We start from the raw sequence: 57,671 nt of genomic DNA, 5'->3' as shown, positions 1-57,671 counted from the left end.
GGATCGATCCCAATAAATTAGCGGCTCGTAATCTAACAATGCAAGATGTAACAAGAGCAATTAACGAACAAAACTTGCAAGTTGGAGTAGGAAGAATTGGTCAAGAACCCGCCCCAGAAGGGCAAATGTATCAGATTGATTTGAGTGCAGAAAGTCGTCTCAAAAGCCCCACAGAATTTGAAGACCTAGTTATTAAAAGCGAAGCAAATGGAACTTTAGTTAAGTTAAAAGATGTCGGTAGAGCAGAATTAGGAGCAGAAAATTATAACTCTTTTCTGCGATTTCGAGGGAATGACGCGGTGGGTTTAGGGATTTACCAATTACCCGGAAGTAATGCTCTAAATGTTGCCCAAGCCGTCAAAGCAGAAATGGAGAAATTAGCGAAAAACTTCCCTCCGGGGGTGATACATAGAACCGCACTAGATACGACTCAATTTGTCCAAGAGTCAATGGCAGAAGTAGTCAAAACTCTGTTTGAAGCAGTCTTGCTAGTGGTGATAGTTATTTTTGTTTTCCTGCAAGATTGGCGCACTACGATTATTCCCACCCTCACAATACCCATTTCCTTGATTGGGACATTTGCTTTTATCAAAGCATTCGGATTTACGATTAACAGTTTGTCTCTATTTGGTCTTACCTTAGCAACAGGTTTAGTGGTTGATGACGCTATCATCGTAGTCGAAAATATTGACCGTCTAGTCCGCCAAGGTATGAATGCCCGCCAAGCAGCTTCCGAGTCAATGCGGGAACTTTTTAGTGCTGTAATTGCCACTTCCTTAGTATTGATGGCCGTGTTCGTACCCGTGGCATTTTTCCCTGGGACAACGGGAGCACTCTATAAACAATTTGCCCTGACAATTGCTTTTTCAGTGCTGCTTTCTACCTTTATGGCGGTTACTCTTACTCCCTCACTTGCCGCTATATTACTGCGCCCAGGTAAGAAGTTTGGCGGCCCGTTGGGTTGGGTTTTTAACCGGATTAATATTTTTCTTGATTGGATGCAAAAGAAATATAGAGACTCCTTAATATTCTTAACACGATTTAAAACCCTTGTTACCCTGTTGTTTATTGCTTCTCTGGGATTCACCGCTTGGCTTTATTTAGCAGTACCAACAGCATTTATCCCAGAGGAAGACCAGGGCTATTTTCTGACAATTATTCAAGGGCCTCAAGGCGTTTCGCTGCAATACACCCAGCAGGTGATGGATGGAGTTGAACAAGAAATCCTCAATGTTCCTGAAGTGGTGGGTACTTTTTCGGTAGGTGGCTTTGGTTTTAGTGGTAATAGTTCCAACCAGGGGATTATATTTACTACCCTTAAACCCTGGAAAGAAAGGAAAGGTGAAGCTCAAACCGTACAAGCGATTATTGGTAAATTGCAGGGTAAGTTTTTCGCGATTCCAGAAGCGAGAATTTTCCCGGTGAATCCGCCGGCTATTCAAGGTTTAGGTCAATTTGGCGGCTTCCAATTTCAATTGCAAGACCGCAAAGGGAACAGCGGTTTAGATTCTCTAGTTCAGGCGATGGGCGGGATTTTAAAGCAGGCGAATCAGACGCCCGGATTGCAGGCGGTATTTAGTACGTTTGCTGCGAATACGCCTCAGTTACTTGTGGAAGTTGACCGCAATCGAGCTAAGGCTCTAGATATTCCGATTAATGATGTTTTCAGTACGTTACAAACGGCTCTTGGTTCTCAGTATGTGAATGATTTTAATCTGCAGCAGCGCAATTATCGGGTGTATGTTCAGGCGGATAAACAGTTTCGTGATAACCCTGAAGATATTGGGAAATTGTATGTCCGCTCTGGAAAAAATGAAATGATTTCTTTGAGCAATTTGGTGAAAATAACTCCGGTGGTGGGAGCGCAAACTGTTAACCACTACAATTTATATAGGTCAATTGAAATTAGTGGCTCCCCGGCTCCGGGATCGAGTTCTGGACAGGCGATAAAATTGATGGAAAAGGTGTCGGCTGAAGTTTTGCCGTCGGGTTTTGGATATGAATGGTCGGGGAGTTCTTTAGAAGAAATTGAGTCTGGGGGTCAAGCACCAATTATTTTTGGTTTGGGACTGATTTTTGTGTTCTTGGTTTTGGCGGCTCAGTACGAAAATTATGTCGATCCTTTCATTATTTTGCTATCGGTTCCTCTGGCGATTTTAGGTGCACTTTTAGCTCAGTCGTTGCGGGGGTTGGCGAATGATGTTTATTGCCAGATTGGTTTGGTGATGTTGATTGGATTGGCAAGTAAAAATGCGATTTTAATTGTGGAGTTTGCTAACCAGTTGCGGGAGCAGGGATATTCAATTACTAAGGCAGCAGTTGAGGCTTCTCAAGAGCGTTTACGACCGATTTTGATGACTTCTCTATCATTTATTTTGGGGATTGCTCCCCTAATTAACCCGGAAGGTGCGGGGGCTGCAAGTCGTAGATCGCTAGGGAATGCGATCGCGGGGGGGATGGTTGTTTCTACTTTCTTGAGTTTGTTTATGGTGCCGGTGCTGTATGTGGTCATTGTCTCGACTCGCGATCGCTTTCGGAAGCGCGATCGATTAACAAATCTACCCGGTGATGGTACAACTTTGAACGGCAAAACGACTCCAGGCGAGGAGGTTGAACGCGATAAAGTATCGCCGCTGTAGTGGGTAATTAGTTCCTTTAACTATCCGGTTAGTGGTTATTGTTGCAAAATATCCGACTATCTGTGCCACGGGCTTTTTGATTGTTGCGACGCTGTGCGGTAACTCTCGGAGAAGATTTTTTGTACAGGTAGCGATCGCCCCCCATCGTGCAATAATGATATGACTTGCACAAAAGCTCTATTAGTAGGTAAATCTTGCCTACCTTACCGCTACATATAGCGTCTCAACTGTCAACCCGTGCTAGTTATCAATTAAACCGGCTGTTGCACTACACAAATTTTTTCTAATGGCTGAAGTCCCCCTAAATCCCGCAGAACTTGCAGAAGCCCTCAACGGCTTTACCGATATCAATTTCCAATTGCCAGACCCCGAAGACGAACAAATACCAGACTTTGATTTTGACAATCAGGTTGACAATGCCTGGAAAGTGTGCGATCGCTTCGACTTGCAAACCGACATCTGGCGGGGACGCATTCTCCGAACAGTCCGAGACAGAGAAAAAAAAGGCGGCGAAGGACGCGGTACAGGGTTTTTGAACTGGCTCAAAGAAAGAGAAATTGGCAAAAGTCAAGCCTATTCTTTGATAGAATTAGCTAATAGTGCCGACACTCTGATTCAGCAAGGAGATTTAGACCCAGATTCCATTAGAAACTTCAGCAAAAGAGCCTTTGTAGAAACAGCCAAAGCATCTCCCGAAGTCCAGCAAATGGTAACAGATGCCGCAGCAAATGGCGATCGCATCACCCGCCGCGAAGTCAAACAACTCTCCGACGAATGGATGGCAATGAACTCAGATTTATTGCCAGAAGAAGTCAAAGAAAAAGCATCTACAGGTTCTCTACCTTCCCGCTACCTCGCTCCTTTAGTGAAAGAAATGGAGAAACTCTCTCCATCTCACCAAAGCGAAATTCAAAAAGAAGTAGCAGAAAATCCCGACGTAGATACTGTTAAACAGCTAACATCCGACGCCAAGAACTTATCAAAATATCTCGACGCCGCCGCCCAAGTGCAAGCTCTCAATCAGTCTCACTTAGATATGGAAATGGCCTTAGAAGAATCTTTGCGAGTAGGCTGTTTGGGAACCACCGCCGACGTTGTAAAACAAGCCGCACAGCTAGAACAAGCAGTAGTCAAACTCTACACCATTTGGAAACGCTTAGGCAGTTTGGCAGATAGATTGTACGTGGATACAGGAGCAAGCACACCCAATTTGCGGTTGCTTTTGGGATGCTTGGACAGTCTTTCGGGAGAAAAGATTGAAGTGGATTTCGGAGACGGAGAACGCTCTATTCGCTTGCAAATTTTCAGCGAATAGCTCAACTTTGACCGCAGATAAAAGCCAACATCACGGCTCATTATCTGCGTCGATTCCTGTTCATCTGCGGTTAAAATTTTTGATTTTTTCCAAAGATATCGGGGATGCAAATAACGCCGATATTTGGTAACTACTTCTTTCCCCAACAGCACTACGCTAATCCAAAAACAAACTTCCGCCCCAACAGCCAGAACGAAAGATAAAGTAGTTTTTTGGGTAATGTCCAGCCCCAGGAAGGGCACAACAAATAAGACTGCCAGCCAGGGCAGAAAAGATAGGACAAATAAGAACAAACCGAGCTTTTGCATAGATTCACATAATACAGCTTTGATCTGCCCTTTATCTGTTAGTCCGCTTAAAGTGGACTTCGTTTGTATAGTAGCGATTTCAATCGCCTCCTTCACTACAAACTCACCTCTGGAACCAATGTCAGCAACAGGCTTTCCGGCCTGTTCCACAAGAACATTTAGTATTGGTGGAACAAGCATCTTGCCTGTTCTTGAGAATGGTTCAACCTCTGACTACAAACTTAATTGCCAAGCATTTCCAACTCAATTCTTAATCCCCGTTGCCGCAATCCCTCGAATAAACTGTCGCTGACCGGCCAAAAACAGCAACACCACCGGCACTGTTCCAATTACCACCGCCGCCATCAACAACTGCCAACTGCTAGTAAACTGTTCCTGAAATTCGGCCAGAACCAACTGCACAGTCCGCAACTGGGGCCGCGTCGTAAACACCAGCGGCTTAAACAAATCGTTCCACTCCCCGATAAACGTAAACAAAAACAGCGTCACCAAAGCAGGGCGGGCTAAAGGTAACATCACCTGCCACAAAACCTGCCAGCGGTTAGCCCCATCCAGCATTGCCGCCTCCTCTAACTCCGCGGGAATTGTCATAAAATACTGGCGCAGCAGAAAAATCCCAAAACCGTTAGCCGCCGTCGGCAAAATCAGCGCCCCGTAAGTATTCAGCAGATGGCCCCACTTCAAAACCAAGAAAATCGGAATCACCAAAAGCTGAAACGGAATTACCAGCGTCGCCAAAACCCCCAACACAATCGCCTGTCGCCCGCGAAACTTCAGCCTGGCCAAGGCGTAACCGGCCAAAGCAGAAGTTACAACCTGAAAACCCGTCACTGCGATCGCCACTAGAGTAGAATTAAGGAATGCCAACAAAAAATTGCCCCGTCGCCAAGCCTCCTGATAGTTTGCAAAAGTCAGGCCTGCAGCCTTGACACCGACACCAGATGGTGATAATGAAACCCAAAATACAGCAGCCAGTGGCAGCAGCACCAGCGCAGCACCCGCCAGCAACAAAATAAAACTCAGCAGTTCCAGCGCATGAGACCTGTCAAAGGATTTACCCATAAATTTGTGAATTAACCTAAAATAATAAGCCTGTGACGTTCTCCAACCCGATCGCATCCCCGATTCCCATACAACAACATAATAGTCGTAGAAGGAAAGAAGGAGTACCTAGGGAGGAAGTTGTGATTAGGATATAATGTTATAGATAGAGTTGGTACTGTAAAACCCTGAAAGGTGGAGACATAGACCGTATTTCTATCATCTATTTCCGGGCAAAAGATCGACTAACGACTAATTCAAGTAATTAGTAAATAGATAGCATTCTAGCGATAGTCTTTCTGGAGTGTTCGACGGCAAAAGTCCGGCAAACACGCACGCTTGACGCCAGTTTTTCCCGGAACGTCAAAGAAAAGTTCTTTGTCGAAAGCATCCTCAGCTATAATCTGTGATTTAGATGGGGTGCGTTCAAAATAGGTAAAGTGTACTGTCACTGACCCCCCATTTTAAAGGGGTTTCCCAACATCCCGCAAGCTTATATAAGGAGACTACATATCTATGCCCCAGCTTGAGGCCAGCCCAACAATTGACTTTCAAACCGAAACTTACAAAGATGCTTACAGCCGCATCAACGCCATTGTGATTGAAGGCGAACAAGAAGCTCACGATAATTACCTGACACTGGCCGAACTGTTGGCGGACAAAAAAGCAGAGTTAGTTGGCTTGTCCAAGATGGAGAACCGCCACATGAAAGGCTTCCAAGCTTGTGGCAGGAATCTTAAAGTCACGCCCGACATGGCATTTGCCAAGCAGTTCTTTTCGGAATTGCACAGAAACTTCCAAACGGCAGCGGCCGAAGGTCAGATTGTAACTTGCTTGTTGATTCAATCGCTAATTATCGAGTGTTTTGCGATCGCAGCTTACAACATCTACATCCCCGTCGCCGATGACTTTGCTCGCAAAATCACCGAAGGCGTCGTCAAAGAAGAATACAGCCACCTCAACTTTGGGGAAGTCTGGCTGCAGGCTCACTTTGAGGAATCCAAAGCCGAACTCGAAGCTGCCAACCGCCAAAACCTGCCCATCATCTGGAGACTGCTAAACTCTGTCGCAGACGATGCCCGCGTCTTGGGAATGGAAAAAGACGCTTTAATCGAAGACTTTATGATTGCCTACGGCGAAGCCCTAGGCAACATAGGCTTTAACAACCGCGATATCATGCGGATGTCAGCACAAGGCCTCGCAGCCTAGTTAACTTGGAAATAAGGAATGGGAAAAAAATTAAAAATTAAAAATTAAAAATGGGATAACTCATTTTAAAATATAAATTTTTAATCTTCCCATCTTCCATCTTCCATCTTCCATCTTCCACCTTCCATCTTCCTTCATTTGACAACTTAATGTTTGGTCTAATCGGTCACTTAACCAGCTTAGAACACGCCCAATCAGTAGCTAACGAGCTGGGCTATCCAGAATATGCCGATCAAGGTCTCGATTTTTGGTGCAGCGCACCGCCCCAAATAGTTGATCAGATCACGGTAACAAGCATCACTGGACAAAAAATAGAAGGTCGCTATGTCGAGTCCTGTTTTTTGCCAGAAATGCTAGCAACTCGCCGGATTAAAGCAGCTACTCGCAAAATCCTTAATGCGATGGCACACGCTCAAAAAAACGGGATTAACATCACTGCTTTGGGCGGCTTTTCTTCGATCATTTTTGAGACTTTCAACTTGCAGCAAATTAAGCAAATTCGCAATCTCAAGTTGGAGTTTGAACGCTTCACCACTGGTAACACTCACACAGCTTACATCCTCTGCCGCCAAGTAGAAGAAGCAGCCCCTAAATTGGGGATTGAACTTTCAAAAGCCACGGTAGCGGTTTGTGGTGCTACTGGCGATATTGGCAGTGCTGTGTGTCGCTGGCTCAATGTTAAAACAAATGTAGCAGAATTGTTGCTCATCGCCCGCGACAAAGAACGATTGCAAGATTTGCAATCAGAATTGGGTCGAGGGAAAATTATGGACTTGGAAGAAGCCCTGCCCCAAGCGGATATTGTAGTCTGGGTAGCCAGTATGCCCAAGGGAGTAGAAATTGACCCTAAGACATTGAAGCAACCATGTTTATTGATTGACGGTGGCTATCCGAAAAATTTGGCAACTCAGGTTCAGCATCCCGGAATTTACGTACTCAATGGCGGCATTGTGGAGCATTCCCTCGATATTGAGTGGAAAATCATGAAGATTGTCAATATGGATGTGCCGGGCCGACAGTTGTTTGCCTGTTTTGCTGAATCAATGCTGCTGGAATTTGAAAAAATGTATACCAATTTTTCTTGGGGACGGAATCAAATTACTGTGGAAAAGATGGAGCAAATCGGTCATATTTCTGTCAAGCACGGTTTCAGACCTTTATTAATGTCAGTTTGATGTTAAAAGTCAACTGTTAAATTTGAAAATTTAATAGTTGACTTTTTATTTGGCATCAGAATAATATTTTTCGGAGTGCAGCGCTAGCTTCCGGCTCGCGCTATATGATAATGATGATGTGACCAAATTTGATCTCATACAAAATTTAAAATTCAAAACTTCCAAATTTCCTCTCTTTTTCAGCATCCCCTGACAGGGTAGGATCGGGAAATAGTCGATCGACTTTCACCTTAAAACCTTATAGAAATTATCAGCGTGCCAAACCCAGACCGTAAACCCTTACTCTTAGATTTTGAAAAGCCCCTGGCCGAACTCGAAACCCGAATTCACCAGATTCGCGAACTCGCCGCCGAAAACAGCGTCGATGTCACCGACGAAATTCGCAAACTCGAAGCGCGTTCCGCCCAACTGCGACAAGAAATTTTCAGCAGCTTGTCCCCCATGCAGCGGCTGCAACTGGCCCGTCACCCGCGCCGCCCCAGCACCCTCGATTACATTCAGGCAATTAGCGACGAGTGGCTCGAGCTTCACGGCGATCGGCGCGGCGGAGACGACCCGGCCCTCGTCGGCGGAATTGCCCGCATAGACGGGCGTCCCACAGTCATCATCGGCCATCAAAAAGGGCGCGACACAAAAGACAATATCGCCCGCAACTTCGGCATGGCTGCTCCCGGCGGCTACCGCAAAGCCCTGCGCTTGATGGAACACGCCGATCGCTTCTCCATGCCAATTTTCACCTTTATCGACACTCCGGGGGCTTGGGCGGGCTTAGAAGCAGAACAGCTCGGACAGGGAGAGGCGATCGCCTGTAACCTCCGCGAGATGTTTCGCCTCGACGTTCCCATTATTTGCACCGTCATCGGCGAAGGCGGATCCGGCGGCGCATTGGGTATCGGCGTCGGCGAGCGGCTGTTAATGTTAGAACATTCCGTCTACACCGTCGCCACCCCCGAAGCTTGCGCGGCGATTCTCTGGAAAGACTCCGGTAAAGCTAACTTGGCCGCAGAAGCTCTCAAAATCACTTCCTGGGATTTGAAAAACCTCGGCATTCTCGATCAAATAGTACCAGAGCCGATCGGCGGCGCTCACTCGAATCCCCTCAAAGCTGCCTCCATACTCAAACAAGCTTTGTTAGAAAACTTAGCAGAACTAACCCAGCTTACGGGTCAGCAGCGACGCGAACTCCGGTATCAAAAATTTCGCCACATCGGTGTATTCACTGAAATTGCGGCTTGAGCCGATCGATTCAGAGTTATCAGTTATGAGTTAAAAATTCTTAACTTTAAACTCATAACTCACAGCTCATTATTCTGCGGATCTGTCAGCAGTGTTATAATTTCTCAGGTGACACGGCTTAACAGTTCTTAATGTTTATCTCATAATTAACTGTTATCACCCGCAGCAGACAGTTGTCTAATTTGCCGATGAAGGCTGCAACGCTGTAGGGAGTTGCCGAGGGAAAGTATTAGGACATTGAATGAACCATCCAACAACAAAGCAGGCTCTGATTACCGGAGCCAGCAGCGGTATTGGCAAAGCGACGGCTCTAGCGTTCGCCGCCGAAGGCATAAATCTGGCCTTAGTTAGCCGAGAGTCGGAAAACTTAGAAGCCGTTGCCGCAGCGGCCCGAGCAGTCGGAGTGAAAGCAGAAGCTTATCCCTTAGACTTGGCAAAAATTGAGCAAGTGCAAAGCAGCATCAGCGCGATCGCAGCTCAATTGGGTGCCGTAGATATCCTGGTAAACAGCGCTGGCATGGGCTACACCGGCTCCTTGACGGAAACTTCCCTAACCGACTGGCAAAGCGTTCTAGACCTCAATCTGACTAGCGTTTGGCAGTGCATTTTAGGAGTTTTGCCCTCAATGCGCGATCGCCGATCGGGAATCATCATCAACGTTTCCTCGATCGCCGGCACCCAAACCTTCCCCAACTGGGGAGCCTACTGCGTTAGCAAATTTGGTCTCATGGCTTTGTCTAAAACCTTAGCCGCCGAAGAACGGGCTCACGGAATTCGCGTAACAGCAATCTGTCCGGGTTCTGTCAACACTCCTATGTGGGACACAGACACCGTGGACGCCGACTTCGATCGCAGCGCCATGTTAACCCCAGAAATCGTCGCCCAATCAATTCTGCACGCAGTTCAGTTACCAGCGAGTGCAGTAATTGAAGAAATCACGCTCATGTCCAACGCAGGAGTTTTGTGAACTTGAGATTTTAGACTGCTGGATTTTTCTCGAATTCAACAATCTTTGAATCTCTAGCTATAGCGGTTCTCAGATAAATGAGGTATACAGAAACCCTGTAATGTCAAGCTTTCCAGGTCAAAATTCGTACCTCACATTTTTGAGAAAGGCTATATATCCCCCAATCGAAAATCTAAAATCGAAAATCGAAAATCGATTCACCCTCACACCAACTTGTTATGACAATTGCATCTTCCGCCGATTCCAATGGGTCGAACTCTCTCTCGACTGACAGCATGAAACTGTTACAAACCGCAGACAACAACACCCCGCGCATCCCAACTCGACCCGATCGCAATTCCTCCCACGGTCAAGAATCCAGCGTGCCCAAACCATCAGAAGTAGGCATGGAAGAAATGATGGAGGCTGTTCGCACAATGCTGCTGGGAGTAGGAGAAGATCCTGAACGGGAAGGATTGCTCAAAACCCCAAAACGGGTAGCAGAAGCAATGCGGTTTCTCACCAGCGGTTACAGTCAATCCCTAGAAGAACTCCTCAACGGCGCTATCTTTGACGAAGGCCACAACGAAATGGTACTGGTACGAGACATCAGCGTATTCAGTATGTGCGAACACCATATGCTGCCGTTTATGGGTAGAGTTCATGTCGCTTACATTCCCAACCAAAAAGTAGTGGGATTGAGTAAATTAGCCCGAATTGCTGAAATGTACAGCCGCCGATTGCAGGTGCAAGAACGTTTGACACGCCAGATTGCTGAAGCAGTTCAGACAATATTGGAACCGCAGGGAGTAGCTGTAGTAATGGAAGCCAGCCATATGTGCATGACGATGCGGGGTGTGCAAAAACCTGGTGCTTGGACGGTTACGAGTGCCATGTTGGGCGTGTTTCAAGAGGAACAGAAAACTCGCGAAGAATTCCTGAATTTGATCCGCCACCAACCGGCATTCTTTTAGTCATTAGTTATTAGTCATTAGTCATTAGTCATTAGTCATTCACTTTTTTCTTGGTGGCTAGCGATCGAGCAATTTGGTCACTAGCCCCCAGATTCATCCGCAGTCGCAATCTAAAATCTAAAATCTAAAATCTAAAATCGGATGACGATCGACTGATAAACCCATAAAATAGACGGGTGACTCATGACTTGTGACTAAATGAATCCTCCTATCAAATTCGGTACAGATGGCTGGCGCGGCATCATTGCTGACGATTTTACATTCGATCGCGTAGCGTTAGTCGCTCCCTTAGCGGCACAAGTTCTCGCACAAACCGGCAGCAGCGATGGCAGCAGCGGTACCGTAATTGTCGGTTACGACCGCCGATTTCTGGCTGAAGAATTTGCCTTCACAGCGGCTGTTGCCGTCCAAAACGCAGGATTTGACGTGCTGCTGAGCGAATCCTACGCCCCCACTCCAGCTTTCAGTTTAGCTGCCAAACAATTAAATGCTTTGGGTGCGATCGTCCTGACAGCCAGCCACAATCCCGGTGCATATTTAGGGTTAAAAGTCAAGGGCGGATTTGGCGGTTCAGTTTCGCCCGAAGTTACTCAACAGATAGAAGCAAAACTCGAAAATCCGGCGGCAATTTCAGCAACTCCCGGCAAATTGGATAATTTCAATCCTTGGCCAGCTTACTGCAAAACCTTGCGGGAAATGGTAGATATTGAGGCGATTAAAGAAGCGATCGCCAGCGGCAAAATTACAGTATTTGTAGATGTAATGCACGGGGCCGCAGCAGGAGGACTAGCTCAAATTTTAGAAGAAACAGTACATGAAGTCAACAGCGATCGAGATCCGCTGTTTGGTGGCGGTGCACCGGAACCTTTGCCGCGCTACCTGTCGCAGTTATTTCGGGTGATGCGTACTCACCAGCGAAAAAGTTCTGGTTTGTCCATTGGATTTGTATTTGACGGAGATAGCGATCGAATTGCAGCCGTTGACTCTAGCGGCAACTTCCTCAGTTCACAAATCCTAGTTCCCATCTTAATCGAACATTTAGCTTCACGGCGCGGCTGGACCGGGGAAGTCATCAAAACAGTCAGCGGTTCAGACATAATTCCTAAAATTGCCAAGCTGTACGACTTGCCATTATTTGAAACGCCGATCGGTTACAAGTATATAGCCGATCGAATGTTGACCACCCAAGTCTTAGTCGGCGGCGAAGAATCGGGAGGAATTGGCTACGGTACACACATACCCGAACGAGATGCTTTGCTGTCAGCGCTGTACTTATTAGAAGCAGTTGTCAAATCCGGCGAAGACTTAAGCGAAATTTACAGCCGACTGCAACAAGAAACAAGCTTTACTTCAGCGTATGACAGAATAGACTTGCACCTAGCAAACATGGAAGAAAGGTCGCGTTTGCTGTCCCTGCTGCAAAATCAACCCTTAACAGAAATCGCCGGCAAAGCAGTTGTAGATTGCAACAAAGTGGACGGATATAAATTTCGTTTAGCAGACGGAAGTTGGCTGTTAATTCGGTTTAGCGGAACCGAACCAGTGTTGCGGCTGTATTCAGAAGCAGCGACATTGAAAGAAGTCATGAAAAACTTAAACTGGGCGAAAAATTGGGCGCATAATTAATCGGACTTTTCCACCGCAGATCAACGCAGATGAACGCAGATGACTCGATCTCAAATCTCTCTTTCTCTGCGTCCTCTGCGCCCTCTGCGGTAAAAAAATCTTGTTCAGAAATCAAATAGTATGGCGGCTATATCAGGTTATTTTTAGGATACAAGCAAATGGCATACAGCGATTTCAGCCTTGCGAGAGTCAAAAAAGATTTTGGATTAACCTTAGATGAAACTCGCAATTTATTTGCCGACACAAAACCAGTTTCACCATCAGAAATTTTAACAACAATCCTGATTGATTATGTACCGCTAGCAACTTTTATTTCCACAGAAAAAGCTCGTTCAGAATTTTTGATTGCGCCGATATTAGCAGAAGTCCGGCGATTGTTAAACAAACGAGTTTCTCTTTTTTCCGGTAAGGATTTTACTGTCGATCCAGAAAGAGGTTTGCAAGGATTTTGCGATTATATTATTAGCGGTTCTTCAGAACAATTGTTCATCAGTGCTCCGGTTATAACAATTTTTGAGGCAAAAAAGGAAGATATCATTGGGGGTTTGGGTCAATGCGTAGCGGCAATGGTAGCGGCCCAATGTTTCAATCAAAACCAAGACACTGAGGTCGATCGCATTTACGGCGCGGTGACGACTGGGACTAACTGGAAGTTCTTGATTTTAGAGGAAACTACTCTCTATATCGATCCGACAGAATACTATATTAAAGAGGTTGATAAGATTTTGGGAATTTTGTTGCAACCATTTTCCCCATCTTTTGTTAATATGGAGCCATAAGTTTTAAGAGAAATAATGACCGATCGCAAATTGCTAGTTGTCGCTACGGGCAATCCGGGTAAACTCAAGGAAATGCAAGTTTATCTTCAGGATTTGGGATGGAAATTGGATCTCAAACCGGAAGAGTTGGACATCGAGGAAACAGGCGAAACTTTTATTGCTAATGCTTGCTTGAAGGCGTCTGAAGTCGCAAAAGCAACGGGCAAATGGTCGATCGCCGATGATTCTGGTTTAATGGTAGATGCACTCAACGGCCAACCTGGGATTTACTCCGCGCGCTACGGGAAAACCGATGCTGACAGGATATCTCGACTTCTCAAAGAATTGGGAAGCGAACAAAACCGGGAAGCACAATTTGTTTGCGCGATCGCGATCGCCCGTCCCGACGGTACAATTGCCCTGCAAGTAGAAGGAATTTGCCGAGGCGAAATCCTGCACACTCCTCGCGGTACGGGAGGTTTCGGATATGACCCCATTTTCTACGTACCCGCACAGCAACAGACTTTTGCCGAAATGACACCGGATATCAAGCGATCGCACTCTCACCGCGGCCGAGCCTTCCACGCTCTCATACCACAAATGGCGAACCTTGTCAACCCCTAACGAGTAAAAAAGCCAAAACCGGGGGGAACTGTGGCATTGGATATTGACACTTAGGTATCAGAACTAAACAGGAAATAGGTTTTTCCTGGGCAAAGACCAGTTACCAAAGACCAATGCCCAATGCTCAATGCCCCAGTATCTTAGATAGCCTCCAAGTTCTTTTCTCCAGTCCGAATCCGAATAATTTGTTCTACAGGAGAGATGAAAATCTTGCCGTCGCCAATCTCGCCCGTGCGGGAAGCCGCGATAATTTTATCAACCACCATGTCAACCTGATCGTTTTCCACAACAATCTCGACCTTGAGCTTTTGCAAGAACTCAACGGTGTACTCAGAACCGCGATAGCGTTCTGTCATGCCCTTCTGACGGCCAAAACCTCTAACTTCAGAAACAGTCATCCCCACAATACCAGCATTGACGAGTGCGATTTTCACTTCGTCTAGTTTAAAGGGGCGAATAATAGCTTCAACCTTTTTCAAGTTTTTCACTCCTAACAGTTAGTACCTTCGTTATATTACTTAAATCGCGTGACATCTTTTAATATCACTGCTAGTATTAAGTATTTTGTAAAATATACTACCTTATTTTGTACTCGCGATGAGAGGCACGCCAATCTTTAACAATATTCTCCCATTGGCCCGAGGCGCGGGCTCTCCGCTCCGATAGATCGCGGTAGAGTGAAAAAGACCCAAGCCCTCCGCCACGGATCTGCTAAAACAGAAAAAGAACCCAGGAGACAGGAGTTTTCCGAGTTTCCGCTTTGCTATGTCAGATTTGCACATATTGCTGAAAACTATAATTGCCAGAGGCGGTCAGTTAAACTATTCTTATGCACCCAGCCAGCCCTCCCCCTGACCGCAGCGGGCTTGATGCCCTACTGAGAAATCGCCCCTTCCTCGCCTTGTGGACGGGCCAGTTATTGGCCCAAGTGGCGGATAAAATCTTTTACGTATTGCTGATTATTCTGCTGAAAACCGGCGACTACCGACCCTGGCCGGTTTCTTGGCAACATTCGGAAAATTCTATGCTGTCAGCGGTGATGATCGCCTACACCGTGCCAGCGATCGTCTTTGGTTCCGTAGCCGGTATCGTGGTAGACCGCTTTTCCAAAAAGCAAATGCTGGTCGCCTGCAACGTGATTCGAGCCGGGTTGATTGTAGCTTTGCCGTTTTTGCCCAAAGCTTTTGTGGTTTTGTTGACAATGACGTTTTTAATCTCTACCGTAACGCAATTTTTTGCTCCTGCAGAAGCGGCCGCCGTCCCCCTGGCTGTGGGGCGAGAGGGACTGATGTCGGCAAATGCTCTGTTCGCCTCGTCCACAATGGGCGGGATCATTATTGGGATGACGATCGGCGAACCGCTGTTTAGTTGGGTCAAACACAGCTTCGGATCAGCTTCTCAAGAGTTTTTGCTGGGCGGGTTGTACCTGATATCAGCAGGTTTGATCTATGCCATGCAGATCAAAGAAGGTCATGTCGGCAGCAGTGGCAAAAACGTCCATCCTTGGCAAGACCTCAAGGAAGGTTTGCGGTATGTGAAACACAATCACCTTGTCAGCAACGCGATGGTGCAGTTGACCATTTTGTATTCCGTGTTTGCGGCGCTTCAGGTGCTGGCGATCGCGCTTTCAGGCAAAATAGGTCTCAAAGAAACTCAATTTGGCTTTTTACTCGCTGCAGCGGGAATTGGAATGGTCTTCGGCGCAGCCTTTTTGGGACATTGGGGTCATCGAATGCACCACAAACCTCTGCCTTTAATCGGTTTCTTGATGATGGGTTTTGTATTAGCAATGTTTGCCTTTGCCAGACACCTTTGGGTGGGATTCGGATTGAGCGCTCTGTTCGGTTTTGGTGCTTCCTTAATTAACGGCCCGATGCAGGCTCTGATTCAAGAAAAAACTCCCGAATCTATGCGGGGTAAAGTCTTTGGATTTGAAAACAATGCGATTAATATTGCTCTGAGCCTGCCTTTAGCACTGACTGGCCCGCTAACGGATGCTGTCAGTAATGCCGTCGGCGACGATGACTTGGGCTTGCGGATCGTGTTGCTGGGTTTGGGCTTTTTGGTCTCGGTGATGGGCATGGCAGCTTGGAAACATACTCGCAAAGTCTTGCAGGATGTTCTCTGAACTTTGCCAAGAAGGAAGAAGCAAGAGGGCTTGGTTTTCGCGATCGATCCATAACATAGCAACCGCCCTGATGATTAGGACGTTCTTAATTGCTCAAACGATTAGTTTTTCTTGTCGAATGCCGAATCAAGAATGCTATAGAAGCGTCATATCACGGTAAACCGACATAGAGGCAGCGATTTCCTCTGTGTCTTTCTTCCTCTGCTGTTCCACAATTTATCGCTCGGACACCGCCCGCTCGCCAAACTTTTTGTAAAATATCAGCAGTCAAATTTTCAGAATTTGACTATTGAGATTAAAGTAGTATTATAAAACATCATTAAGATTGTAAACATCAATAGACAATGGTAGTATCATATAGTCAGATGATTAATGCCGATGCTAACGGGTCTTATAATATTTTGAGAAAAGCAATCCCAAATGCGTTTAGCGATGGGATAGGGAGCTGCGTAGTTCAGCCGAGGCGGGTTAATCCGCTTAAAGTAAAAGCGAAAGGGGAGGGACTTCATGCCTCCCACGTCATGTAATATAGCAATCCTCGCATCAGTTGTAAAAATATGTAGGGGTAGTGCTACCCCTACTCCCCGTGCCTACCCCAGCCTGCATCGGTGCAACCGGGCGTGGGGAGATCCCCTACAAGAATTACACAAATCATTTAGGATTGCTATAGATGACTATAGTTTTACAAGCTATAAAAGCTTTCATTAAAAAACATAATTAGTTTAAGGAAGGAAATACTGTGCAACTAAAAACTAAAGTGACAATCAGGCGTGCAACTGGTGGATTTGCTCTGATTGACAGCTTGATCCGCCACGGTGTCAAGCATATTTTTGGTTATCCCGGCGGCGCAATTCTGCCACTTTACGACGAACTCTACCGCGCCGAAGAAACTGGCGCTATCAAACATATTCTGGTGCGCCACGAACAAGGCGCGGCTCACGCGGCTGACGGATACGCCCGCGCTACGGGCAAAGTTGGAGTTTGTTTTGCTACTTCGGGCCCCGGCGCAACTAATTTAGTGACGGGGATTGCGACGGCCCACATGGATTCGATCCCGATGGTAATTATTACCGGTCAGGTGCCCCGTGCGGCGATCGGCACTGATGCGTTTCAGGAAACAGATATTTACGGGATTACCCTGCCAATTGTCAAGCATTCCTATGTAGTACGCGACCCCAGAGATATGGCGCGAATTGTGGCAGAAGCTTTCCACATCGCCAGTACAGGGCGGCCGGGGCCAGTCTTGGTTGATGTACCCAAGGATGTGGGTTTAGAAGAATTTGACTATCTGCCCGTGGAACCCGGATCGGTGAGAATTCCGGGCTACCGCCCGACGGTGAAGGGAAATCCTCGGCAGATTAATCAAGCAATCTATTTGCTGCAGGAAGCAAAGCGTCCTTTGCTGTATGTGGGCGGCGGGGCGATCGCAGCGGGGGCCCACGAGGAAATTAAGGAACTCGCCGAACTTTTCCAATTGCCGGTCACGACAACACTGATGGGCAAAGGTGCCTTTGACGAAAACCATCCTTTGTCGGTGAAAATGCTGGGGATGCACGGCACTGCTTACGCTAATTTTGCCGTTACCGAGTGCGATTTGCTAATTGCTGTCGGGGCGAGGTTTGACGATCGCGTGACGGGCAAATTAGACGAGTTTGCCGCGCGCGCTAAGGTGATTCACATCGATATCGACCCGGCGGAAGTCGGCAAAAATCGCGGCCCTGACGTGCCGATTGTCGGAGATGTCCGCCAAGTTTTGCTCGATTTGCTGCGCCGCTGTCGGGAAACTGGAGTTTCAGGGAAAACCGGACAGACTGCGGAATGGCTGCACAGGATCGATCACTGGAAACAGGACTATCCGTTAGTTGTGCCTCATTACCCAGACATTTTGTCTCCGCAAGAGGTGATTTCCGAGTTGGCTACTCAAGCGCCGGATGCTTACTACACAACAGATGTCGGTCAACATCAAATGTGGTCGGCTCAATTCTTGAACAACGGGCCGCGCCGCTGGATTTCGAGCGCTGGTTTGGGCACGATGGGTTTCGGGGTGCCGGCTGCGATGGGCGCGAAAATGGCGCTACCCAATGAGCAAGTGATTTGTATTGCTGGCGATGCTAGCGTGCAAATGAATATTCAAGAGCTGGGAACACTAACACAATACGGCATTAATGTCAAGATTGTGATTGTAAATAACGGCTGGCAAGGTATGGTACGGCAGTGGCAGCAGGCGTTCTACGGCGAGCGTTATTCCTCGTCGAATATGACCGTGGGGATGCCGGATTTTGTGATGCTGGCTGAAGCTTATGGCGTGAAGGGGATGCTGGTTTCGCAGCCGGAGGAACTCAAAGATGCGATCGCCCAAATGCTCGCTCACGAGGGCCCGGTGCTGATGAACGTGAAGGTGACGAGGGACGAAAACTGCTATCCGATGGTAGTTCCAGGTAAGAGCAACGCTCAAATGGTTGGTTTGCCCGATCGTAGCAAGTTGCAATCTGCGGAGTTGATTTATTGTCCAAGTTGCGGCGCGAAGAATGTTTCGACGAATAAGTTTTGTCCTGAGTGCGGGACAAAAGTTTAACGAGTTTTGAGTGGGGACTTAGGCAGTGCCTATTAGTCTCAACTTAAGGTCAAACGTAGTCATAGACTGCTGTTTATCATCGAGGCCAGATCCCCCCTAGCCCCCCTTAAGAAGGGGGGGACAAGAGTCCGATCAAAGTCAACCCCTACTCCCCTTTTTAAGGGGGATTTAGGGGGATCTGGCCTCGGATAAAAGCGAGAGATATCAAAGGTTTCAGACTTAAGTTGACACGATGAAAGGCAATGCGATGTCCTTACCCGGCTCTGCTGTTTCACGTTTAACACCATATCCGCTGGCATCGCATCGAGAGCTTTAATCTGTAAATCTCTAAGCATATTTTATGAGCCAGTGTCTAAACCCTGATTGCCTATTCCAAAACCCGTCTGGCTATACAAAATTCTGTCAAAAATGCGGCAATAAACTGCTATTGGGCGATCGCTACGGAGCCCAAAAAATTATTGGACAAGGGGGATTTGGGCGCACTTTTCTAGCTATTGACGAGTATAAACCATCAAAACCTTCCTGCGTTATTAAACAATTTTACCCCCAATTTCAAGGCACTTCTAGTATCCAGAAAGCGGCTGAGTTATTTGAGCTTGAAGCAGTCCGCCTAGAACAGTTGGGTAAACATTCTCAAATTCCCGACTTATTAGCATATTTTAGTCAAGATGGACGGCAGTATTTAGTCCAAGAATTCATCGACGGTGAAAATTTAGCCCAAACACTAGAATCTAAGGGATATTTTAGCGAAACGCAGATTCGCGACTTGCTTAATAATTTATTGCCAGTATTAGAGTTCATTCATTCCCGCCAAGTAATTCACCGGGATATCAAGCTAGAAAATATTATTCTCAGACAAGATGGGCAACTGGTTTTAGTTGACTTTGGAGCCGCGAAATATGCGACACAAACGGCTCTAGGGCTAACGGGAACGAGAATCGGGACGGCTGGATATATGGCACCAGAACAAGCCAACGGTAAACCGATTCATGCGAGTGATATTTATAGTCTGGGTGTGACTTGTCTGTGTCTGTTAACTCAGGTTGAACCTATTGATTTATTCGATGATAGCGAGTTTGAGTGGGTGTGGCGAGAACACTTAAAAACATCTGTCAGTTCGGAACTGAGTCAGGTTTTAGATAAAATGATACAACCTGCTCTTAAAAAACGTTATCAATCTGCTACTGAAGTTTTGCAGGATATTGGTACTCAATCACCTCAATTATCAGCTCAAACACCTCCACCGGCATCGCCACCAGACTCGCTTAAATCAGCGCGGGGTGTTGACTATACTCGTCTCCGGGATTTATTAGCAGCAGGAAAGTGGAAAGAGGCGGATCAGGAAACATTCAAAGTGATGTTAAAAGCTGCTAGACGGGAGAAGGAAGGTTGGTTCGATACGAACTCGATCGAGAATTTTCCTGGCGATGATTTGCGGACGATCGACCAGTTGTGGGTAAAATATAGTCAGGGTCGTTTCGGCTTTAGTGTCCAGAAAAAAATCTGGTTAGAAATAGGCGGTAAAGTTGATTATGACACTGAATGCAAGCTAGGCGATCGTGTGGGTTGGCGAAAGAGGAGAAAGGGGAGGAAAGAGTGGTTGAGCTACAATGATTTAACCTTTAATTTGCAAGCACCACGGGGGCACCTCCCGTCGTGTGCGCGTGTGTTTGCGTGGGGGGGAGAAGGATTGGGTTGGGTTGTTGGGGTGTTGGGGTGGTTAGGGTTGGTTGTATGGTTCTCTCTTCTCTCGCATCAAGAGCTGTAAGCTCTAATTTATAGGAATTTCAGCCTTTTTTCAAGTCTTTTTTATCGAATCTTTTTTTACGAAATTATCGATTTTAGTCATTTCATTACGTGCTAATTGGATGGGTTTCACAAAGACACGACTTACCCACTAAGGCCAAAGAAACCGGGTTTTTGGCCTAATCGGTGGGTGACAACGAAAGATTTTCGTAAAAAAACCCGGTTTCTGACCACCCGTGGGTATCAACTAATGCGTTATGCGATTGTCATTGAAAAAACACCGAATAACTATTCAGCTTACGCGGCCAATTTACCCGGATGTGCAGCCACAGGCGCTACCCTTGCGGAAGTACAGCAGCAAATTAAAGAAGCAATAGAATTTCACTTAGAAGGATTGCGAGAGGAAGGTTTACCGATTCCCGAACCAACTAGGCTATGTGAATATGCCGAAGCACGATAATCTCAGAAACCCGGTTTCTTTCTAGATTTCTCGTCACTCAACGCAAAACTCGTAGAAACCGGGTTTCTAGCCCCCATGCTTAAGCCATGAACTTACGCACTAATGCCAAAGAAACCGGGTTTTTTACCTAATCTGTGGGTGACAACGAAAGATTTTCGTAAAAAAACCCGGTTTCTGAGATATAGGAAAATTCGCGGGAGTAACAAATGAATCTTTATTTGGGAATAGATTTCGGCACCACGGGCGCCCGATCGACTGTCATAGACTCCCAGGGTACAATCCATTGCGAGACTGAATATACTTTTGCCAACGCGCAACAGCCGGAATTGCCCTCGGTGTGGCAAAATGCGCTGTGGGCTGTAATTGAGCAAATTCCCCCAGCAATCCGCAATCAGGTAAGGGCGATCGCCCTTGACGGCACATCCTCCACTGTCATGCTGTGCAATACCGACGGTATACCAGTATGCGAGCCGATTTTATACAATGATGCGCGCGGTGCAGCGGTGACAGAGAGGTTGCGGGCGATCGCCCCCGACAACCACACAGTAATAAGCGCTACATCGAGTCTGGCAAAACTCCTGTGGTTGCAGGAGGGCGGGCACGGGGGCACCGCCCCTACATTTTTCCTGCATCAAGCTGACTGGCTGGCCTTTCTGCTGCACGGAAAATTGGGAATTAGCGACTATCACAATGCTTTGAAACTCGGTTTCGATGTTGATACTTTGTGCTATCCGAATTGGCTGATAGAGGGAATTGCGGGCGCTGCAACTCCTGAATTGCCACAAGTTGTCGCACCGGGCACGCCTGTGGGGGAAGTGAGTGCTCAAGTGGGCGATCGCTTCGGTTTTTCCCGCGATTGTATGGTTTGTGCTGGTACAACCGATAGCATTGCCGCATTTTTAGCAAGCGGTGTCAATTTACCAGGGGAAGCAGTAACTTCTCTCGGTTCTACACTAGCAGTCAAACTGTTAAGTCATACCCGCGTAGATGATTCTAGATACGGGATTTACAGCCATAAATTAGGCGATTTGTGGTTAGTTGGAGGTGCTTCTAATACCGGAGGTGCGGTGCTGCGACACTTTTTTACTGATGTTGAGTTGGATAATTATAGCACACAAATTGATCCAGAACAAGAGAGTTTGCTGGATTATTACCCATTGTTGAAAAAGGGCGATCGTTTTCCGATTAACGACCCGAATTTGCCGCCCCGACTCGAACCGCGTCCCACTGATTCAGTGGAATTTCTGCACGGTTTGCTAGAAAGCATAGCGCGGATTGAAGCGCGGGGATATCAATTATTGCAACAATTGGGTGCAACTCCTTTGACAAAAGTTTATACTGCTGGCGGCGGGGCAAAAAATGCGGTTTGGAGTGCGATTAGAAAGCGTTATTTAAAAGTGCCTGTAGTAACGCCAATTCATACTGCTGCTGCTTATGGAAGTGCGTTATTGGCGAAGCATGGAACGCAAATTTAAAGGTGGTAAATTTGGACTGATATCGCTCTCAATTCAAACTAAAATGAGAGGAAGCAAACATTCTGATATATTGTGTTAACTTGTTATCCCTAAAAATTAAGGACAATGGCAAAGCTACCTGATGACATCCTGAACACAATTTTTACCTTGCAGCGGCGGCTAGTGGAAATCCTCAACGAGACAACCGCTACAGAATACATTTTAATGCAGCAGTTTGGCGAGACAGAAGCGACACTCCCCGAACTAGAATCCCTGGATAATATTAAGGAAAGGTTGAGAACCTCTTACAATCGTTTGTACAGGCTTTTGCAGCAGGTGGCAGAATCTCAACCCGCTGCGACTGCGGATACGTTAAACTTTCTGTATGGAACGATAGAAGACGGAGAGGCAATTGTCGATGCCTCAGCAGCAAGCATTCAAGAAATCAAAATGGATTGGAATTTACGATGAATCAACAACCTAGAATCCCCGACGCTGAAACCAGAAAGCGACACGTTGAAAAGATGCGTGAAGTCTGCCGACAGTTGGACGCTTTCAATTTGAAGTTAGATGAAGCGATTGCCATATTTGAAGCTGACAACCGCCGCCAGCGTCGAGAACGTTTGGCGGGTAAATACAGGCGTGTGGAATCTCAGGCAGTCGAATAAGATATGAGATGTGGCATCATTGTTAATAAGTCTTTTATGAACAGACAAGATGCCTGTTCCACAAAGAGTGAATTTTCTCGCTTCACAGGCATCTTGCCTGTTCTTGAGAATGGTGCAAGATGTGAGATAAGATCGATCGAGGGGCGATTCCCTACGGGAGAGTCTTGAATCATTTCTTTTGAGTCCCCTCTGTTCGGACGCAAGGTTGTGTAGTAACGGTTTTAACCGCCGACTCCTATCGGGAGTTTTCAACACTTTTTTATTACACTCGCTGCAACTTAGCTGTTCTCGGATCGATGATTTTTCGACCCAAACCCGAAAACTTAATTGCCAGATTAGTTCTCTCGCCTTCCCCCAAAACATGGGTAATTTCTCCAACTCCAAAAGCATGATGAAAAACCCGATCGCCCGTTTTCCACTCTGCCGATTGAGAATTCCCAGAATTAGCTGCTGAATTATTAGTTTTTCCCTTGGAAACAGCCGTTTTCCCCGCTTTAGTTTTCTTCGCACTTCCCGCCAGCAAATGTGTCGGCAATTCCCCTAAGAATAGCGAAGGGGTGCAGTGTTCCCGGTAGCCTCCCCAGAGGCGGCGTTCGCGAGTGTGGGTGAGAAATAGCAATTCCTGGGCGCGAGTGATGCCCACGTAGCACAAACGGCGTTCTTCTTCGATCGCTTTCGGGTCGTCCAAACTGCGGAAATTCGGGAATAAGCCCTGTTCCATTCCGACTAGAAATACTACGGGAAATTCTAACCCTTTTGCGGAGTGCAGCGTCATTAGCGATACGCGGGAATCTTCTTCCTGCAAGTCATCTAAATCGGATGCTAAAGATGCTTTTGCTAAAAACGATGTCAGCGTCGGTTCTTCGTTTTGTTCTTCAAATTGCAGCACTGCATTGTACAATTCTCTGACGTTTTCTATGCGGTTTTCTGCTTCCTCCGTTCCTTGATTTTTCAAATCTTGAATGTAGCCTGAATCTTCGATAATTCCTTGGACAATTTGCGAAGCGGGCAGGGTTTCAACTTGCGATTGCCAACGACCAATCATTTCGGCAAACTTAATAATAGCTTTTGCCGATCGCCCTGCTAGAGTATTGACAGAAGATTCATCGCTGAGGATTTCCCACAACGGAATGCCCAATTGAGTTGCAGCGTCTTCGATTTTGGAAAATGTGGTATCACCAATGCCGCGACGGGGAGTATTGATGATGCGTTTGAGGCTGACGCTATCGTCGGGATTGGCAAGCGCCCGCAGGTATGCTAGGATATCTTTGATTTCTTTGCGATCGTAAAACTTCAGCCCACCGACAATATTGTAAGGAATGTCTAAACGCATTAACGCTTCTTCAAAGGAGCGAGATTGAGCATTTGTGCGGTAGAGAATCGCAAAGTTACTGCCGTTTTCGTATTCGGAGTTTTGGCGCTTTAAGGAATGAATTTGACCTGCTACAAATTCCGCTTCATCTAATTCGTTGTCGGCGCGCCAGACAACAATCGGAGCTCCCGGTTCGCGAGTCGGGCGCAGAATTTTTTCGATCCGTTCGGTATTGTGTTCTATCAAGTGGTTCGCGACTTGCAGGATGTTTTCGCGCGATCGATAATTTTCCTCTAATTTTACCATCGTCTGAGTTTTCTCGTCAGACAAACCATCTCCAAAATCCTCTTGAAATTCCAGCAATATGGTATAATCTGCCATCCGAAAGCTGTAAATTGATTGATCGACATCGCCCACGACAAAAATCGAGCGGTTTTGCCATTTATCGAAGTTTTTCGGGTCGGCGTTATTTGTCACCAACATCCGAATCAAATCGTATTGAGTGCGGTTGGTATCTTGGTATTCGTCAACTAAAATATGGCAAAACTTTTTATGCCAGTAACTTAATACTTGCTCGTTTTGGCTCAAAAGTTTAACGGGAACGAGGATTAAGTCGTCAAAATCAAGGGCATTGTTGGCTGCTAAAGCGTCTTGATAGCGACTGTAAACATCCGCAATCACCCGACCTCGATAATCCGGTTCTGCTGCTTGGTACTCTTGAGGCGAAAAACCTTTATTTTTAGCGTTGCTGATGATATAGCGGACTTTTCGAGGGTCAAATTTCTTGTCGTCAAGGTTCAGGATTTTGGTGACGATTTGTTTAACGAGACTTTGAGCATCTGACTCGTCAAAAATCGAAAAGTTTTTTTTCCACTGGCGACCTTTTTCGTCTTGATATTTCTCTATGTCGTAGCGGAGAATGCGGCCGCACAAAGAGTGAAAAGTCCCCATCCAAATGTGTTTGGTAATTCTTTGGTAAATTTGCGATCGCAATTTCGTTTGCACATCCGGTGCTAAGTCTACCAAAGGTTTGCCATATTCCGCTTCAGCTTGCTGAGTTGCCAGCAATTTCTCAATTCTTTCTTTCATCTCCCTGGCGGCTTTATTTGTAAATGTCACCGCCAGAATATTTTCGGGATCGACTCGATGGGTGCGAACTAAGTTAGCAACTCGGTAAGTTAGAGCTCTGGTTTTGCCGGAACCAGCGCCCGCTACTACTAACAGCGGCCCGTTATAATGGGCGACTGCTTGGCGCTGAGATGGGTTGAGGTGGCTGAGGAAATCAGTGGTTTGAGTCATAGCTAGAAAGTTAGTTTAATTTTTTAAGGGGTAAATAATACTTGGTATGCGATACCGCGAGTTCTTTTAACCTAATGTGTACCTAGCGCACCCTATATTATAACTAGAATGGTAATTTTTAAAACTTTAAATATTTTTGGAGCCAGCGAGTTGTTTCAGGTAAGGTGCTGGGCGCGCACGCTACACAATAACTAGATAGGTAATTGTTTTTAACGTTTAAATATCCGTGTCAGCCAAATTGCTGCTAATATTCCCAAGCCAATCCAAATGGCAATAATAACAACAGCGGCAGCCCTATTTATCGGTTTCCCTCGATCTATTTCTGCGGCTGCTTTTTCCCGACACTCTGCTAAAACCTGTGGCGGAATCATCTTCAGTACCAGCCAAATTCCCAAGGGTACAATTATCAAATCGTCCAAGTAGCCGAGAATTGGTATGAAATCGGGAATTAAGTCGATCGGGCTAAAAGCATAGGCCACCGTAAGCCCTGCTAAAATTATGGCGTACCAAGGTACTCTCTGGTCTGTACTGGTTAAATAAACCGCGTAAGTCTCTTTTTTTAGTCGGGGGGCAACTTGTTTTAAGCATTGCATATAATGACTAATCACTAATACTTTTTTTAGTTACTAAAAATGTAACAACCCGGATATTTAGCACTTTCAGTGGGAAGGTAAAGTATAGCATCTGTTGTATGTGAGGAGAATCAAGTTTATGAATTCAAATTTGCAACGTGGCGATCGCATTAATTTCCGCAGTCTGGTAACAGCGTTGTGTTTAACCTTAACTCTCGTTAGTTTTGTGAGATTAGATCCGGCGGTGGCTCAAGAACAGCGGATCAGAACGCTGAGTGTTACTGGGCGGGGTGTGGAAGCGATTCCCACAACCCAAACGCAAGTGCGGCTGGGGGTTGAGGTGCAGGGGAAAACGGCTGCCGAGGTGCAGCAGGAAGCGGCGAGGCGATCGTCCGCTGTGGTAGAGTTGCTGCGATCGCGCCAAGTCGAAAAACTCGAAACTGCCGGCATCACCCTCAATCCCATTTATAACTACGACAACAACCAACAGCGCTTGACAGGTTATACGGCGACGAATACCGTCAGTTTTCGGATTAATACTGCATCTGCCGGCACTTTGCTCGACGATGCGGTGAATGCCGGAGCCACACGCATCGACGGCGTGAGTTTTGCCGCCACCGAAAGTGCGATCGAATCTGCTCGAAAACAAGCACTCAAAAAAGCCACTCAAGATGCTCAAGCGCAAGCGGATGCAGTCTTTAGCGCCCTCAACCTGAAGCGGGGAGAGATTCTGGGCATTCAAGTCAACGGTGCGATCGCGCCGCCTCCTATGTATCGGCAATTGGCTGGTGCTCGCATGGCTGCTGCTGACGCTACAACGCCTGTGGTGGGGGGGGAACAGCAGGTAGAAGCTTCTGTGACTTTGCAATTTGGATATTAATAATATAGTTAGGGGTTGAACTGGCCACCTCAGCTTGACCCTAACTATTTCTCGATTTATCAAGCAGCTTTTTCTACAAAAAACTTTAGCCGTTTTAACCACTTCTGCCAGTAGTCTAGAAACGAAATCTCTCCTTCTTCAGGGGGAGAGTTCCTCAATAAATAGACTCTCTGTTAAACCGTAGGCGATCGCATTCCTCATACACAGAAAAGAGTGGACTCTTTTCTCAGATCCACTCTTTGTTAAACTCTCTTAGCCCTAGCTTTAACAAGCTAGAGTTAAGTCCTTACTTTACCTAGTCCTTAATGATTCTCTTGTCATGAATGACCACTTGATCCTTGAGTTTAGGAGTGCCGGAGATGTGAATATCCGTATCCATATTTTCCTCGGTGGATTCGGCTAGATATTGGGCAGATGACTTAAAATCGTGCGCTGCACGTTTAGCAGATTCGGCTGCATTTTGGGCCGATGAGTTAAAACCATGCCCTGCACCTTGAGGAGATGGGGTTGCATTTTGGGCAGAGGACCTAAAATCAGGCACTGGAGGTTTAGCAGATTCGGCTGCATTTTGGGCAGATGATTTAAAATCATGCGCTGCATCTTTAGCAGATTCGGTTGCATTTTGGGCAGATGACTTAACATCCTGCTTAACATCCTGCGCTGCACGTTTAGCAGATTCTGCAGCATTTTGGGCAGATGACTTAACATCCTGCGCTGCAACTTTGGCAGATTCAGCGGCGCTTTGAGCAGATGACTTCATTGATTCCGCTGCACTCTTACCAGATGACTTAAGCGATTCGGCTGCGCTTTTTATAGATGGCTCAACTGCTTTCGCTGTATCTTTTACAGTCGATCTCAGATCCTTAGTTGCCCCCTCAATTTCCTGAGCTACAGCTTTGGCAGAAGGCTTAACTTCATCAGCAGTACTCTTAATAGAATCCGCTGCACTTTGTATAGAAGGCTTGATACCTTCGACTGTCTGCTTGACTGAATCTTTTACTTCTCTAATCGTAGGTTTGACTTCCTCGGATGCGCTCTTGACTGCATCTACTACAGAAGGCTTGGCTTCCTTAACTGTCCGATCGACAGATTCGGCTATACTTTTAATCGAAGGCTTGGTTTCCTCAACAGTCTCCTTGACTGCTTCTGCTGTAGCTTTGATAGATGGTTTAACTTCCTCAGCCGTTTCCTTTACGACTGTCCCTAGGTCTTCTACAGTGTGTGTAATACCGTCTGCTACAGCGTGTGCTGCATCCCCTAAATTATCTACAGCACGGTTAACAGTATCAGCAGTACCTTTACCAATCATAGCGCCAGCAACTGAGCCTGCTACAGCACCAACAATGCCTCCAGAGCGAGCACCGAGTATACCACCGACTGCTGCTCCAGCTATCCTCGCACCAAGGCCTGAGCCTGATGATTGCTCTTCCTTTGATTCTGAATTTTCGTTAGTCTGAGCCTGAAGCTGCGCGTTTTCGCTATTGTCAACATTCTTTTCCTGGAAGTCAGGATTGGCTTCAGGTTGGTTAAAAGGCTGCTTATTATCAGTCATAGATATCCTTGGGTATTACTGTTACATTTACTAGGCTAACTATATACTTCTCAGAAAATCTACTGCCTGAGAACTAGATTTGGACTGTTACTTAAGAAGTAGATTCTTAAAGGTATTGACCGCTAGCGCGGTAGCGGCTCGCAGGGTAAGCTCATCTAATTTGGTATAAATTGTACTTGACAAAAAGGGCAAGATATAAAGGAATATCCTGTCAATAGCGGTTCTTTTTAACTCATTTGAGATATTTTGACGATGGGCAGACAACGAGCGAAAATAACTCATGTATACAGAGTTGTTAAGAGATTAAGTATTGATATGTAAAACTAAGGAAAGTTTATGAAATATCTATTATAATGACAGGTGTAAATGCTTAATAAGTATTGGATTAAAAAGTTGATTGTCGATTATAAATTAACGTTTAAAAAAAATAAAACTATATTTGTTATAAAAAATAATCATAATAAATGATTTAATTAACAGATTTGTTTTGTAGACGTTGCTGATTTACGGTAGGAAAGGCTAAATATGCAAGCCAGAGAAACCAGTATCCACAAAGCTTCGTGATTTTCAACTTATTTTTTTCATACCCTGATTAAGCAAGGCCAGATTTTGGAGTGATCTAACTCACGAGGAGAGCTCTTTGAACAGCAACTTGACCGCTTTAGCCGCCAGAGGCGATCGCACTTACGTGTAATTGGGCAGAAGTTCGATCGCCCCCTAACTTTTAGCGTGACATACGGCACTTTGCCGTATATAATGGATAAATGAGATAAACCGTATTTTGTATGACTAAAACTACTAAATCGGAACCGTCAGCCCGATTGGAGGCTCGTATCAGTCCAGAGATTAAAGCCCTTTGGCAAAAAGCCGCTGACTTAGAAGGACGTACATTAACAGATTTCGTCATCGCCAGCGTTCAAGCAGTCGCTTCCAAAGTTATTGAACAGCACCAAAGACTGAAACTTGACCTTGACGACAGCGAGGCTTTCGTAAATGCCCTCCTGAATCCAACCCAGCCGAATCAAGCTCTCAAAGCAGCAGCCTTGCGCTACAAACAAGTGATGGGCGATGGTACTCACAATTGAACTCTTAGATAGCAGCAGACATCACAGAGAGCTTTTTTGTTGTGGACAAGATAGTTTGGACAACTACATCCGTAAACAAGCTTCTCAGGATCTCAAAAAGAAAGTCGCAATCGTATTCGTTTTAGTGGAGTCTCCAAACACTGATGTGATTGCCTATTATACGCTTTCTGCATACACCATTGAACTCGCAGATTTGAATGAATCTTTTGCAAAAAAGCTGCCCCGCTATCCCCTTCTACCTGCTACATTGCTAGGTCGTTTGGCAGTCGATCGTACTTATCAAGGTCAACATCTCGGCGAGTTGATTCTGATAGATGCTTTGAGAAAAGCACTCTTGGCAACTGCACAAGTTGCATCTCTCGCTGTCATTGCAGAAGCTCTGGATGAGCCAGCAGCCAATTTCTATCAAAAATATGGTTTTCAAAAGTTTAAACAAAACCCGATGAAGCTTTATCTACCAATGAAATCGGTTGAAGAACTTTGTCAAACTTCTAACATTTAGTTGATTTTGTTAAAAACCGATCGCCAATCCCACTCTCCAACCCCGCCACCGCAGACGCGCGATCGCACTTACCTGTAATTGGGCTAAGCTCGATCGCCCCCAACAAACTCAACACAATCCAATTACTACCGGATCAGCGCTCAAAGTACCCGATATCGACTACAGTAAACACAAAATATTATTGGCGGTGATTTGAGTGATTGAGACTTTAGCAACAGGAATCGCAGCAGCCGGTTCGCTGCTAGCATTGGGCGGATTGGGCCTAGAGTTGAACTATCGCCGGACTGGGAGTGCAAATAAACTAGAACTAACAGCCGGAGAATGGCACTTAGCCATCTCCGAACCCAACCGCTATCTTTTAGTCGGGGAAATGGAGTTCCGCAACCTGACACAGCGGTTTGAGATTATGTTGCCGGAAGTGCGGGCACAAGTGAAACTGCTGTCAGACGGAAGTTTGGATGGCGTTACCTCCGAGACAAAGGTGATTCCTTGCCACAAAGACGCAGCAGCCAGAGCAGACGATTACTGGTTCGGCTATATTGTTAAAGCCCAAAAAAACACGAAAATTAAAGTTTCTGTAGACATTCAAGGGCAAGATTTAACCAAATTGCAGTCAGCTTGGGTGCAAGTACATTACGTCACCTACGGCCCGGGCGGCCGCATCCCCAAAGTCCGTAACGTAGTAGTTCCCCTGCAATTTCCCAACTCGGAGACAGTACCTAATGCCCGAAATGTAGGAGTTGCCGAAGTTTTGCCGATTCGCACCCACATCCTGACGGAATTGGACAATCCCGTCGAAATTGTCAAGCGGTACGTGCTGCCACGCGCCCAGAAAGGCGATATTGTCGCCCTCGCAGAGACTCCCTTGGCTTTGATGCAGGGACGCTATCGCCATCCCAGCGAAGTCAAACCCGGATGGGCGGCAAAGCGAGTGTGCTTGTTTTTCTTGCCGATGTCGAGTTTGGCCACGGCTTGCGGGATGCAGACGTTGGTTGATGTAGTAGGCCCTTGGCGCGTAGTCGCAGCATTTGCGATCGGCGCTGTGGCTAAAATATTCGGTAAACCGGGAGTCTTTTACCAACTTGCAGGGGAACAAGCCAGACTGATTGACGACGTTACCGGGACTTTGCCTCCCTTCGACCAATTTATTGTCCTAGGCCCGGACAATCCCCAGCAAGTTGTAGAAGAAATTCAACGAGAAACCGGACTTGCGGCGGCGATCGTAGACGCTAATGACTTGAAAGCAGTTAAGATATTAGCAGCGACCTCCGATTTATCGGTAACATTCTTAGAGCAAGCCTTGCGAAGCAACCCCGCCGGGAATGCTGACGAGCGCACACCAGTCGTTGTAATTCGACCTCTGCCACAAAAATCTTGAGTTGAAAACAGAAAATTAAAAATTCAAAAAGATGATTTGCAATTTTTAATTTTCGATCGAGCAAGAAAGGGAGAAGAATCAAAAGTTATAAGTTTTGAACTCAAAATTTACCCATTCAAAACTCAAAACTTCTCTAACTCTTCCCCTTTCTGAATTTTTATTTTTAAATTTCCATTCTCCACTTTTATGCTATGACTTCATTTCCCTCCCAAAACCAAAACCAGGTTGTGATTCGCCCGTTTCAGTATCGCGACATCGAGGTGATGGAACAACTGTGCGCGGAAACAGCCGAAGAGCCAGAAAACCGCAAGGGCGCAAGCTGCGACGTGGTACTAGGTAGAAAGTTGCAGCAGATACGTCGCTGGTACGGACTACTAAAGATTTTTAGCTTGTTTCCCAACCCCTGTCAGTCCCTGTTCCGGGCCCACGTTGCCGAAGAAGAGGGGAAAGTTAAGGGCATAATTCAGATTTCTCCTTTCAACCGCACCCGCAGCACTTGGCGGATCGATCGCATAGGAGTAGACCCGGAAGCCCGCAGCAAAGGAATTGGTTCCATGCTGCTGCGGTACTGCTTTGAGGCAGTCTGGGAGGCGCGGACGTGGCTGTTGGAAGTGAATGTCGGCGACAAAACTTCCTTGGCTTTGTATCGGCAAAACGGGTTTCAGCCTTTGGCCCAGATGACTTACTGGACGATCGCCCCAGAACGCCTGCAAGAAATGGCTTCCTCGACGCCAGATTTGCCCAACCTGCTGCCGGTGAGCAACGCCGACGCTCAGTTGCTATACCAACTGGATACCGCGTCTATGCCGCCCCTGGTGCGCCAAGTATTCGATCGGCACATTCAAGATTTCAAAACCAGTTTTTTCGGCGCTTTAGTCGAAGGTGTCAGACAGTGGCTGGCCAAAACCGAGGTAGTCAGCGGTTACGTGTTTGAACCGCAGCGCAAAGCCGCGATCGGCTATTTTCAGGTGCAGCTATCCCGCAACGGCCAGCAACCGCACGTCGCCCAGTTGACTGTACACCCGGCCTACACTTGGCTTTACCCGGAACTGCTGTCTCAGATGGCGCGCCTTGTTCAAGATTTCCCGATTCAAAGCCTGCAACTGGCTTCCGCTGACTATCAGCCGGAACGGGAAGCTTATTTAGAGCAATTTGGAGCTGTGCGCGTGGAACACAGTTTGCTGATGTCTCGATCGGTGTGGCACAAATTGCGCGAGTCCAAGTTGGTCTCTCTCGAAGGACTCCAGCTATCAGAAATGCTGCAAAGCTTCCAGCCAACTCGCAAACCCGTACCGGGCCGGATGTCCTGGCTCGGCCCGATGGCTGGGGAAGCAGCAGCAGGGCCCGCATCCTCCGAGATAAAACCCCTCTTGACTGACTCAGGAAACAGCCAAACGAATCAAGTTAACCCCTTGAACTTCCAAAATTCCGAATCCTCGGCAACAGATAGCAGCAGCATTTTGCCTCTAAAATTGCCCGAATTGCCTCTAGACGAAGGCTCCCAAGACAAAAGTTAATACTTAATAGTTAAAAGCAGAAGGTAAAAGGTAGAAGGCAGAAAAAAAGAGAATTAATCATCAAAGAAATTCCTTTTTTCTGTCATAATTCCAAAACCTCCCTTCTGCTTTTAATCTTTTAATTATTAATATCAACCTAAGATTACCTATCTTATTCTTACTTTCTTCACTTCTTCCTTCGCGTCCTTCGCGTCTTCGCGGTTCGTTAAATAAGATTATTTCCGCAAAAAAATAGTAAATCTAAAATCTAAAATCTAAAATCTAAAATCTAAAATTGAATGTCCAACGATAAATTATGGATTTCAGCACTGGGATTAGATATCGGCCTCAAACGAGTCGGCATCGCCGGATGTGACGGCACCGGTTTAATAGCTACGGGAATTACAACACTGGTACGATCGTCCTTCGATCGAGACGTAGCTTATCTCCGAGAACTCGTGCGAGAGCGGAGAGTGCAAATTTTAGTGGCAGGCTTGCCCTACTCCCTGAGCGGAGAATTGGGTGCTCAAGCCCGACAGGTGCAGAAATATGCCAATCGCATCGCCACAGCCTTAGAGCTCCCCCTAGAGTACGTGGACGAGCGCCTGACTTCGGTTGAGGCAGAGGAATTGATGAAAACACAAGGGATTTCGGTGTCGCAAAATAAGGGTGCGATCGATCGCAAAGCAGCAGCCCTGATTTTGCAGCAGTGGCTAGACGAACGGAGGCAAAATATCTCCGCCCTTCCCAATCCTTGATAGCTGGTAACAAAGGCGTGATATCCTGGTTGTGCAAGTTTGCTACGCACACCTGTAACCCTTGACAAACTGGAGAAAATTCTGCTGTACCCTCGGTACTGAAGAAGCACAAAATCGTGATTTGTCCTCAGTGTCGCTTGCTGACTCGACTGAGATTTAAACGCTGCACTCGGAGCCTGTCGAAAAGGCAGCGAGTCTCGCGGTTTAAGCTGGTGGACTGGCGATCGCCCATTTAGCCAGAATATCGCCACGAAAATTCCCAATTGTCAAGCCAACGTTACTGAATTATTGACGGAAAACTAAGATACACGCGATGTCCTCATCCCCATACCGCAAAAAAGAGAATGGCAATTCCAACGAAGAGTCCGTCACCTTGACGGATGAAGTTGGGCGATCGCTAACTTGCAACATAGAATATTCTATGAACCTAGAAGGTCAAGAATACGCTTTGCTGCTTCCAATTGACTCACCCGTAGAAATTTTTACCTGGCAGGGAGACGAGACGGACGAAGCAGCAATTCCTGTAGAAGACGAGACCGAAATTGACAAAATTTTTGAGACTGCTAAAGTTGTCCTGCAAGAGCAGAACTTGACGCTCCGACGCACAGCGGTGACGCTGACTGTAGTTGGCGAATTGCCGGAATTTCCCGAAGAGGATATGGCATCCGATGTCGATCCTGATGAGGAGTCGGAGTTCGAGGAGCTGATGTGGCTGACCAGTTTCTACCACGAAGAACAGGAATATGCGATTTATACGCCTCTAGACCCGTTCTTTATCTTGGCTAGAATGGATGATGACGGCAAGCCAGAATTGCTCTCGGAAGAGGAGTTCCAAAGGCTGGAACCGATGTTACCTATGCTGGAAGACCAGTTTTTTGACGAGCTTGATTAGATATGAATTGCAGGCAAAAAACCTGATGGCAAAAAGCAGAATTTTTTACTATTTTATAAAACAGTAAACTGCTCGCCCGATCGAACTTTTTCGAGGTGGCAGCTTCTGCCTTCGCGATCGGGCTTTTGAATTGGGCCGCGTGGATTGGGTCTTTTAAAGGGCTTGTATTCGTAACTTTTCGGTCATCAATCGCAGGTCATCAGTCATTAGTCGCTAGTTAACCGCCGCTTATCCAGGACAACGGACTATGAATAAAGAACAAATGACAAAAGGCAGCGCGCGCGAGAGCCGAAAAGGTACTCCGCAAGTCTCTAAATGGTTGTTTTATCTGGCTTTGCTGCCGGTAATCTGGGGAGTTTGCGCTTGGCAAGGCTGGGCTTGGTGGAGCTGGGCTTCGGCGCCTCCTAAAATAGCTGAAACGTCAACTTCCACGGCAGAGGAGGATGCTGTTTCTATCCAAATCCCGGAGGGTACTCCCAGTCAAAAAATCGGCCGGGATTTAGAGGCTGCGGGGTTGATTCGATCGAGCTCGGCATGGAATATGTGGGCCCGCTGGATGACTCTGCAAAACCGCGAGGGAGGTTTTCAAGCAGGAACTTACCAACTGTCGCCGACTCAGCCTCTGAGTGCAGTTGCTGACAAAATTTGGAAGGGCGAAGTCGCACAGCAGAGTTTCACGATTCCCGAAGGGTGGTCGCTGCAACAAATGAGCACTTATTTTGAAGCGCAAGGCTTTTTTCCGGCTAAAGAGTTTATGGCGGTCGCGAGTCAAATTCCTTACGCTCAATACCCTTGGCTGCCGAGCGGATTGCCTCATTTGGAAGGTTTTTTGTACCCGGATACTTATCAGCTAGACGGCGATAGAATTACTCCTCAAGCTGCGATCGCACAAATGCTCACCCGTTTCGAGCAGACAGCTTTGCCGGTATATCAAAAAAATCAGAATAATACAACGCTATCTCTCAAAGAATGGGTGACTTTGGCCAGTATTGTAGAAAAAGAAGCTGTGGTTGCTTCCGAGCGGAACCGCATTTCTGGAGTGTTCAACAACCGTCTGAAAAAGGGTATGGCGTTGGGATCTGACCCGACAGTTGAATACGCTCTCGGTATCAGGCAAACTAAGGAAAAGCCTCTGACTTTTAAGCAAGTAGAAACGCCTTCTCCTTACAATACTTATATAAATCCAGGACTACCCCCAACTCCGATCGCATCTCCGGGAATAGCAAGTTTGGAGGCGACTCTGACTCCAGAAAATACAGAATACCTGTATTTTATGGCGCGGTATGACGGCACTCACATTTTCAGTCGCACTCTGGCCGAACACAATGCTGCTGTGGCTCAAGTTGACCAAAAAGTGCGATCGGGTCAATAGATGGGCAATGACTAATAAAAAAGTAAAAAGTCAAAAGTAACCCAGGAAAAGCAATAATTATTCACTTTTGATTTTTTACTTTTTCAATCTTTAACTCCCAATTTCTTATTTCTCAATCTAAAATCTAAAATCTAAAATCTAAAATCATTATGACTTGGGGTAAATTACTACAGCCTGACTTAGTTCTAGGCGATTCAGTCATGAAGTTAACGGCTGATATTCTGCAGAAATATCAGATAAAAGGATTAGTATTGGATGTGGACGAAACTCTGGTTCCCATTACGGCAATGAATGCTTCTCCTGAACTCAGCTTGTGGGTACAAGAAATTAAACCGGTGGTATCCCTATGGTTGGCGAGCAATAATTTAAGTCAAAATCGGATCGGTCGAATTGCTGAGTCTTTGAATTTACCATACATCACTGGTGCGGCTAAACCGTCCCGCCGCAAGTTGCGAACAGCAGTGACGGCGATGAATTTGCCGGTGGAACAGGTGGCGATGGTGGGCGATCGACTTTTTACTGATGTTTTAGCAGGCAATCGTTTGGGTATGTTCACTATTTTAGTGGAACCAATGGTTGATGCTGGGTATGCGCTTCGCAAGTATCCGGTGCGCTCTTTTGAAGTTTGGGTTTCTCAAGCTTTGGGGGCTTCTCTGAAAATTAAAGATTAGTCATTAGTCATTAATGCGGAGGGGGGGTTTATAAATATCCAGGACGTGAATCATAGAAGTTGGTGAACCCGCCCCTACAGTATTTGTTATAATCAACTAGACATTTCCCGAAAAGCCAGCTTTGAACAGGCAGGATGCCTGTTCCACAATAATAATTATTGGAGATGTCTACTGGAAATGATATTATCACTAATAACTAATAACTACTGACTGCTGACTACTGACTATTGACTACTGACTAATGACTAAAACTATTGTTGTTAAAATTGGAACTTCGACTCTGACTCGATCGACTACAGGAAACTTAGCTCTTTCAACTATTGCTGCATTGGTCGAAATTTTAGCTGATTTGCGGCAGCAAGGCCATCGAGTAGTTTTGGTTTCTTCGGGTGCGGTTGGGGTTGGCTGCGCCCGCTTGGGTTTGACGGAACGCCCGCGAAATATTGCTATGAAACAGGCTGTGGCGGCTGTGGGCCAAGGGCGGCTGATGCGGGTGTACGATGACTTGTTTACTACTCTACAACAGCCGATCGCTCAAGTATTGCTCACCAGGGGTGATTTAGTGCAGCGTAATGGTTATGTTAACGCTTGCAATACTTTTCAACAACTGCTCAGATTGGGCGTGATTCCGATCGTCAATGAAAACGATACAGTAGCGGTAGACGAGCTTAAATTTGGCGATAACGACACGCTTTCGGCGCTAGTAGCGAGTTTGGTAGAAGCAGATTGGTTGTTTGTACTCACAGATGTCGATCGGCTGTATTCCGCCGATCCGCGCAGCAATCCCGACGCGCAGCCGATCGCCCTAGTCCAAAGTATGGCACAGCTCACAGAATTTCAGGTGCAAACAGGAGATTCCCGCAGCGGTTGGGGAACCGGCGGTATGGTGACAAAAATTGAAGCAGCCAGAATAGCAACTGCATCGGGAGTACGGACTGTCATCACTGACGGCTGCTTTCCTGGTAATATCGAGAAAATACTTAACGGAGAGTCGATCGGTACTCAATTCGAGCCTCAACCGCGCCCTGTAAACGCTCGCAAACACTGGATAGCTAACGTGCTAATTCCGGCCGGAAAACTATATTTAGATGCGGGTGCTGTCAAAGCAATTTCCCACGGCGGAAAATCGCTTTTAGCTGCGGGTATTGCTCAAGTAGAAGGAGAATTTCAAGCTGATGATTCCGTGCAGTTGTGCGATGCAGCCGGCAAGCAAATTGCTAGAGGACTTGTGAATTATAGCAGTTTAGAACTGAGACAAATCCAAGGCTGCAAGTCAGAGAAAATTGCTGAGATTTTAGGCTATGCAGGCGTCGAAACGGCGGTACACCGAGATAATTTAGTGATTGTTTAAACTAACAAATATCGAGAAAGTCGATCGGGCAATGAGCAAAGGCAGAAATTGAGGATATTTGCAGCACAGTCTTGCAAGAATTTGTTTGGCTGTGTCTGAACAGCTCGTTCATCGCTTCTGTAAACAGTTCAAATACATTTTGTGCTAATTCTAAAGCTGCTTGGCATTCCGCATTAGTAAGTTTAATCTCTGCTAAAACTTCCAACATCTCTGGCGTGTTTAAAAGGTGATAATTTTCTAAACCCCCATAAGATCCTCCAAAATCAACAGATTCTTTTTTGTTAATTTGCTGTAATTCCATTACCACTGCTAGCGCCGCTTCAAAAAAAACTTGGGCCGTTCCTTCGAGGACTTCCACTAACACCAGTTTCTCAATGGGAGAAGCTTTCCAAGCGTAGCGTTCGAGCACTGAACATAGCGATCGAGTTTTTTTAGTTTCTTCACCCCAAAGCATTCTGAAATCGCCGCAACTCATTAATTGGTTTAAGCCCAGCTCATCTAAGTATTCTAGATAGTCGTGCCAGTAATAGTTTTTTTTATACGTATATTTATTAATTAGTTCCTGAACTTGGCTATTACTAGAAGATTCTCGCAATACATATTTATTTAAATCGCTCAATCCTACAGCCAAAGGAGCGAGTACAGGTGCAAAAATTAGTCGTTGATTCGCGTGAATGTGTTTATTGGCTAGAAAGTCAAACAAGGGCAATTTGGCAAACTCTTGCTTTTTGGGTTCAATGAATGCTACAATGGCTTTCATACTTTTTTCGCCTGAATAGTTGCTGTCAAGATAATTTTCATACCTCTGTTAATTATCTATATTTTTGAGCATAAATAATTGTGTTTCTTATCATACATATTTGTATTTGAGATCATAGGTAAGAGTGTTTGCTGTCACAGCAAATTGTGACCGAAAGCATACATGATACAAGCCCCCGGATTCATCCGTGGAAAAATAAAAAACCTGTATCCGATAAAGGAGCCCCGAATTTATCCGTGGGGTCGATGGCTTCAATTCTAAAATCTAAAATCTAAAATCTAAAATCGCGCAATCGATTGACTTGTATCATGTTGTGCCAGAAGTTCGAGCATATTGTTCCCTAGACATAAAATGTTCTAGATTTAAATTGGGTATTTCTGGCGTTGCTCAAAGCCACCCCACAAGAGTTTGATTATTTATTGACCGATAATTTAAAGACTGATTAACTTAATATAGGCAAATGAGCATTCTGCTCAAAGTCCTAAAAAATGCTGTTTACAAAATCGGGATGCTCCCTGCAAATCAGTCCTAGACGCATAGGAGTCTCGAAACCAGGTTTCTTTGCAGATTCATCCCTGCTCAACAAAAATTTATCGTAGAAACCCGGTTTCTTTAACCCTTGCTTTTATTAGACCTCTTGCAAAAATAGCTGGGCCGGAGATCCCGTCCGAAAATTTGCTTAAAAGGACTTTTGCAAAAAGTCTATTGCTTCTTCCCTCTTTTCTCTTCCCTCTTCTTATTCCTTCTTCCTTCTTCCTGCGGCAATAAGCCTCCAAATGACAATTTCCAATTCTCAGAATTGCCTTTAGGTGCGTTGTGAGTTACTCTATCTTTTGGATCAGTTAACACAATTATAGGAGTTAATCTTGGAACGGACTTTTTTAGCGATTAAGCCCGACGGCGTACAACGCGGACTCGTCGGCGAAATTATCGGTCGTTTTGAAGCCAAGGGCTTTAAGCTAGTTGGTATGAAGCTAATGACGGCGAGTCGCGAACTAGCGGAACAACATTATGATGTTCACAAAGAAAAACCCTTCTTTGCTGGATTGGTAAACTTTATCACTTCAGGCCCTGTTGTGGCGATGGTGTGGGAAGGCGACGGCGTTGTGGCATCGGCGAGAAAAATCATTGGTGCTACAAATCCTCTGAATGCAGAACCTGCGACAATTCGGGGAGATTTTGCCGTGAATGTCGGCCGTAATCTCATTCACGGTTCTGATGCTGTCGAGACTGCCCGCTCGGAAATTAGCCTTTGGTTCAAGGAAGAAGAATTGAGTGCTTGGACACCTTGTTTAACTCCTTGGATTGTGGAATAGTTTTGATATTCTCCCGATGGTTAATCGGGAGATATAACCTTTCTCAGACAGATGAAATATCCTGTTGCGGACTCACTCATAACTGTAAAATATAGAAGAGTTTGACAGTTTTACTCGTTACCAAGCTATTTCTAGTAACGAGAATAAAAAACGTTAATCGGAACTTAAAAACTCCAAATAATTATTAGTCAATTCTTTGACTGCTAATTCGTAAAACTGTTGACCGTGTTCGGCGGTTGCTAAGCCCGGATTTGAACCCATTCTCCCGTCGGGAAATCGGCGACGGAAGTCAGCGGCACCGTAAATTTTGTGCCCGGAAGCGACTTCTTCCGAAAGCGGAGCTTGCTTGATTGCTTCTGGATAAAGGTACTGGGTTAAGGCGATTTCGCTGGGGGTGGCGTGGGAGCCTTCTTGGTTTCCGTACAATTCTTTTGCTAGTTTGTAGACTGATCCGCACATAAACCAGTTGCCGATTTGACACTGGATTCGATCGGCATTCGGTAAATTCAAGTCAGACAAATGGGCGTATGTCTCGGAAAATGCTGCTTTCATCGTGGCAATGTTGCCGCCGTGACCGTTGATGAAGAAATATTTCTCAAATCCCGCTTTTGCCAAAGATGTGATGTAATCCCGGATTACCAGTATCAGCGTCTGCGGTCGGAAACTGATTGTGCCGGGAAAGCTGGTGTGGTGCAAGGCCATCCCGACATTAATTGTCGGGCCGATTAAGGCATTGGCAGCTTCGCCGACACCGTGGGCGATCGCCTTGGCAGCAATGGCGTCAGTGCCGATCAAGCCGGTGGGCCCGTGCTGTTCGGTGGAGCCGATCGGGATAATTATGCCTCGCGAGCTTTCGAGATAAGCTTCTACTTCGGGCCAGGTACTCAAATGCAGCAACATGATAGGCAGTCTACAGAATTTTTACTTGCTATCGTCGATCGTAGCCGGCACGGGAAGAATAAGGAATTTGGAGCAACTTATTATTGTATTCTTAAAAAAAGCTCTTAAAGTGCGATCGCTACTTTACTGTTATATTACTTAACGTTAATAATTTAACCAATTGATTACCAAAATTTTACCTTTTAATAACCTTTTAACAGTAGTATAACAAGCATATCCCTCTAGATTGGGTGTTACGTGGTCAATTAACAGCGGGCAATGTTTTATGAAATTAACACCGACCCCGAAAAATGACCAGACTTCTGTGGCCTGGACGCAGGCAGACAGCGCGGTTCCGGCAACTGCTCTACGGCTGTATTCCTTACACGAGCAAGTAGCAAAGGTCGAGCGCGTGTCTGTGGGATGGACTGGCGAAGGATTCTAAGCGATCGAACTTTTTGGCGATCGTACAAGCGATCGCAGCGCGAGAGTGCCTCAGCTACTGAAGAAGGTACCTCGCGCTAGCCACATACAAACATCACTCCCACTTATATTTATGTCTTCTGCTGAATTAAGCGAAAGTCCTTCAAGGTTGGCTGTTGGACAAGCCGGCCGTATCTTGTTATTGGAAGGTGAAGATCTGTTGCGGGAAATGCTAGCTTTAGCCCTTAAAGAACAGGGCTATGAGGTGGTGGTTACTAGCGACGGGCGCAACGCGCTGCCTTCTGTACAGGCTGCTTCGTCATACCACGGTGAATTTGCCTTCAACCTGTTAATTATGGATTCAATTAACGGTTTGGATCTGTGTCGAATGTTACGGCATCAAGGAAATCCCGTCCCTATTTTGATTATCGGTGCTAGAGGAAGTGCCAACAATTGCGCTTTTTACCTAGAAGCCGGATCGGATGATTATCTGACTAAGCCTTTTGGAATGCGGGAGTTTATCGCTCGCTGTCGGGCGCTGATGCGACGCCAGCGCCTCGGTCAGTTGCGACAACCGATGATGCTGCAATATAAGAGCATAACTCTGTATCCTGAAGAGTGCCGCGTGTTGGTTCGTGGTCTGGAAGTGAAATTTTCTCCTAAACAGTTTCGCTTACTAGAACTATTTATGAGTTATCCCCGGCGAGTTTGGTCTCGCGATCAGTTGCTGGAAAAAATTTGGGGTCAAGATTTTATCGGAGACAGCAAAACAGTTGACGTTCACATCCGCTGGCTGCGCGAAAAGTTGGAAATAGATCCGGGCCAACCGGAATATATCATTACAGTACGCGGGTTTGGCTATCGATTTGGTTAAATTATTAAATCAGTTGTAGGGTGGTAAATTGCAGTCGAATAGACAAATAAGGACACAACATTTTTGTGTCCTTATTTGTCTATGGAGGGGGGGCAATACAATAGCTTGGAGGTGCAAGCAGTAGAGCTATTCCAGCGACTGTTGCCGTTTTCTTTTACTCGCTCGCGATCGGTATAAACTCACATATTGCAGCATTTTCAAGAACAGGCAAGATGCCTGTTCCACAAATAGTGAATTTTCTTTCTTGTGGAACAGGCATCTTGCCTGTTGCTGATGCAAAATGCCTGTTCCACAAATAGTGAATTTTCTTTCTTGTGGAACAGGCATCTTGCCTGTTCATAAAAAGCTTATTGAGAATGCTGCAACATCTCAGCATAAATCAAAACTCCCCTGTCCACTCCCAACAATCAAGTTTAGAGCAATCTCCTGGAACCGCAACAGCCGCCACCATATCTGAACTGGGAATTAATTCAATTAAAGACCATCTCGATGCTTCTTCGGGGTTTTCTTCAACATTTAACAGCGCTGCAGGTTCTCCTGGTGCGAAGCTGACATCAAACTGATTCAGGGGAATAGAAAGTCCTTTACCAACTGCTTTGATATAGGCTTCTTTGCGAGTCCAGCAGGTGAAAAAAGCGCGGGGTTGGAGATGTTCTGGGAGCGAACGCAACACAGAATATTCTAAGGGTGAAAAAAACTTTTCAGCAATCTCCTGACAAGGAAAGTTGGGATTTATTCCTTCAATATCGACACCAATATCTCGATTTTTGGTAATCGCAATTAGAGCCATGTTTCCTGAGTGAGACAAATTGAAACGCAGGGTATTTCCACCTTGGGCGGCGATGAGAGAGGGTTTGCCGTAGGGATTGTAGTCAAAGCGCAAAATGTGAGGATTTATGTTAAGATAGCGACTCAGAATCGCTCTGAGTGCGCCACGACTCACAATAAATTGCGATCGACCTTTGGGAAAGTGAAAACCCTCGGCTTTTGTCCGCTCGTCGGTAGAGAGAGTCTGTTGTAAACTCTGCAAGCAAGATTCTGTTTGAGTCAGAGACACGCGCCAAACATGAATTTCGCCCAGATCCAATATCAGGTTTTGCGGTGGGGACTTCCACGAATCAAAAGCAGCAATCATGTATTTATCTTTTTTTCTGAGTCACCTCATTCAGCATTCCCAGAAACAGGCAAGATGCCTGTTCTACTTTTGTTCTACTTTGAGAAACAGGCAAGATGCCTGTTCTACTTTGAGAAACAGGCAAGATGCCTGTTCTACTTTGAGAAACAGGCAAGATGCCTGTTCTACAATAGATAAATTTCAATCCCAAGAATCAATTAATCCAGGTTTGTACAACTTTTCCTGCTAATTGCTGTCCCAACCAAGGCGTATTTGCCGATCGCGACTTCAGACTTTGCCCGTCAACAGTCCAACTCATTTCCGGGTCGAACAAAATCAACTCAGCAGAGACTCCCGGTGCAACCGTGAGGGGGGTTTGTCCGAGACAAACGGCAGGGCCTGCGCTCAACACTCGCCACAGTTGCAAAGCCGAAAACTCGCCCGTTTCTACGAGTCCGTGCCATAGCAAAGGCAAAGCTAATTCCAAGCCGATCGCCCCGGGCGGACTATCAGCAAAAGCCACAGTTTTCTCCTCATAAGTATGCGGGTTGTGGTCGATCGCGATCGCATCAATTACGCCATCTTTCACAGCTTGAATCAACGCTAATTGATCGCTGAGATTGCCCAACGGCGGTTCTAGGCGTAAATTCGGATCGTAGGGCAACGAAGCAGTCAGAGCATTTTTCCCGCCGGAATCTTGAGAGTTTCCTGAAATTGCCCCGACATTCAACAGTAAGTGCATCCAAGTCACACTCGCAGTCACCGGCAAACCCCGCGCCTTCGCATCTCGAATCAATTCCACGCTGCGCGCCGTAGAAACGCGCATAATGTGAACCGGAGTTCCCGCAGATGCCACCAACTCCAGGATTGCCGCCAAAGCCGAAGTTTCTGCACTCGCCGGAATTCCAGGCAAACCCAAGCGCACCGACACCGCACCCTCCCGCGCCGCCCCGTTTCCTGCCAAAGTTCGATCGCACGGCCACAAAGCCACCGACTTGCCCAAAGGCTTGATATACTCCAGCAAACGCCTCACCAGAGCCGGATTAGACAGCGGCGAACCGTCCGCAAAACCCACCACTGCACAGGAGGCCAGCTCGCCCAACTCGGCCATCTGCTGCCCTTTAACGCCCGCTGTCAGCGCGCCCCAAAAATACAAGCGGGGCAGCCCCGGCCGCAAATTGCGGATATGTTGCTGCAACAAAGCTAAACCGGCCAAATTGTCAACAGGTGGCGAAGTATCCGGCAAAATCGCCACTCGCGTAAAACCCCCAGCCGCCGCAGCCTGCATCAAAGATTCCAGCGTTTCCCGATCCTCGAAACCCGGTTCTCCGCTGTGGCTGTAGATATCAGTTAGCCCCGGCCCCAAAATCAGTCCCTGGCAATCCCGCACTTCTGTGTCAGCGGGAAACTCAGCAATTTTTTCCTCAACTGCTTTGATATTACCTTCAGCAATCAGAGTATCAGCGATGCGATCGCTCCCTGAAACTGGATCTAGCACTCGTACATTTTGTAGCAGTTGGCGGCTCATATAACAGAAGGAAGTTCGGCAACGGATTATGTAACGGATGTAACGGATGTAACGGATGTAAAGGATAGAAAGAAGAAGGAAGAAGGAAGAAGCAATCCAGCGCATTAGTTTCAGGAATTAAGAACTTCCTAAGCGTCGGGCGCGGTTGTTATCAAAATTCAAACATTTTTCAGGCGGGCGAAGCGTAGCGGTGGGCGTTCCTTCCGCTACGGGTTCGCGATCGGCACTTTACTAATTAGAGTGCTCCGGCTGCTGTTTTGTCAAAAACGCCGCCGCTCAAATGAGTTGTGACATTCATCGCTTGTAATACTGGCAAACCATCGGGGCCGTGGGGATAATCAATCACGCTAACGGCTCCGTTTCCTTGTTTGAATTTCCAGAAATGTTCGGGTTCTAAACCGAATAGGTGGCAGAGAATTGCTTTGTTAATGGCGTCGTGAGCAACGACAATGCCAGTACCTGAAACAGATTGTACGATTTCTCGCCAAGCTGCGATCGCCCGATCCCAAACTTGCTGCAAATTCTCTCCTTCGGGCATTTGCACTGTTTCAGGAGATGTTTTCCATTCTTCTAGCAAACCGGGATAGGATTGTTCGATTTCTGATTCAAACTTTCCTTCCCAAAGTCCGTGGCTAATTTCTCTCAATTCGTCGCGGAGTTCTAGTTGCAAACCGCCGTGATGTTGGAGAATAATTTCCGCTGTTTCTTTCGGGCGCAGCATCGAACTGCTAATCGCAAAATCTAATTTTACATTCTTGAGAAATTCTGCTGCCCGCCGGGATTGTTCGCGGCCGTTATCGTTGAGAGGTACGTCTATTTGCCCCTGAAATTTACCTGCTTTATTCCAGTCGGTTTCGCCGTGACGCACCAGCAACAAGCGGGGGCCTTGGTGTCCGTCCCTCGGTTTGGGAAAATTTTCCCCGGTATGGGAAGTTAAATTCACTGACTCTAATTGAACTGGAACTTTCTTTTTTGGCTCTCCTGGCTCGTCGTTGGTAACAGGGGAAGTTCCAAAATTAATTACGCTAATTCCGCAATTTGACTGTTGGATTGATTGATAGTAATCTGGGGTAATTTCTGAGGCTGTGGCGATGAGAGCGCGGTTGATTCCGTTGTGACCTACTACTAGAATTGTGCCGTCTTGGTGACGCGATAAAAGTTCTTGCCAAAAATGACGGGCGTTAGCAAAAACGGCTAATACGGGAAAGTGTTCGATTTCTCCGTCAGCAGATGGCAGTTTCATGGAAAATTTGTCGGGCTGTCTTTGCCACTGCTGATATGCTTCGGGGAATTTGTCTATAGCATCTTGCCGCAGCATTCCTTCCCACAGAGGCAAATCGATTTCCATCAAATTATCAGTTGGCTGGAGTTGTGGCGGATTTGTCAAGCGCGACAGGATGATTTCCGCTGTTTCTTTGGCTCGTTGCAGGGGACTGGTATAGGCGGCATCAAAGGCGATACTGCTGAGTGTGTCGCCTACTTGCAGGGCGGCGCTGCGGCCTGCTTCTGTCAAAATTGATTTATCGAGGCGGCCTTGGATGCGGCGTTCTTGATTGTATGTGCTTTTGCCGTGACGGACTAAGATAATGCGAGTCATTCGATTTTAGATTTTAGATTTTAGATTTTAGATTTAGCCTGTTACTGCGCTTCGGGTGCGGGGTGCACGCCTTACCCAGTATTCGGGTGCGAGGCGAGTCAAAAAGATGAGCCAGTGAAATTTTACCAGTTGTCGGGATACTCTCGTCTGCAACGACCTATGATTAAAGACGGAAAAGATTTAGCCACGGATTCGCGCGGGACGGAAAAGCAGGAATGACACTGAAGCGGGTTATTTTAGGTATTTTAACGGCGATCGCGATCGCCCTGGTCGGTTTATCTTTACTTGCTAGTTGGAATCAGCCGCAAATTCAAAGCCGACTGGAACTCTACCAGACAAATTTGCTGCTGCACGCCTCGGAGTGGCAAGGAGAAAATAATCAGAGTGCTAATTTAAGTTCGGCGCGCAACAATATTGTCGGTGCAGATCCTTTAAATACGGCTTTGACGCAATATCAAGAAGCGCGAGACTCGACTCGCAAAACTCTCGAAACATCTCAAGCACAAGTTAAAGAAATTCAGTCGGCAATTGCCTCTAAGTCTGAGGATAATACTCTGAATTTGGCTCAAAATAAGGCGGCGTCCGAGTCGATCAAGCAACAGTCAGTGCTGCTAAACGAACTTGACTTGCGATTGGGAATTTTGCAGGCAAGCAGTGGTAAAACTGAGGCGGCGATCCAAACTTGGAAAAATTTAGTTGAGCGGTACAACACTCAAATTGATTACGATCCTGCGGCGGTAACTGCTAAAGTTTTAACTGGAATTTGGAGCAATCCGGCTCAACTTCTGCCGGATGCCGAGCAGAACATTCAAAAGTCTTTGGATGGCTGGTTTCGCTATCGCGCTCTCGCTCAACTTTACAAGCTGCAAGAACGTTCTAAAGAGCTGGTGGCGCTGCAAGCAGCAGAGCAAGTAACAGCCCAGCAAGCTGTAGAAAAGTTGGCAATTATTGTCGGCGTTCCGGCTATTTCGCTTTGTATTGGTACGGTTTTGCTGGTTGGTTTGAGCCTGCAGTGGCTGTTGCAGCGGCAGCAGTTAGATACAGCAGGTTCCGGCCCGGTGTTGGCGCGAAATGCAAGCTTGACTTGGGATGTGCCTTGGGATGGCGAGATTGTTTGGCAGGTGCTGGTGGTCGGCTTTTTCTTTGTCGGGCAAATCTTGATTCCCTATTTGCTGCTGCCTGTTTCTCTGGCTGTTTTAAAACTGAATCCTGCTACTTTTGACCCGCGCGAGAAGGCTTTTTATATCTTTGCTACTTATTTGTTGCTGTCGGCGGGGGGGCTTTCGGTACTGTATTTTTCGGTGAAGTCTTTTTTGCCTTTGCCTGATGGTTGGTTTCGGATTAATTTGCGGGGAAATTGGTTTTTGTGGGGTTTTGGCGGCTATTTTGCGGCTTTGCCTTTGGTGGTTTTGGTGTCGCTGATCAATCAGCAGTTATGGCAGGGACAAGGTGGCAGTAATCCGATTTTGCCGATCGTTCTCGAAGGTAGGGATAACGTGGCTTTGGCGGTGTTTTTCGGCACTGCTGCGATCGCGGCTCCGGTTTTTGAGGAAATTGTGTTTCGGGGCTTTCTACTACCTTCTCTGACTCGCTATTTGCCTGTTTGGGGGGCGATCGCAGCTTCTGCTTTCTTGTTTGCTGTGGCTCACTTGAGTGTGTCTGAGATTCTGCCTTTGGCGACTTTGGGTGCGGTTTTGGGGTTTGTGTACACGCGATCGCGAAATCTCCTTGCTCCTATGCTTCTCCACAGTCTTTGGAATAGCGGTACTCTCTTGAGTCTGTTTCTTTTGGGCGGCGGCGCGAGTTAATTGGGGCGGTTGTTAATAATTGTGAATTAACCGAGTTTTTTTGACAGTTTTCGTGCGGGCGATCGACTCTTGCCAAAAACAGCAGTAGGCTGTTCGCTGCGCCCCTGATATCTAGGCCGGTACAATAACCGGAACTCCCATAGGGGCGGGTTCACATTAATCTGTAATATTAGCCACAGATCCAGATAGACCCGCCCCGGTTCCTTACTTTAGCGGAAAAACAGGGTTTAAGATGGAAGTAATATCTTGTCGGCTGTTGATTGAGAGACTCACGCGGGCGATCGCACCCAGCGGAAGTTGACAATCCGGCTAATTTATAGCTAAATTTTAATTTAGGATGAGGCTTAAACCCATGAGCAATTTGAACAGCCGCAACTTAGAGGGAACGCCGAGTTGGATGCGTTTCGCACCCTACGCAGCCTTGGGTCTGTTAATATTTTCTTTCAATTCAGGCAGCGAACTCAATTATTTCTTGAGAGGCTACTTGGTCATTATACAAGCTCAAGCCGGTATTGTTCTGCTGTATTTTGCGATGTCTAAGTTTCGCAAAAACCCAAATAAATGAGTAAAAATTAGTAACATTACTTAGCTCGATCGTTCAAGGTCGTGCATTCAAAGTCGATGGCGGAAGTTAAAATAAAAAACTGGGGAAAGTAAAAATGGTAAAAGATAAAACCGTAGCAGTTCTGTTAGCTTTCTTTGTAGGAGGTTTCGGAATTCACAAATTTTATTTGGGCAATAACTTAGCAGGGGTATTATACTTGCTATTTTCTGGGACATTAATTCCGTTCGTGATCGCATTTTTCGATTTTCTGGGACTGCTGCTGATGTCGGAACAAGCTTTTCAGGTTCAGTACAATGGCGGCACGTTGCCGTCGGGCTATGTCCTCAGAGCGGCAAAAGATGTAACCGGGGCGATCGGCGAATTGAAAAAACTTTACGATATGGGCGCAATTACCGCCGAAGAATATGAGGAAAAACGCCAAAAACTGTTGCGAGAATTGTAATTAAGAAGGAAGTTCGGCAACGGATTATGTAACGGATGTAACGGATGTAACGGATGTAACGGATGCAACGGATGCAACGGATGTCAGTCCGATGGAAGAAGGTAGAAGAAAGCCCACTATTAAAAAAGTGGGAGTGAAATAAGTAAGTGTGAGATCACAACTATTATTTAAGGATAAAATTAAAGTGTCTCAAGATTTATACTGGCTACGTCAAACTCCAAATTGGGTGTGGTATTCTTTTATTCCCTACTTCGGCGGATTGGCGATCGCCTATGCCGGCCAAAAATCAAATATTCGTAGTTGGATGGGATGGGGTGTTGGCATTACTTTAGCAGCACTCGCGGTATCTTCTTCAACTAATTTGGGTACGATCGTGTGGATTGCTCAAATTGTTACTGCTTTTAGTTTGAAAAAGCGCTATCTCATCAAAACCGCACCCAGAGGTTTACTGGTTCCGGCGAGTGCGACGAATGCCGAAGAATTGGCAAACGTGCGCGGCAAAATAGATATTAATGAGTGTACCAAAGACGATATGGTCAGAATCTTGGGTTTGCCGATCGTCTACGCCAACGATATTGAATCTCTGCAAAACGAAGGCTACATTTTTACCTACGCCGAAGAGTTATCAGAAATAGCAGGAGTTCCCGAAAGTCACGTCAGACGCATCGCCCCGATGATTTGCTTCAGCTACAATTATCAAAAAGAATCGCAGTTTACTTGGAAACGGTTAAATATTCTTTCGCCGGAAGAGTTAATCGCCAGCGGTTTAGATCGATATGTTGCGGAAAAAATAGTTAGAGAAAGGCAGAGAAAAGGCGCTTACAAATCAGTTGTCGAAGTCAAGCGGCGGACGGGACTGCCTTTTGATTCATACCGCCATATTTGTTGATTTACAGTTGTTAAGTAAGTCCAAAGCAAAAAAAACAAACAATAATATGCGATCGAACCTTGTAGGGCCGGGTTAGACCAACAATAATTGCCTAAAACTAATCATCTCGTAAACCCGCCCCGGCCCAACTAAAAAGTATTATGACGACAAAATTAGAAGTAGAACGACAAAAATTGTATGATACAGATTACCTGAGATGGATTGAAACTACTGTGGAAAAGTTGCGGGATCGCGACTATTCAAACATCGACTGGGAAAATCTGATTGCAGAAATAGAAGACATGGGGCGAAGTGAACGCCGGAGTTTAGAGAGTAATCTGGTGGTAATTCTCCTGCACTTGCTTAAGTGGCAATTTCAACCGGATCAAAGAAGCGGTAGTTGGAAAGGCAGCATTGCCGAACATCGCAGACGCATTCGCAAAGCTATCAAAGATTCCCCCAGTCTCAAACCATATCTTGAAGAGGTATTGACTGAATGCTATGCGGATGCAGCAGAACAAGCAATTGCTGAAACTGGATTGCCTGTAGAAACGTTTCCGCAATTATGTATCTACACTTGGGTCGAGGTTCTAGATTCTGAATTTTTGCCAGATTTTCTGGCAGATGAGATGATTCAAGGGTAGTATGGCAAAAAACTCGATCGCCTCCTGGTAATTGACATTCAATGCACCGGCTGGCAAAAATCTCCCCAAGCAGGCGGGCCCAGCAAAATTATTAAAAAAAGTATTTATCCTCTTGACATTTACACAGAATAATGATATTAAAATAAGTTGATGAAACCCGTACTTTTCCCTAGCATTAACTCCAAGACGGGGTAAGTTTTCAAGACGATGCCTTAAATATCAGTGGTATCCTATCAGAATTATTATTGAAACGCAGAACGACACAATAGTAGCAGTACCGCTAACATCACACTTATGTCTGACTCTCCTCCCTCCCCAATCTCCCCAGAATCTGCACCGGAAAGTGCTGCTACCGAAAACCGCAGTTCCAAAACTCGGCAACTGTTGGGCATGAAAGGGGCCGCTAGCGGGGAAACTTCCATCTGGAAGATTCGCTTGCAATTGATGAAACCGATTACCTGGATTCCCCTGATTTGGGGCGTGGTGTGCGGGGCGGCCTCTTCTGGAAACTATGTTTGGAATCTAGAGAATTTCTTGATCGCAGCAGCTTGTATGTTGATGTCAGGGCCGTTGCTGACCGGGTACACTCAAACTTTGAACGATTTTTACGATCGCGAAATCGACGCCATTAACGAGCCCTACCGTCCGATTCCCTCCGGTATCATCTCGATTCCCCAAGTAGTAACGCAAATTTTGGTATTATTAGGCGCTGGCATTGGGGTGGCTTATGCTCTAGACTTGTGGGCGGGTCATGAATTCCCGATAATGACTGTTTTGACTCTCGGCGGCGCGTTTCTAGCTTATATCTACTCTGCGCCCCCGCTGAAACTCAAGCAGAATGGCTGGTTGGGAAATTATGCCCTGGGTGCTAGCTACATTGCCCTGCCTTGGTGGGCGGGTCAAGCTTTGTTTGGTACACTAGATCCGACCATTATGATCTTGACCCTGTTTTACAGTTTGGCAGGGCTGGGGATTGCGATCGTCAATGATTTCAAAAGTGTTGAGGGCGATCGGCAATTAGGGTTAAAATCTTTACCAGTGATGTTTGGCATCAGCACCGCAGCTTGGATTTGCGTTTTGATGATCGACATCTTTCAAGCTGGGATTGCAGGCTATCTGATCAGCATCCACCAAAACCTTTACGCTGTCATTCTGCTGCTGCTGATAATTCCCCAAATTACTTTTCAGGATATGTACTTTTTGCGTAATCCCCTGGAAAATGATGTTAAATATCAGGCAAGTGCTCAGCCTTTCCTGGTTTTGGGTATGCTGGTAGCAGCCTTGGCACTAGGTCATGCGAATTAAGCAGAGTTTTGAGTTTTGAGTTAAAAAATTTTGAATTAAAAAAATCTAATTCACTTCTCAAAAAAATACCAAGTTCTGCAGCGTTAAGAAAAGTTTTGAATTTTGAGTTTTGAATTAAAAACTTTTTAATTCAAAAAAACTAATTCAAGGCAGCGTGTTATTCAAGAAAAAATGTCGAATTAAAAATTAAGAATTGAAGAAGGCTAGCTTTTTTAATTTTTAATTTTTAATCGGACTTGATGAGGTTTGAAGGTCTGATCGTGGCAGAATTTTTCTCAAATATCAAAGATACATTGAGCAAAGTCACTAACGCAATAAGCGGTAATTCCGATCGAGAACCGCCGAAGGCAGCGAAGGGCAATAAGCTCAACTCGCCGGAATCCGAGGCGGAATTTTCTACACGGACAAGGGATGAGCGCTCCGAGTATGTGGTATCAGAAGATGCTGCATCTCTAGAAGAGTCAGAATATTTAGACTCAGAATATTTAGACTCAGAATATTTAGAGTCAGAATATTTAGAGCCAGAATACGCTCGATATCCAATAGTCAAACGCAATTGGCAAGGGTTGAAGCGCTTAATTGCTTGGTTGGAAATTGAACCTCAAGTTACCAGCTTGCAAACCAAGGGAAAAGAATTGTTGGGGCCGGGATTAAGTTTGCTGGGAACTAAATCACCCCAAAAATCCGATAGTAGCGAATTGCCGGAAAATAGCGAATCGCAGAACACCCAACTGCAGAGACATACGGAACTACAGGAAATTAGCACACCGCAGGAAAATAGCGCACCGCAGGAAAAAACTAAAAAACGGATCTCCCGCCGCCCTAGATTTTGGATAAGTTTAGGTGTGGTAAGTATAGGCGGGGGCGCTTTAATCTACGGTTTATGGATTTTGTACACCTTAGACAAAGGTTTGCCAGATGTTAACGATTTGTCAGCGTTTAACCGCGACGGAACGCTGACAATTAAGGCAGCAGATAATACGATTTTGTTGCAGTCGGGGCCTGCAACTAGAGATAAACTGAAACTTAAAGAAATTCCCGAACTCTTGGTTCAAGCTTTTATTGCCATAGAAGACCGCCGTTTTTATCAACATCGCGGGGTGGATTATCAAGGTATTGTGCGATCGATTGTTTCTAATTTGATCGCGCGAGATTTAGTGCAGGGCGGCAGTACAATTACGCAACAATTGGCTCGCGTTGTTTTTCTCAATCAGGAAAGAAGTATTAGGCGGAAAGTTCGAGAAGCTCTTTTAGCTCAAAAAATAGAGCGGGAGTTGAGTAAAGAGCAAGTTTTAGAAAGATATTTAAATCTGGTTTATTTGGGTTCAGATGCCTACGGAGTGGCAGATGCAGCGTTGGTTTTCTTTAGCAAAACAGTCGATAAATTAACTTTGGCAGAGATGGCAACTTTAGCGGGTTTGCCCCCGGCACCGAGCGAATATTCGCCTTTGGTTAATCCCGATATTGCTAAGCAACGCCGCAATCTTGTGCTGCAACAAATGCAGGAAGCGAAGGTAATTACAGAGGCTGAGGCGAAGGCGGCGATGGCGGAACCTATCGCCGTTAAACCAAGTCCGCCGAAGCGATTTAAAGTGGTCGCGCCTTATTTTGCTAGTTACATTCGGAAGGAATTGCCACGCTATGTTTCTCAGGATGCTTTGGAAGCTGGCGGTTTGACTGTTGAGACGACGGTGGATTTGAAGTGGCAGAAAATAGCGGAAAAGGTGGTTAAAGATGCGATCGAAGTTGATGGCCGCCGTCAGGGTTTTGAACAGGCCGCTTTAGTTTCTATGGACACTAAGACTGGGGAAGTTAAGGCCCTGGTAGGAGGTGGAAATTTTAAGGAAAGTGAATTTAATCGCGCTACGCAGGCTTTGCGGCAGCCCGGATCGACGTTTAAAGGGTTGGTTTATGCCGCGGCGATGGCGGCTGGTTTTTCTCCCTATGACGGTTACGAAGACGAACCAATTATTATCGACGGCTATCAACCGAATAATTATGGCAAAAAATTTAGCGGTTGGCGATCGATCTCTGATGCTTTGACGCGTTCGGTGAATGTCGTAGCTGTGAAGGTGTTGATGGATGTGGGGTTTGAACCGGCGATCAAAGTAGCCAACGATATGGGAATTAAGTCGAAATTGAGTCCGATTTATTCCCTGGCTTTGGGATCTTCAGAGGTGAATTTGCTGGAGTTAACCAATGCTTACGGTACTTTAGCAGCGCAAGGGAATTTTATTGAAGCCCACGGAATTAAGCGGGTGATTAATCAGCGGGGAGATGTGATTTATCAGGCTAATTTTAAACCGAAGCGGGTTTTGGATAAGGATAGTGCTGCGATTACTACTTGGATGTTGGAGGGTGTTGTGCAAGACGGTACGGGGGGGCCTGCGGCTTTAAACGATCGCGCTGTAGCAGGCAAAACTGGTACTTCGGAAAATGTCCGGGATTTGTGGTTTATTGGTTACATTCCACAGGTTGTGACTGGAGTTTGGCTAGGAAATGATGATAATTATCCCACCTGGGGAACTAGCGGTACGGCGGCCTACAATTGGCGCGATTTTATGAGTCAAATTGTTAAGGGAATGCCGGTAGAGAAGTTTCCTAAGTTGCCGGAGTTGGAGGGCCGCAAAGGCAGTATTAAGGCTAAACCGGTGGAGCCTAAGAGGATTATTCGGGGAATGATTGTGAATGAGGATGGTGCGATCGTACCTTACAATCCCAATCCTCAACCCCGGTATCGCCAGTGGGAAGAGCCTGCTTATCAAGAGCCTGCTTATCAAGAGCCGGGATATTAAGCGGGTTTTACCAACAATTGCCACCCGTAGGGGCGGGTTTCACGAACAATAATCGCCTAAAACCAATAATCTCATAAACCCGCCCTCACCCAACGGCAAATTTCAATATACCTCTCCCATAATTATTGTGGAACAGGCATCCTGCCTGTTCAAAACTGGCTTTTCTGGAGATGTCTAATATCATGTCCGCTCGATTGACCATAATATCCCGGCCGGGCGGGTTTTTGAGATTGTCCATTATTGGCAGATATTATTGGTGAACCCGCCCCTACCTAATTTCGGGCGAAGCGAAGCGGAGGGAATCGACCGGACATGATATAATGTACAAAAAAATCTAATCTCGTTTGATCCGCACCATAAAAAAGCCGTCCATGTGATGTCTGTGCGGCCAAACTTTCACCCATCCTTCGGGTGATGGCTGTACTGGTAAATCAATTGTTGGCGGTTCGATTTGCCAGTGAGGATTGCTGTCTAAGAACGATCGAATAACTGTTTCATTTTCCAAGGGATGAATTGTGCAAGTTGCATACACTAATACGCCGCCGGACTTGACAAATGTCGCTGCATTTGCTAGCAATTCCGATTGCAGTTGAGATTGTTGTTGAATGTTTTCGGGCGTGTGGCGCCAGCGGGCGTCGGCGCGGCGGTGGAGGGTTCCGAGGCCGGAACAAGGTGCGTCTAGTAAAACTCTGTCTGCGAGGTTAACAAACTCTGGGAAATGGCGGCTGTCTCCGGTATGAATTTTAATGGATTTCATCTGGAGTCTGTCTGCATTTTCTTTAAGTTTTTTGAGTCTGCTGGCGGTTTTGTCGCAGGCATAAATAGTGCCTTCATCCTGCATTAATTCGGCGCTGTGGGTGGTTTTTCCCCCCGGCGCGGCGCAGGCGTCGATGATAGTTTCCCCTGGCTGGGGCGCTAGTAAATGGCTGACTAATTGAGCGCTGCTGTCTTGGATTGTCCACCAACCTTCGCTGTATCCGGGGAGGTTTTGAATTGCGCCGATGCTGCCATTTAGTCTTAATGCTTGTGGCAAGTTGGGGATTCTGCTAACCCTAATGTTGTGGGATTTGAAGGCCGCTTCGATTTGGGCGATCGAGCTTTTTAAGGGATTGATTCTCAGGTCAATTGTGGGGGATTGGTTGAACCATTCACAGAGTTGTTCGGTTTCGGTTTCGCCTATTTGTTCGATCCACAATTCTATTAGCCATTCGGGGAAGCTGTGCAAAATTCCTAGGCGTTCAACGGGTGATTTATAATTGGTAACTGTTAATGGGTTTAAGTCGTTATCTGTTAAACGGATGTATTGGCGCAACAAACCGTTGACAAAACTGCTGAGTCCTGAAAATCCGTTTTCTTTTGCTAGTTGAACGGTGGTGTTGACGGCGGCGGAGGGGGGAATCTGGTTGAGATATTCGAGTTGATATAACCCTAAATGTAAGATTGTGCGGAGTTCGGGCGGTTGTTGGGAGGATTTCTTTGTCGCTAGTTTGTCGATGATGAAGTCGATCGATCGCATTCTCCTGACGCTACCGTAAACTAATTCTGTGACTAAACGCCGATCGAGGTCGTTGAGTTGAGAATTGCTGAAAGCGCGATCGAGTGCGGCATCTGCGAATGCACCGCGGCGGTGGACTTCGCGGAGTGCGAGAAAAGCTATTTGGCGGGGATTTTGCATGGTTAAGATATGGAGACCTAGAAACCGGGTTTTTTACGATAATACTTCGTTACAGCCCGCAGATTCGGTGAAAAACCCGGTTTCTGACCACCCGTGCGTCCAGGACTCTAAAAGTTTCAAATTTCCTCTGGATTTATCCCCATTTCTCGGAGTTTTTCTGAAAGGCGATCGGCTTTTTGCTGTACTAACTCTTTCTCCTCTCGTTCTTGTTCCATTTGTCTTGATAACTCCACATAAGACAAAAACTTGAGTCCATCGGGACGATAAATTTCTAAATCTCCCGATGCAGTTTCAAAACGTGTCTGCAAACGCGGACTTACCCAACCCTCCATTGATTCAATATAGTTGAGTTCTCCGTCACTTCGCACCCAACCCATTAACTCATTATCCTTTAAATCGTAGAAATAACATTCTTCAACCCCATAATTATCGTAAAACTTAAAAAGCTTAAATATTGTTCCCATGCGGTTGCCAGGGGAAATGATTTCAAAGACAACTTGCGGCGCAATATTATCTTCAAGCCACTGTTGGTAGGAACCTCTGTAACCTTTCGGTCTGCCAAACACTACCATAGTATCAGGTGCTTGGCAAGTTTTGTTATCTCCTTCGACAGGATACCACAGCAAATCACCTGCTACAAAGACATTTTCGTGGTCTTTGAATAAGGCATCTATTCCGCCTTGAATTTTTACTATTAATTGGAACTGTTTGGTGTTGTCAGACATGGGTTTTCCGTCGCTGTCTGGGTAGATGATTTCTGGCAAAGTTTGAGAGGGAATTGTTGTTGTCATGGGGATGACTCCATTGCTAGTAGCATCAATTTCTATTTTAGATCGATTTTATAGGACTTACCCAGGGGGCCCAGAAACCGGGTTTTTCACGAAAAGACTTCGTTGCAATCGGCAGATTAGGTAAAAAACCCGGTTTCTTTGTCGGAGTGCGTAAGTCCTGTTTTACTTATTCGGGTTTTGTTGACACCCATGGTTCTAATACAGCGGCTTCCAGGTTTATAAAGTACACCCCAGAAACCGGGTTTCTTCTGGATTTCTCGCCAGAAACCGGTTTTATTCAAGAAA

General features: G+C 46.2%; 49 protein-coding genes and 2 pseudogenes (1 of these 51 running past the window's edge). 37 read left to right on the top strand and 14 right to left on the bottom strand.

The genetic code is table 11. The features are described from left to right. Positions 1 to 2,639 carry the 3' portion of an efflux RND transporter permease subunit gene (locus QT973_RS13090; RefSeq protein ID WP_333391472.1) on the top strand. It extends 565 nt beyond the left edge of the window, so the window shows 2,639 of its 3,204 coding nt (coding positions 566–3,204); the start codon falls outside the window, past its left edge; the stop codon is at positions 2,637 to 2,639. A 286-nt stretch (positions 2,640 to 2,925) separates the two neighbouring features. Continuing rightward, on the top strand, positions 2,926 to 3,954 hold the full coding sequence (locus QT973_RS13085) for a hypothetical protein (protein ID WP_333209264.1): 1,029 nt from the start codon (positions 2,926 to 2,928) through the stop codon (positions 3,952 to 3,954). 161 nt (positions 3,955 to 4,115) lie between these two features. Here QT973_RS13085 and QT973_RS13080 read toward each other — a convergent pair. From QT973_RS13080 to QT973_RS13070, 3 genes and pseudogenes are all read right to left on the bottom strand, one after another. Further along, positions 4,116 to 4,262: pseudogene (locus QT973_RS13080) on the bottom strand (transporter suffix domain-containing protein); the annotation flags it as partial. A gap of 243 nt (positions 4,263 to 4,505) precedes the next feature. Further along, a complete protein-coding gene (locus QT973_RS13075) occupies positions 4,506 to 5,324 on the bottom strand; it encodes a carbohydrate ABC transporter permease (protein WP_333051507.1) in 819 nt (272 codons plus the stop codon). A gap of 263 nt (positions 5,325 to 5,587) precedes the next feature. Next, entirely contained in the window at positions 5,588 to 5,755 is a 168-nt protein-coding gene (locus QT973_RS13070) for a hypothetical protein (protein WP_333051509.1), read from the bottom strand. 64 nt (positions 5,756 to 5,819) lie between these two features. Between QT973_RS13070 and QT973_RS13065 the strand changes: the two genes are divergently transcribed. The 8 genes from QT973_RS13065 (at position 5,820) to rdgB (ending at position 13,851) form a co-directional block, all read left to right on the top strand. Beyond that, positions 5,820 to 6,512, top strand: a complete 693-nt coding sequence (locus tag QT973_RS13065) for an aldehyde oxygenase (deformylating) (protein WP_333051511.1) — start codon at positions 5,820 to 5,822, stop codon at positions 6,510 to 6,512. Positions 6,513 to 6,661: 149 nt separating this feature from the next. Then, a complete protein-coding gene (locus tag QT973_RS13060; protein WP_333051513.1) occupies positions 6,662 to 7,687 on the top strand; it encodes a long-chain acyl-[acyl-carrier-protein] reductase in 1,026 nt (341 codons plus the stop codon). A gap of 255 nt (positions 7,688 to 7,942) precedes the next feature. Beyond that, on the top strand, positions 7,943 to 8,923 hold the full coding sequence (gene accA, locus QT973_RS13055; RefSeq protein WP_333051515.1) for an acetyl-CoA carboxylase carboxyl transferase subunit alpha: 981 nt from the start codon (positions 7,943 to 7,945) through the stop codon (positions 8,921 to 8,923). 241 nt (positions 8,924 to 9,164) lie between these two features. Next, positions 9,165 to 9,890 carry an SDR family oxidoreductase gene (locus QT973_RS13050; RefSeq protein ID WP_333051517.1) on the top strand — a complete coding sequence of 242 codons (726 nt, stop codon included), beginning with the start codon at positions 9,165 to 9,167 and terminating at the stop codon, positions 9,888 to 9,890. A 218-nt stretch (positions 9,891 to 10,108) separates the two neighbouring features. Beyond that, the gene (gene folE / locus QT973_RS13045) at positions 10,109 to 10,843 is read left to right on the top strand and encodes a GTP cyclohydrolase I FolE (RefSeq protein WP_333051519.1); all 735 of its coding nucleotides are present in this window, start codon (positions 10,109 to 10,111) and stop codon (positions 10,841 to 10,843) included. Between the two features lie 198 nt (positions 10,844 to 11,041). Beyond that, a complete protein-coding gene (locus QT973_RS13040; protein ID WP_333231306.1) occupies positions 11,042 to 12,469 on the top strand; it encodes a phosphoglucomutase/phosphomannomutase family protein in 1,428 nt (475 codons plus the stop codon). 158 nt (positions 12,470 to 12,627) lie between these two features. Beyond that, a complete protein-coding gene (locus QT973_RS13035; RefSeq protein WP_333231304.1) occupies positions 12,628 to 13,248 on the top strand; it encodes a hypothetical protein in 621 nt (206 codons plus the stop codon). A 15-nt stretch (positions 13,249 to 13,263) separates the two neighbouring features. Then, positions 13,264 to 13,851, top strand: coding sequence for an RdgB/HAM1 family non-canonical purine NTP pyrophosphatase (gene rdgB, locus QT973_RS13030; RefSeq protein WP_333051524.1), 588 nt, complete (start codon positions 13,264 to 13,266; stop codon positions 13,849 to 13,851). Positions 13,852 to 13,991: 140 nt separating this feature from the next. On the opposite strand, the gene QT973_RS13025 is transcribed toward rdgB, so the two are convergent. Continuing rightward, positions 13,992 to 14,330, bottom strand: coding sequence for a P-II family nitrogen regulator (locus tag QT973_RS13025; protein ID WP_006633346.1), 339 nt, complete (start codon positions 14,328 to 14,330; stop codon positions 13,992 to 13,994). Between the two features lie 350 nt (positions 14,331 to 14,680). Between QT973_RS13025 and QT973_RS13020 the strand changes: the two genes are divergently transcribed. The 8 genes and pseudogenes from QT973_RS13020 to QT973_RS12985 all read left to right on the top strand — a co-directional run bounded on the left by QT973_RS13020 (position 14,681) and on the right by QT973_RS12985 (position 22,882). Next, positions 14,681 to 15,979 carry an MFS transporter gene (locus tag QT973_RS13020; protein WP_333051525.1) on the top strand — a complete coding sequence of 433 codons (1,299 nt, stop codon included), beginning with the start codon at positions 14,681 to 14,683 and terminating at the stop codon, positions 15,977 to 15,979. A 353-nt stretch (positions 15,980 to 16,332) separates the two neighbouring features. Then, a pseudogene (locus tag QT973_RS13015) lies at positions 16,333 to 16,506 on the top strand (RNA-guided endonuclease TnpB family protein); the annotation flags it as partial. 212 nt (positions 16,507 to 16,718) lie between these two features. After that, positions 16,719 to 18,554: a biosynthetic-type acetolactate synthase large subunit gene (ilvB, locus tag QT973_RS13010; RefSeq protein ID WP_333051526.1), complete on the top strand. Its 1,836-nt coding sequence runs from the start codon at positions 16,719 to 16,721 to the stop codon at positions 18,552 to 18,554. A gap of 340 nt (positions 18,555 to 18,894) precedes the next feature. Then, on the top strand, positions 18,895 to 20,322 hold the full coding sequence (locus QT973_RS13005; protein ID WP_333391470.1) for a serine/threonine-protein kinase: 1,428 nt from the start codon (positions 18,895 to 18,897) through the stop codon (positions 20,320 to 20,322). 228 nt (positions 20,323 to 20,550) lie between these two features. Beyond that, positions 20,551 to 20,760, top strand: a complete 210-nt coding sequence (locus QT973_RS13000) for a type II toxin-antitoxin system HicB family antitoxin (protein WP_333391469.1) — start codon at positions 20,551 to 20,553, stop codon at positions 20,758 to 20,760. A gap of 206 nt (positions 20,761 to 20,966) precedes the next feature. Next, entirely contained in the window at positions 20,967 to 22,235 is a 1,269-nt protein-coding gene (locus QT973_RS12995) for an FGGY-family carbohydrate kinase (RefSeq protein ID WP_333391467.1), read from the top strand. A gap of 105 nt (positions 22,236 to 22,340) precedes the next feature. Then, positions 22,341 to 22,685: a hypothetical protein gene (locus QT973_RS12990; protein ID WP_333107528.1), complete on the top strand. Its 345-nt coding sequence runs from the start codon at positions 22,341 to 22,343 to the stop codon at positions 22,683 to 22,685. Then, the gene (locus QT973_RS12985; RefSeq protein ID WP_333305297.1) at positions 22,682 to 22,882 is read left to right on the top strand and encodes a hypothetical protein; all 201 of its coding nucleotides are present in this window, start codon (positions 22,682 to 22,684) and stop codon (positions 22,880 to 22,882) included. Before QT973_RS12990 ends, QT973_RS12985 begins: the two co-directional genes overlap by 4 nt. A 262-nt stretch (positions 22,883 to 23,144) precedes the next feature. Here the strand turns inward: QT973_RS12985 and pcrA are convergent, their stop codons facing one another. Next, entirely contained in the window at positions 23,145 to 25,493 is a 2,349-nt protein-coding gene (gene pcrA / locus QT973_RS12980; protein ID WP_333209277.1) for a DNA helicase PcrA, read from the bottom strand. Positions 25,494 to 25,702: 209 nt separating this feature from the next. Beyond that, positions 25,703 to 26,086, bottom strand: a complete 384-nt coding sequence (locus QT973_RS12975; RefSeq protein WP_333051537.1) for a YkvA family protein — start codon at positions 26,084 to 26,086, stop codon at positions 25,703 to 25,705. 118 nt (positions 26,087 to 26,204) lie between these two features. On the opposite strand from QT973_RS12975, the gene QT973_RS12970 reads away from it, so the two are divergent. After that, on the top strand, positions 26,205 to 26,945 hold the full coding sequence (locus tag QT973_RS12970) for an SIMPL domain-containing protein (RefSeq protein ID WP_333051540.1): 741 nt from the start codon (positions 26,205 to 26,207) through the stop codon (positions 26,943 to 26,945). A gap of 295 nt (positions 26,946 to 27,240) precedes the next feature. Here QT973_RS12970 and QT973_RS12965 read toward each other — a convergent pair whose 3' ends face one another. Then, positions 27,241 to 28,497, bottom strand: a complete 1,257-nt coding sequence (locus QT973_RS12965; protein ID WP_333231294.1) for a hypothetical protein — start codon at positions 28,495 to 28,497, stop codon at positions 27,241 to 27,243. Between the two features lie 785 nt (positions 28,498 to 29,282). On the opposite strand from QT973_RS12965, the gene QT973_RS12960 reads away from it, so the two are divergent. The 9 genes from QT973_RS12960 (at position 29,283) to proB (ending at position 38,002) form a co-directional block, all read left to right on the top strand. Next, a complete protein-coding gene (locus tag QT973_RS12960; protein ID WP_333051545.1) occupies positions 29,283 to 29,582 on the top strand; it encodes a DUF1778 domain-containing protein in 300 nt (99 codons plus the stop codon). Beyond that, positions 29,566 to 30,084: a GNAT family N-acetyltransferase gene (locus QT973_RS12955; RefSeq protein WP_333051548.1), complete on the top strand. Its 519-nt coding sequence runs from the start codon at positions 29,566 to 29,568 to the stop codon at positions 30,082 to 30,084. The genes QT973_RS12960 and QT973_RS12955 overlap by 17 nt, the downstream gene beginning before the upstream one ends. 196 nt (positions 30,085 to 30,280) lie before the next feature. Beyond that, a complete protein-coding gene (locus tag QT973_RS12950) occupies positions 30,281 to 31,462 on the top strand; it encodes a F420-0:Gamma-glutamyl ligase (protein ID WP_333051551.1) in 1,182 nt (393 codons plus the stop codon). A gap of 191 nt (positions 31,463 to 31,653) precedes the next feature. Further along, entirely contained in the window at positions 31,654 to 32,979 is a 1,326-nt protein-coding gene (locus tag QT973_RS12945) for a GNAT family N-acetyltransferase (RefSeq protein ID WP_333051554.1), read from the top strand. Positions 32,980 to 33,257: 278 nt separating this feature from the next. Continuing rightward, positions 33,258 to 33,716 carry a Holliday junction resolvase RuvX gene (gene ruvX / locus QT973_RS12940; protein WP_333051557.1) on the top strand — a complete coding sequence of 153 codons (459 nt, stop codon included), beginning with the start codon at positions 33,258 to 33,260 and terminating at the stop codon, positions 33,714 to 33,716. Between the two features lie 313 nt (positions 33,717 to 34,029). Continuing rightward, complete coding sequence (locus tag QT973_RS12935) at positions 34,030 to 34,608, top strand: DUF3727 domain-containing protein (RefSeq protein WP_333051560.1); 579 nt, start codon at positions 34,030 to 34,032, stop codon at positions 34,606 to 34,608. Between the two features lie 247 nt (positions 34,609 to 34,855). Next, positions 34,856 to 35,980, top strand: a complete 1,125-nt coding sequence (mltG, locus tag QT973_RS12930; protein ID WP_333051563.1) for an endolytic transglycosylase MltG — start codon at positions 34,856 to 34,858, stop codon at positions 35,978 to 35,980. A 149-nt stretch (positions 35,981 to 36,129) separates the two neighbouring features. Next, the gene (locus tag QT973_RS12925; RefSeq protein WP_333051566.1) at positions 36,130 to 36,651 is read left to right on the top strand and encodes a YqeG family HAD IIIA-type phosphatase; all 522 of its coding nucleotides are present in this window, start codon (positions 36,130 to 36,132) and stop codon (positions 36,649 to 36,651) included. A 241-nt stretch (positions 36,652 to 36,892) separates the two neighbouring features. Then, complete coding sequence (gene proB, locus QT973_RS12920) at positions 36,893 to 38,002, top strand: glutamate 5-kinase (protein ID WP_333051567.1); 1,110 nt, start codon at positions 36,893 to 36,895, stop codon at positions 38,000 to 38,002. 1 nt (position 38,003) lies between these two features. Here the strand turns inward: proB and QT973_RS12915 are convergent, their stop codons facing one another. Continuing rightward, positions 38,004 to 38,762 (bottom strand): hypothetical protein, encoded by a 759-nt coding sequence (locus tag QT973_RS12915; RefSeq protein ID WP_333209285.1) that lies wholly within the window; start codon positions 38,760 to 38,762, stop codon positions 38,004 to 38,006. A gap of 866 nt (positions 38,763 to 39,628) precedes the next feature. Between QT973_RS12915 and ndk the strand changes: the two genes are divergently transcribed. Further along, a complete protein-coding gene (gene ndk / locus QT973_RS12910) occupies positions 39,629 to 40,078 on the top strand; it encodes a nucleoside-diphosphate kinase (RefSeq protein WP_333051572.1) in 450 nt (149 codons plus the stop codon). A 153-nt stretch (positions 40,079 to 40,231) separates the two neighbouring features. On the opposite strand, the gene QT973_RS12905 is transcribed toward ndk, so the two are convergent. Beyond that, complete coding sequence (locus tag QT973_RS12905) at positions 40,232 to 40,978, bottom strand: creatininase family protein (protein ID WP_333051575.1); 747 nt, start codon at positions 40,976 to 40,978, stop codon at positions 40,232 to 40,234. A gap of 535 nt (positions 40,979 to 41,513) precedes the next feature. Between QT973_RS12905 and QT973_RS12900 the strand changes: the two genes are divergently transcribed. Then, on the top strand, positions 41,514 to 42,254 hold the full coding sequence (locus QT973_RS12900; protein ID WP_333051578.1) for a response regulator transcription factor: 741 nt from the start codon (positions 41,514 to 41,516) through the stop codon (positions 42,252 to 42,254). Positions 42,255 to 42,633: 379 nt separating this feature from the next. On the opposite strand, the gene QT973_RS12895 is transcribed toward QT973_RS12900, so the two are convergent. The 3 genes from QT973_RS12895 to QT973_RS12885 form a co-directional block, all read right to left on the bottom strand. After that, on the bottom strand, positions 42,634 to 43,389 hold the full coding sequence (locus QT973_RS12895) for a 4'-phosphopantetheinyl transferase superfamily protein (RefSeq protein ID WP_333231286.1): 756 nt from the start codon (positions 43,387 to 43,389) through the stop codon (positions 42,634 to 42,636). Between the two features lie 193 nt (positions 43,390 to 43,582). Continuing rightward, entirely contained in the window at positions 43,583 to 44,896 is a 1,314-nt protein-coding gene (locus QT973_RS12890; RefSeq protein WP_333391464.1) for a dihydroorotase, read from the bottom strand. Positions 44,897 to 45,131: 235 nt separating this feature from the next. Next, the gene (locus tag QT973_RS12885; protein WP_333051587.1) at positions 45,132 to 46,493 is read right to left on the bottom strand and encodes a histidine phosphatase family protein; all 1,362 of its coding nucleotides are present in this window, start codon (positions 46,491 to 46,493) and stop codon (positions 45,132 to 45,134) included. A 215-nt stretch (positions 46,494 to 46,708) separates the two neighbouring features. Between QT973_RS12885 and QT973_RS12880 the strand changes: the two genes are divergently transcribed. The 7 genes from QT973_RS12880 to QT973_RS12850 all read left to right on the top strand — a co-directional run bounded on the left by QT973_RS12880 (position 46,709) and on the right by QT973_RS12850 (position 54,920). Then, the gene (locus QT973_RS12880; protein WP_333051590.1) at positions 46,709 to 48,301 is read left to right on the top strand and encodes a CPBP family glutamic-type intramembrane protease; all 1,593 of its coding nucleotides are present in this window, start codon (positions 46,709 to 46,711) and stop codon (positions 48,299 to 48,301) included. 352 nt (positions 48,302 to 48,653) lie between these two features. Continuing rightward, the gene (locus QT973_RS12875; protein WP_333051592.1) at positions 48,654 to 48,866 is read left to right on the top strand and encodes a hypothetical protein; all 213 of its coding nucleotides are present in this window, start codon (positions 48,654 to 48,656) and stop codon (positions 48,864 to 48,866) included. A gap of 94 nt (positions 48,867 to 48,960) precedes the next feature. Next, positions 48,961 to 49,308: an NINE protein gene (locus QT973_RS12870; RefSeq protein ID WP_333035309.1), complete on the top strand. Its 348-nt coding sequence runs from the start codon at positions 48,961 to 48,963 to the stop codon at positions 49,306 to 49,308. 148 nt (positions 49,309 to 49,456) lie between these two features. Next, positions 49,457 to 50,197 carry a helix-hairpin-helix domain-containing protein gene (locus tag QT973_RS12865; RefSeq protein ID WP_333051595.1) on the top strand — a complete coding sequence of 247 codons (741 nt, stop codon included), beginning with the start codon at positions 49,457 to 49,459 and terminating at the stop codon, positions 50,195 to 50,197. Between the two features lie 140 nt (positions 50,198 to 50,337). Beyond that, positions 50,338 to 50,820 (top strand): DUF29 domain-containing protein, encoded by a 483-nt coding sequence (locus QT973_RS12860; RefSeq protein WP_333051598.1) that lies wholly within the window; start codon positions 50,338 to 50,340, stop codon positions 50,818 to 50,820. A gap of 294 nt (positions 50,821 to 51,114) precedes the next feature. Next, a complete protein-coding gene (gene chlG, locus QT973_RS12855) occupies positions 51,115 to 52,125 on the top strand; it encodes a chlorophyll synthase ChlG (protein WP_333391462.1) in 1,011 nt (336 codons plus the stop codon). Positions 52,126 to 52,364: 239 nt separating this feature from the next. Continuing rightward, a complete protein-coding gene (locus tag QT973_RS12850; RefSeq protein WP_333051603.1) occupies positions 52,365 to 54,920 on the top strand; it encodes a penicillin-binding protein 1A in 2,556 nt (851 codons plus the stop codon). A 334-nt stretch (positions 54,921 to 55,254) separates the two neighbouring features. Here QT973_RS12850 and QT973_RS12845 read toward each other — a convergent pair whose 3' ends face one another. Together QT973_RS12845 and QT973_RS12840 are read right to left on the bottom strand one after the other, a co-directional pair. Further along, positions 55,255 to 56,595: a 16S rRNA (cytosine(967)-C(5))-methyltransferase gene (locus tag QT973_RS12845; protein WP_333051606.1), complete on the bottom strand. Its 1,341-nt coding sequence runs from the start codon at positions 56,593 to 56,595 to the stop codon at positions 55,255 to 55,257. 116 nt (positions 56,596 to 56,711) lie between these two features. Further along, complete coding sequence (locus QT973_RS12840) at positions 56,712 to 57,386, bottom strand: Uma2 family endonuclease (RefSeq protein WP_333051608.1); 675 nt, start codon at positions 57,384 to 57,386, stop codon at positions 56,712 to 56,714. Positions 57,387 to 57,671: the final 285 nt, after the last annotated feature.

Source organism: Microcoleus sp. Z1_A1 (assembly GCF_036700305.1).
In the GTDB taxonomy this organism is placed as follows: domain Bacteria; phylum Cyanobacteriota; class Cyanobacteriia; order Cyanobacteriales; family Microcoleaceae; genus Microcoleus.
Note: the sequence above shows the minus strand (reverse complement) of the source record. Positions and strands in the feature narration are given on the sequence as shown.

Coding starts and splice junctions, on each gene's coding strand:
- QT973_RS13085 (WP_333209264.1), top strand. CDS start 2,926: ATGGCTGAAGTCCCCCTAAATCCCGCAGAACTTGCAGAAGCCCTCAAC.
- QT973_RS13075 (WP_333051507.1), bottom strand. CDS start 5,324: ATGGGTAAATCCTTTGACAGGTCTCATGCGCTGGAACTGCTGAGTTTT.
- QT973_RS13065 (WP_333051511.1), top strand. CDS start 5,820: ATGCCCCAGCTTGAGGCCAGCCCAACAATTGACTTTCAAACCGAAACT.
- QT973_RS13060 (WP_333051513.1), top strand. CDS start 6,662: ATGTTTGGTCTAATCGGTCACTTAACCAGCTTAGAACACGCCCAATCA.
- QT973_RS13050 (WP_333051517.1), top strand. CDS start 9,165: ATGAACCATCCAACAACAAAGCAGGCTCTGATTACCGGAGCCAGCAGC.
- folE (WP_333051519.1), top strand. CDS start 10,109: ATGACAATTGCATCTTCCGCCGATTCCAATGGGTCGAACTCTCTCTCG.
- QT973_RS13040 (WP_333231306.1), top strand. CDS start 11,042: ATGAATCCTCCTATCAAATTCGGTACAGATGGCTGGCGCGGCATCATT.
- QT973_RS13035 (WP_333231304.1), top strand. CDS start 12,628: ATGGCATACAGCGATTTCAGCCTTGCGAGAGTCAAAAAAGATTTTGGA.
- rdgB (WP_333051524.1), top strand. CDS start 13,264: ATGACCGATCGCAAATTGCTAGTTGTCGCTACGGGCAATCCGGGTAAA.
- QT973_RS13020 (WP_333051525.1), top strand. CDS start 14,681: ATGCACCCAGCCAGCCCTCCCCCTGACCGCAGCGGGCTTGATGCCCTA.
- QT973_RS13005 (WP_333391470.1), top strand. CDS start 18,895: ATGAGCCAGTGTCTAAACCCTGATTGCCTATTCCAAAACCCGTCTGGC.
- QT973_RS13000 (WP_333391469.1), top strand. CDS start 20,551: ATGCGTTATGCGATTGTCATTGAAAAAACACCGAATAACTATTCAGCT.
- QT973_RS12995 (WP_333391467.1), top strand. CDS start 20,967: ATGAATCTTTATTTGGGAATAGATTTCGGCACCACGGGCGCCCGATCG.
- QT973_RS12990 (WP_333107528.1), top strand. CDS start 22,341: ATGGCAAAGCTACCTGATGACATCCTGAACACAATTTTTACCTTGCAG.
- QT973_RS12985 (WP_333305297.1), top strand. CDS start 22,682: ATGAATCAACAACCTAGAATCCCCGACGCTGAAACCAGAAAGCGACAC.
- pcrA (WP_333209277.1), bottom strand. CDS start 25,493: ATGACTCAAACCACTGATTTCCTCAGCCACCTCAACCCATCTCAGCGC.
- QT973_RS12975 (WP_333051537.1), bottom strand. CDS start 26,086: ATGCAATGCTTAAAACAAGTTGCCCCCCGACTAAAAAAAGAGACTTAC.
- QT973_RS12970 (WP_333051540.1), top strand. CDS start 26,205: ATGAATTCAAATTTGCAACGTGGCGATCGCATTAATTTCCGCAGTCTG.
- QT973_RS12965 (WP_333231294.1), bottom strand. CDS start 28,497: ATGACTGATAATAAGCAGCCTTTTAACCAACCTGAAGCCAATCCTGAC.
- QT973_RS12960 (WP_333051545.1), top strand. CDS start 29,283: ATGACTAAAACTACTAAATCGGAACCGTCAGCCCGATTGGAGGCTCGT.
- QT973_RS12955 (WP_333051548.1), top strand. CDS start 29,566: ATGGTACTCACAATTGAACTCTTAGATAGCAGCAGACATCACAGAGAG.
- QT973_RS12945 (WP_333051554.1), top strand. CDS start 31,654: ATGACTTCATTTCCCTCCCAAAACCAAAACCAGGTTGTGATTCGCCCG.
- ruvX (WP_333051557.1), top strand. CDS start 33,258: ATGTCCAACGATAAATTATGGATTTCAGCACTGGGATTAGATATCGGC.
- QT973_RS12935 (WP_333051560.1), top strand. CDS start 34,030: ATGTCCTCATCCCCATACCGCAAAAAAGAGAATGGCAATTCCAACGAA.
- mltG (WP_333051563.1), top strand. CDS start 34,856: ATGAATAAAGAACAAATGACAAAAGGCAGCGCGCGCGAGAGCCGAAAA.
- QT973_RS12925 (WP_333051566.1), top strand. CDS start 36,130: ATGACTTGGGGTAAATTACTACAGCCTGACTTAGTTCTAGGCGATTCA.
- proB (WP_333051567.1), top strand. CDS start 36,893: ATGACTAAAACTATTGTTGTTAAAATTGGAACTTCGACTCTGACTCGA.
- QT973_RS12915 (WP_333209285.1), bottom strand. CDS start 38,762: ATGAAAGCCATTGTAGCATTCATTGAACCCAAAAAGCAAGAGTTTGCC.
- QT973_RS12905 (WP_333051575.1), bottom strand. CDS start 40,978: ATGTTGCTGCATTTGAGTACCTGGCCCGAAGTAGAAGCTTATCTCGAA.
- QT973_RS12900 (WP_333051578.1), top strand. CDS start 41,514: ATGTCTTCTGCTGAATTAAGCGAAAGTCCTTCAAGGTTGGCTGTTGGA.
- QT973_RS12895 (WP_333231286.1), bottom strand. CDS start 43,389: ATGATTGCTGCTTTTGATTCGTGGAAGTCCCCACCGCAAAACCTGATA.
- QT973_RS12890 (WP_333391464.1), bottom strand. CDS start 44,896: ATGAGCCGCCAACTGCTACAAAATGTACGAGTGCTAGATCCAGTTTCA.
- QT973_RS12885 (WP_333051587.1), bottom strand. CDS start 46,493: ATGACTCGCATTATCTTAGTCCGTCACGGCAAAAGCACATACAATCAA.
- QT973_RS12880 (WP_333051590.1), top strand. CDS start 46,709: ATGACACTGAAGCGGGTTATTTTAGGTATTTTAACGGCGATCGCGATC.
- QT973_RS12875 (WP_333051592.1), top strand. CDS start 48,654: ATGAGCAATTTGAACAGCCGCAACTTAGAGGGAACGCCGAGTTGGATG.
- QT973_RS12870 (WP_333035309.1), top strand. CDS start 48,961: ATGGTAAAAGATAAAACCGTAGCAGTTCTGTTAGCTTTCTTTGTAGGA.
- QT973_RS12860 (WP_333051598.1), top strand. CDS start 50,338: ATGACGACAAAATTAGAAGTAGAACGACAAAAATTGTATGATACAGAT.
- chlG (WP_333391462.1), top strand. CDS start 51,115: ATGTCTGACTCTCCTCCCTCCCCAATCTCCCCAGAATCTGCACCGGAA.
- QT973_RS12850 (WP_333051603.1), top strand. CDS start 52,365: ATGAGGTTTGAAGGTCTGATCGTGGCAGAATTTTTCTCAAATATCAAA.
- QT973_RS12845 (WP_333051606.1), bottom strand. CDS start 56,595: ATGCAAAATCCCCGCCAAATAGCTTTTCTCGCACTCCGCGAAGTCCAC.
- QT973_RS12840 (WP_333051608.1), bottom strand. CDS start 57,386: ATGACAACAACAATTCCCTCTCAAACTTTGCCAGAAATCATCTACCCA.